Genomic DNA, 56923 nt, shown 5'->3' on the forward strand with positions numbered 1-56923 from the left:
AGGTGCAAAACTGGACCGATGCCCTGTTTAGTTTGACCGTGCGAGCTCCAGTTCTTCCTTTCACTGCAGGTCAGTTCACTAAACTTGGCCTTGAGATCGACGGCGAACGCGTCCAGCGCGCCTATTCTTACGTAAATGCCCCTGATAACCCCGATTTAGAGTTTTATCTGGTGACAGTTCCCGACGGCAAACTCAGCCCTCGTCTGGCAGCACTGAAGCCTGGCGATGAAGTGCAGGTGGTGAGTGAAGCTGCTGGTTTCTTCGTGCTGGATGAAGTCCCCGATTGCGAAACGCTATGGATGCTGGCGACCGGCACGGCTATCGGCCCATATTTGTCGATTCTGCAGTTAGGCAAGGACCTGGATCGCTTTAAAAATCTGGTGCTGGTCCACGCCGCGCGCTATGCCGCCGATTTGAGCTATCTACCGTTGATGCAGGCGTTGGAAAAACGCTACGAAGGTAAATTACGCATCCAGACGGTTGTCAGCCGTGAAACAGCCGCAGATTCGCTGACCGGACGTGTACCGGCGTTGATTGAAAGCGGTGAGCTAGAAAAAGCAGTCGGGTTGCCAATGGATAAAGAAACCAGCCATGTGATGCTGTGCGGAAACCCGCAAATGGTACGCGACACGCAGCAGTTGCTGAAAGAGACCCGGCAAATGACCAAACACCTGCGCCGTCGACCGGGCCATATGACCGCAGAGCACTACTGGTAAGAACGTTTTAATGCCCGGTAAACACCCGGGCATTTTGCCGGATGGCGCTTATCCGGCCTACGAGTCAGCTCTGTACTTTACGTCCTGCGTATCCTTACCATATTTATTTGCGTCCTGGGTGCCAATGAACGCCCCCAGATCGATAAGCATACCAACCAGAATCAACGTTGGAACAAAGCGGCCTACCGCCCATTGCCAGACGCCGGGTAATATCGCCCAATTTCCGGCCAGCAGCATCCACGCCAGGATCATCAACAGCGCCCACGCTCCGGAGCGCCCCCGGTCATGCAGACGTTTTACCGTCACTGCCGCCGTTGGCCATAGCAGACACACCAGACAAAAAGCCGCGGTCTGAATATCGAGTAATTGTTTGCTCGCCAGCGAAAACAGAACCAGCATGCTGACGATCCATAGGCCAATCCAAATCCAGAAATCACGGCGCCCGATGCGCCCTTTAAATGAGAATAACCACTGCTGTATGGTCATGTAAGTTCCTTTATTATTACCTTCCAGAACAGTTTACCCTTTTGACAAGCTCGACGGTTACCGTTTTAATCGTGAGCAATGAGAATGAAAGGTACGATTGATGAAGCAAGGATTTACACTGTTTTTATTATTGTTTTCAGCCTTAACCGCGAGCACTGCGGTACTGGCGGAAGAGCCGTCGACGGCAACCACGGCCCCCTATTTACTGGCGGGCGCGCCGACCTTTGACCTGTCGATTAGCCAGTTTCGTGAAAACTTTAATACGCAGAATCCGAAGCTTATTCTGAATGAGTTCCGTGCCATCGACAGCAGTCGCGATCGAGCAAATCTCACCCGCGCAGCCAGTAAAATCAATGAAAACCTGTATGCGTCTTCCGCTCTTGAACGCGGCACCCTTAAAATCAAAAGCATGCAGATAACCTGGTTACCCATTCAGGGGCCAGAACAAAAGGCAGCCAAAGCGAAAGCGCTGGAATACATGACCGCCGTCATCCGCACCGTCGCACCGCTACTGACGAAGGAACAGAGCCAGAAAAAGCTGCAAAAACTGCTCGCCGCAGGCAAAGGTAAGCGCTATTACGCTGAAACAGAAGGCGCAATTCGCTATGTTGTTGCTGACAACGGTGAAAAAGGACTGACCTTCGCTGTTGAACCGATTAAGCTGGTACTATCAGAAAGTCTTGAGAAGGCGAATTGATGACAAAAAGCAAAGCCTTTCAGGGGATGAATCTCTATACTGTTTCACAGACCATGCTGCCCTCACGGGCGGCCATATTCCTTAATTCGCTGACAAGCGTGGAGAAATGAAATGCGACATCCTTTAGTGATGGGTAACTGGAAACTGAACGGCAGCCGCCACATGGTAAACGAACTGGTTGCTAACCTGCGTAAAGAACTGGCTGGCGTTGCTGGCTGTGCAGTAGCGATTGCTCCGCCGGAAATGTATATCGACCTGGCGAAACACGCCGCTGCCGGTAGCCACATCATTCTGGGCGCGCAGAACGTTGACCTGAACCTGTCTGGCGCATTCACTGGTGAAACAAGTGCTGAAATGCTGAAAGACATCGGCGCGCAGTACATCATTATCGGTCACTCTGAGCGTCGTACTTACCACAAAGAATCTGACGAGCTGATCGCTAAAAAATTCGCCGTGCTGAAAGAGCAGGGTCTGACTCCAGTTCTGTGCATCGGTGAAACCGAAGCAGAAAACGAAGCGGGCAAAACTGAAGAAGTTTGTGCACGTCAGATCGACGCGGTTCTGAAAACTCAGGGCGCAGCAGCATTCGAAGGCGTCGTTATCGCTTACGAACCAGTATGGGCTATCGGTACCGGCAAATCTGCAACTCCTGCTCAGGCTCAGGCTGTTCACAAATTTATTCGTGAACACATTGCTAAAGCTGACGCGAAAATCGCTGAGCAAGTTATCATCCAGTACGGCGGTTCTGTAAACGCAGCTAACGCGGCAGAACTGTTCGCTCAGCCGGACATCGACGGTGCGCTGGTTGGTGGTGCTTCTCTGAAAGCAGACGCCTTCGCAGTCATCGTTAAAGCAGCAGAAGCCGCTAAACAGGCTTAAGTTGTTAAGGCGGGAGGAGCCCTCCTCCCGCTGTATTAACTACCAGTATCCCAACCAGTGCCACCAGAAGGCGCCGGTCACACCCCAAATGGTCAGGTTGACCACACTCATCACCAGCCCCGTTTTCCACCACTCCGCCAACGTGACATAGCCCGAACCAAAGATAATAGGCGCAGTACCCGTGCCATAGTGCGTGAGCGACATCATCAAGGAGGAGGAGAAACCGAGCATTAAACCAAGCAGCGCTGGCGGCGCGCCGAGGCCTAAGCCTGCGGCAAAGAACGCAGCGAACATAGCCGTAATATGCGCAGTTGTGCTGGCGAAAAAGTAGTGCGAGTAGACGTAAAGCAGGATCAACAACAGCGTCGCAACACTCCAGTGCACGCCAAGATGGTCGATTGCGCTACCCACGCTGGTTGCCAGCCATCCTACCAATCCCAGTTTGCTGAGAAAATCCGCCATCATCACCAGCGCGGCAAACCAGACTATCGTATCCCATGCCCCGCGGCATTTAAGAATGTCATCCCAGCTCAATACACCCGCCATCAATAGAATCGACAATCCAATTAACGCGGCGCTAGTGGGGTTTACGCTCCAGGCACTGCCCATCAGCATTGCTGGAACACCCGCCCATAGATAGAGCAGCAAAATGAACACCCCCAGGGTGATTTTCTCTGCCAAAGAAAGTGGACCCAGCGCATCCAGTTTTTGCCGCGCAAACTGCGGCGCATTTGGCGTGCGCGTGATAGCTGGCGGATAGAGCCACCAGATTACAATCGGCATGACAACCAGTGATACCAGTGCGGGAAGAAGCGCCGCAATAGCCCACATTCCCCAGGTCATGTTCAGCACGCCATCCGTCCCCTTTGTCAAAAAACTGACGATTAACGGATTAGGTGCGGTCGCGGTGATGAACATTGCCGAGCTGATCGGGTTAATGTTGTAGTTCACCAGCGCGAGATAACGGCCCGTTGAGCCATTCTCGGCATGGCCTGGCTGCGAGCCGAGGCTCTCCGCAATCGCCCGCATTACCGGGTGGATAATGCCACCACCACGCGCGGTATTGCTTGGCGTTACGGGTGCAATTAGCGTTTCCGCAAGGGTTAATGCCCACGCAATACCCAGCGTTCTTTTACCAAATAGCGCAATAAACCCGTAGCCAATACGCGCGCCCAGGCCGGTCTTTAACAGACTTTGCGACAGCATAATGGATAAACCAATCAGCCAGATTAGCTGGTTAGAAAAACCACTCAATGCATCGTTCAATGCCGCCGAGGGTTTGCCTGGGTTAGTAACGCCTGTCATCGCCACCAGCATAATCGCCACAATCGCAATTGCGCCAATGGGCATAGCTTTACCGATAATCGCGGCGATCGTACCAATAAACAGTGCCAGCAGGTGCCATGCTTGCGGGGTTACGTCAGGAGGACACGGGATAACAAACCAGATGGTCAGCGTAATCACAAGCGAGATGATGGCAGGCCAGCGGCGGATGGGGGTCAAACTGTCCATGAATCAATCCTTGAGTTTCCAGTGCGCAAATCTGCGCTCAGGCATTAACCGATATTGCCGCGCATAATACAATTCACTCACTCACAAAACATAAAATTAACATTTTGATACAGCTACAGTTTTCCCAACACCGTAAACCAGGCGTAATCCAGCGGCAGAAGAATCAAATACGTTGCCGCCGCCAGTGCGATACACAGCAGCATCCCTGCCCTTGCAGGTACTTTCCCGAGCGCCATCGCCACCACGATCGGTGAAGCCTGATACGGCAACAGTGGTGTGGAATAACCCAGCACCTGGATCATAATCACCGACAGCAGCGGGAATCCCGTCGCATCGGCAAAGCTTTGCGCCAACGTGGTATACAGCGCCGGAACACCGTTCGCCGTCATAATAAAATTAAGCGCCGTGGTAATACCGGTCAGCGCGAGGAAACTGGTAAACGGCTTTTCCGCATCCAGCGGCATCACCTGTAACAGCGCTTCGCCAACGGCGCTACCAATACCTGTCTGCGTGACGGTGATCGCCAGCCCCAGAATACCCGCCACATAAATACAGGTACGAATGTTGACCCCAGTGGAAAACTCGTCGCCATTGATAAAGCCAACCCGTGGGAGCAATGTGATAACTGCCGCCGCCAGCCCGGTCCACGCGGGGCCAATGCCGTGCCAGCTTTCGCTTACCCAAAGAAGCAACACCACCGCTAACATCCAGGCCAGACGTTTTTCATCTCCACTCATCGGTTCCGACGGCGTGAGATCGCGTGGCGCATGGGGCTTGCCAGGGAACAGCCAGCAGATAAGCACGATGAGAACCGCGCCTTTAAGCCAACCCAGAACCGGCGTATGCAGCAGCAAATAGGGAAGATAATTGAGGTGGATGCCGTAAGAGCCTTCCGCCGCGCCGCTCATCACCAGATTCGGTACGTTTGCGGGTAAAATCGTCGCAGAAAGCTGGAATGTCCCAAACCCAACGGCCAGTGCCAGACCATACCAGGCGCGCGTACCATCGTTAATTCCAGCTCGTTTCGCCATCGCTGCGACAATCGGCATCAGCAGCGCAATGCGGCCCATGTTGGATGGCATTACAAACGCCAGCGCGTAACTCAACAGCACCACGCTCGCCACCATTAACGGCCAGGAGTCGGTCAACCGTGATGACAGCGCCCTCGCCGCCCTGTCCGCCAGCCCCGTTTTACGAATCGCGATACCCAGCACAAAGCCGCTAAACACCAACCAGAATGCGGAGGACGCAAAGCCGCCAAAGATCACATCCGGTGGCGCGATTTTGGCGACCATCGCCACGGCAAAGAACAGCAGCGCCGTTATAAACTCCGGCAGCAGCGACGTAGCCCAGAGCAGAATGGTGATGCCAACCACCAGAGAGGGGATAAACAGAGGGTGTGTAAGCCAGAGCGACATGCCTGTCTCCTGTTGTTTTTTTCAACAAGAATACGGGGACAGGCATGCGGAGTAAACGCCAGATTAGGTGGGGTTAACGCAGAATATCACATTGATGATCCTGAATTTCCTCAGCGGAGGCGAGATTCAGCGCCAGCAGATTGCGCTGAGTAGCCAGCAGAACAAAGGATTCATCGCTCTGACGCACCATCGCCAACGCATAGCTGCCCATATGCTCACGTGCATCCGGCACCTCTTCTGCCAGCATCATAAATGGGCTGCGTTGTGCCAGTTCATTTTCCGTGACGCGACGCGCCAGATATTCATGACCGCGCAGCCCACCTGGTAGAGGTAGCCAGCGGGTGCTGATTTTCGCCAGGTTGTCATCCAGCTGTTTTCTGACATCGGTTCGCAGGCAGGAGATATGAATATGCAGGTGATTTTGAGTACGCCCGCTACGTGAGTTAATGGTCAGAGAGACTGCTTTGTCAGGGATTTCCTGGCCGTATTTTTGGCTCATAAAGCTACGCGCCTGCCAGGCCAGCCAGAAAAAGTTCGGCGTGCCTGATTTCAACAGCAGTGGGCTTTCCGTACCGTTAATGCGATAAGTGGGCATCAACAAATATTGCAAAGGGCCGTTACGGTCTTTGAACACCACATATCCGGCATCCGTCTTCACTTCTGCGCATGGTGCAGGATCCTGCTGCTGCAACTGGTGCGGTAAGCATTGTTGAAGGACGATCTGGCGTAATGCGTCCGGGTTGCCGGTGAATTTCCAGTACCCGATGCCTGCAGCGGCGGCGACCACAATCACCGCCAGTAAAAGATAGCCTGCTTTTTTCATTACGCGTTTCCTGTATCCCATTGAAGGGCAAGAGTAACGCAAAACCATGACAAATAAAAAACCCGGTCGCGTTAGGCCACCGGGTCGGTAAATCACAGACTTATTTAGCGTTTGCTGATCTGGTCGAACGTACCGCCATTAGAGAAGTGCTCTTTCTGCGCTTTTGTCCAGCCGCCAAACTCTTCGTCGATGGTGAACAGCTTCAGCTTCGGAAATGCATTTTCGTATTTCTTCGCAACGTCTGTATCACGTGGACGATAGTAATTTTTCGCTGCAATTTCCTGGCCTTCCGGAGAGTAGAGATACTTCAGGTAAGCTTCCGCCACCGCTTTGGTGTCTTTCTTTTCCACCACTTTATCGACCACGGAAACGGTCGGCTCCGCGAGAATAGATTCACTCGGCGTCACTATCTCGAATTTGTCTTTACCCAGCTCGTTCGTTGCCAGCAGCGCTTCGTTTTCCCAGGCGATCAGCACATCACCGATACCACGTTCAACGAAAGTATTGGTTGAGCCACGTGCACCAGAATCGAGCACCTCAACGTTTTTATACAGGGCCTTAACAAAGTCTTGTGCCTTGGCCTGATCGTTGTTGTTGTGGTGCAGGGCATAGCCCCATGCCGCCAGATAGTTCCAGCGTGCGCCGCCTGAGCTTTTCGGGTTTGGTGTAATCACTGACACGCCCGGTTTGATCAAATCGTTCCAGTCATGAATTTGTTTGGGGTTGCCTTTGCGGACCAGGAAGACAATGGTGGAGGTGTAAGGCGCGGAGTTATCCGGCAAGCGCTTAATCCAGTTTTTATCAATTCGACCACGTTCAGCAATGGCATCCACGTCATATGCCAGTGCCAACGTCACGACATCGGCTTCAATACCGTTGATGACAGAGGTCGCCTGTTTACCAGAGCCGCCGTGTGACTGGCGGATCACGACGTTATCGCCCGTTTCCTGCTTCCAGTGCGCGCTGAAGGCTTTATTGTACTGCTCGTACAGTTCACGTGTTGGATCGTACGATACGTTAAGTAACTGAATATCCTTTGCCAGAACGCTGGTCGATGCCAGCAATAATGTTAACCCTACGCCCCATTTGTTCATCGCCCAGCTCTCTTATGTGATGTTGTGATGAGCAAAGCGTGCCAGAAAGGCATCCAAACATTAAAGAATAAAAAAAGATTTGCTATAACTTCGGGGAATAAATGAGGAAGGTTGTGCCGGATGACGACTTACGCCTTATCCGGCCTACAAGAGTACACTCTGTAGGCCCGGTAAGCGAAGCGCCACCGGGCAACAAAAAACAATCAGTACAGTTTTTTCGCGCAGTCCAGCCAGTCACCTTTGAATGGACGCTTCATGTTCTCGATAGCATCGATGATATCGTGGTGAACCAGTTGCTCGTTCTGAATACCGACACAGCGACCGCCATGACCTGCCAGCAGCAGTTCAATAGCATATGCGCCCATACGGGATGCCAGGATACGATCGTAAGGAACCGGGGAACCACCACGCTGAATGTGACCCAACACGGTCGAACGCGTTTCGCGGCCCGTTTCCTTCTCGATGTAATGCGCCAGTTCGTCAACGTCACACATGTGTTCAGTGATCGCTACGATTGCGTGTTTTTTACCTTTCGCGATGCCCGCTTTGATTTCAGCAACCAAATCGTCGCGACTGAATTCCACTTCCGGAACCACTACGAACTCACAACCACCGGCAATTGCAGCCGCCAGGGTCAGATCGCCACAGTAGCGGCCCATCACTTCAACGATGGAAATACGCTGGTGAGAAGAAGAGGTATCACGCAGACGGTCAATCGCTTCTACTACAGTACCCAGAGCGGTGAAGTAACCGATGGTGTAGTCGGTGCCCTTGATATCGTTGTCGATAGTGCCCGGCAGACCGATGCACGGGAAGCCCATTTCAGTCAGGCGTTTTGCACCCATGTAAGAACCGTCACCGCCGATAACAACCAGCGCATCAATGCCACGCTTTTTCAGGTTTTCGATAGCCACCGCACGCACGTTTTCGTCGCGGAATTCCGGGAAGCGAGCTGAACCGAGGAAAGTACCGCCACGGTTGATCATGTCGGATACGCTGTAGCGGTCAAGCTGGACCATACGGTCTTCATACAAACCCAGGTAGCCATCATGGATCCCCATGACTTCCAGCCCTTCCGTCAACGCTGCACGTACAACACCACGGATTGCTGCGTTCATGCCCGGCGCATCACCGCCGCTTGTCAACACACCGATTTTCTTAATCATGACTACCTCTGAACTTTGGAATGCAAAATGAAATCTGCTGCCGGAAGTCGATTCCGCATATCGAAACGATCCAACGAATATGCAGATAGTATAACAATCACTTCCTGCTGAATTGATTCAGGTCAGGCCAAATGGTGGTAATTTATACACAAAATGCTGGCCCGGTTCACTTTTTACAACGAATTATGAAAGCTCAAACACCTTGCCTTCCTTGGGTACGACTGAACAGGGATCCTGATGAATGATGACATCCGATCCCGGGAAACGCCGTAAAATTGCCTGCTCAACCTGTTCAGCCACTAAATGCGCCTGAACGAGCGGCAGATTATCTTCCATTTCCAAATGAATCTGAATAAAGCGGGTCGGCCCTGACTGCCGCGTGCGAAGATCGTGAGCGCCGCTGACCCCAGGCCATGACGTCACGATATCAATAATTTCCTGACGTTCCTCATCGGGTAAAGCGCGATCCAGCAAAGATTGCACTGCCTCATACCCCATGCGTAATGCGCTATATAAAATATAGATGCCAATCCCGAGCGCAAACAAGGCATCCGCACGATGCCAGCCGTACCATGCCAGCCCGAGCGCAATGAGAATCGCACCGTTCATCATAACATCAGACTGATAATGAAGCATATCTGCCCGAACGGCCTGACTTTGCGTACGCTTCACTACCCAGCGCTGAAACGAGACCAGAATGATTGTACACACTAACGCAATGATGGTGACAACCACCCCAACGCCGGGATCTTTCATCGGCGTCGGTTGGATGAGATGCTGAATCCCGGTCAGGAATAAAAACAGCGCCGAACCGGAAATAAACATGCTTTGCGCCAGCGCCGCCAGTGATTCCGCTTTTCCGTGTCCGAACGTATGTTCATCATCGGCCGGTTGCAGCGAATAGCGCACCACCAACAGGTTGGTTAACGACGCCGCGATGTCCACCAGAGAATCCACCAGTGCAGCCAGAATACTGACCGATCCGGTGTACCACCACGCAAAAATTTTGATCAAAAGTAACAGCGATGCCATCACGGTCGCCGCGATTGCCGCCCGGCTCACCAGCCGCCCATAGGTATGATTCATAAACACTCCAGCCAGAATATGCCGCTAGTATAACGGATGAAGTAAAACAGTCAGGCAATAACCGAGTGACAAATTTTGGGCAAAAAAAACCCCCACATCATGTGGGGGAAGACAGGGATGGTGTCTATGGCAAGGAAAACAGGGTTACTACTGGGAACGTGAGTTGCTACTACTCAATAAATTCAACGATGAGCTTTTTTTCCAGTGCGCTACGTCGCGCAATTGCTCCATTCGTTGTTCATGTTTCTCATTTAAAACCGCTTGCTGCTCGGGCGTTAACAGGCGATACATCTGGTTGCGGATCCTGGCTATTTCAACCTGGCGGGCAACCTGTTCTTGCGCCATTCTTTCTGCCTGAGCGCGCACTGCGCTTTCATCAAATTTCTCTGCGGTGACAAGGCGATGCATTGTCTCCATTTCGCTAACATTAACAGGAGGCTGTTCGTGTCTTGCCTGCTGCATTAAATCTCGCATCTGTTGACGTTGATGTTCGGTTAAACTGATACCGTCAAACATGTGGCTCTGAACGCTACGTTGCGATGAGCCTTCACCCAGGTGCCAGTGATCGCCTGTGACGACTTCAGCTGCATGGCTAAATGTACTGAGTGCCAGCGTTGAGGCCATGACGGCAGCGCTAACTTTGCCCATCACTTGCTCCCAAAATCTTTTCTGTCGCGATTCAACGAGAGACAGTTTACGATTCGGGCTGCAAACATGCGTCAGGGGGTGTAAAACAACGTAAAGTCATAGATTAGCGACGCCTGATGACGTAATTTCTGCCTCGGAGGTACGTAAACAATGAATAAAATCCTGTTAGTTGATGATGACCGAGAGCTGACTTCCCTGTTAAAGGAGTTGCTCGAAATGGAAGGTTTCGATGTGCTGGTTGCCTATGATGGGGAACAGGCGCTTGAGCTTCTGGATGACAGCATCGATTTACTTTTGCTCGACGTCATGATGCCGAAGAAAAACGGCATTGATACGCTGAAAGCACTTCGTCAGACACACCAGACACCCGTAATCATGCTGACCGCTCGCGGCAGCGAATTGGATCGCGTACTTGGCCTTGAGCTGGGCGCGGACGACTATTTACCCAAACCGTTTAACGACCGTGAACTGGTCGCGCGCATCCGCGCTATTCTGCGTCGCTCACACTGGAGCGAACAGCAGCAGAACAGCGATAACGGCTCGCCGACTCTGGAAGTAGATGCGTTAAGCCTTAATCCGGGTCGCCAGGAAGCCAGCTTTGACGGGCAAATTCTGGAGTTAACCGGCACCGAATTCACCCTGCTTTATTTGCTGGCACAGCATCTCGGTCAGGTGGTTTCGCGTGAGCACCTGAGCCAGGAAGTGCTGGGTAAACGCCTGACGCCTTTCGATCGCGCTATCGATATGCATATCTCGAACCTGCGTCGTAAGCTGCCAGAGCGTAAAGACGGACACCCGTGGTTTAAAACCCTGCGTGGTCGCGGCTACCTGATGGTTTCCGCTTCATGATAGGGAGCTTAACCGCGCGCATCTTTGCCATCTTCTGGTTGACGCTGGCACTGGTGTTGATGTTGGTACTGATGTTACCCAAGCTCGACTCACGCCAGATGACCGAGCTACTGGACAGCGAGCAGCGCCAGGGGTTAATGATTGAGCAACACGTTGAAGCTGAACTGGCGAACGATCCACCCAACGATTTGATGTGGTGGCGTCGCTTGTTTCGGGCGATAGACAAGTGGGCGCCACCAGGACAGCGGTTATTACTTGTTACGACGGAAGGACGCGTGATCGGCGCAGAACGCAATGAAATGCAGATCATTCGTAACTTTATTGGTCAGGCCGATAACGCCGACCATCCGCAAAAGAAAAAATACGGTCGCGTTGAGATGGTGGGGCCTTTCTCCGTCAGAGACGGTGAAGATAACTACCAACTGTATCTCATTCGACCAGCCAGCAGCTCACAATCTGACTTTATCAACCTGCTGTTTGACCGACCGCTGTTATTGCTGATCGTCACCATGTTAGTCAGCTCTCCGCTATTGCTCTGGCTTGCCTGGAGTCTGGCGAAACCAGCGCGTAAGTTGAAAAACGCTGCGGATGAAGTGGCCCAGGGCAACCTGCGTCAACATCCGGAGCTGGAAGCCGGTCCGCAGGAGTTTCTGGCGGCAGGTGCCAGCTTTAACCAGATGGTGACGGCGCTGGAACGGATGATGACCACGCAGCAACGTCTGCTGTCGGACATCTCTCACGAGCTGAGAACACCGCTAACGCGTCTGCAACTGGGTACCGCTCTGCTGCGCCGTCGTAGCGGTGAGAGCAAAGAGCTGGAGCGCATTGAAACAGAAGCACACCGACTAGACAGCATGATCAACGACCTGCTGGTGATGTCACGTAATCAGCAGAAAAACGCGCTGGTCAGTGAAACGGTGAAAGCTAATCAGCTGTGGGGCGAAGTGCTGGATAACGCCGCCTTTGAAGCTGAGCAGATGGGTAAATCGCTCACGGTGAATTTCCCGCCGGGCCCGTGGCCGCTGTACGGTAACCCAAATGCGTTGGAAAGTGCGCTGGAAAACATTGTGCGCAATGCCCTGCGCTATTCACATACGAAGATTGAAGTTGGCTTCGCGGTGGATATCGACGGGATTACCATCACCGTGGACGACGATGGCCCAGGTGTAAGCCCTGAAGACAGAGAACAGATTTTCCGTCCGTTCTATCGTACCGATGAGGCGCGCGATCGCGAGTCTGGCGGAACAGGTCTGGGTCTGGCGATTGTTGAAACCGCAATCCAGCAGCATCGTGGCTGGGTGAAGGCCGAAGACAGCCCGCTGGGTGGTTTACGGCTGGTAATTTGGTTACCGTTGTATAAGCGTTCCTGAGTCTCTCTGTGTTGCCGGATGGCGGCGTAATGCCTCATCCGGCCTCCACGGACAGGGGGAATTATTTCCCCCACAAACGGCGGGAATTGTCTTCGATCTTGCCGCTTAAACGACGCTTTTGCATCGTTCTGGTCCAACTTTTTGACAACCCGGCAGCCGACAGTAAACGGTGATATTGCGAATCATCAAACGGCATATGCCAGGCGATAGCAATTGCCTCCCGCACGCTGACGTCGCTCACGCGTGACGCCAGGATCAACGGCGCGTCTGCAGATACCAGCCCTGCCGCGACGACGCTGCACAGCCAGCCCGTCTTACCTGCATCCTGCATCTGGCAGGCCATATCGCTGATGCCAAAATGGAAATTCAACTTAAAGCACGGCGAGCGCGGCTGCGTGACCTGAATCAACGCTTCTCCCCACTGGAAAATATCGCCAATATACACATTCTCTTCAGTCAGCCCCTCAGTAGAGAGGTTCTCACCAAACGCGGGCGCGACAAATAGCTCCGCCTGCTCCGGAAACGCTTGTCTCCAGTGCTGATAGTGTTCACGCGGATAGTGACACAGCGCGCGATCCGGCCCGCCATGAATTTTCGCTTCCGCCTGTTCATCTCCCGTCAGCCCCAGTTCGGTCAGCATCAGCTCACCGTCAATCTGGACTTTAGCAATCGCGCTGGGACGGCTTCCCGTGTAGTCCCGAACTTTGCCCGTAAAAACATCGACCGGATATCGCATCTGTTCCCTCTCCCGATAAATTTCCCCCATTACACCACATTTATTTTACCCCAGTCGCTCAAAATGAGAGCACGGTTCACATGAAACTTAGGGACACATGCTATCAATGTAAGCTGGTTTTGAAACATCATTTCAAATAAGGAGTCGACAACGTGACTGGTCAATCGCAATTTGCTGGCGTCTGGTGTCCTTCCATTACGCCAATGGACAATGACGGTAAGATCGATCTCAACGGTCTAAACCAGCATCTCAAACGCCTTACCGAGGCCAAAATCGATGTGATTTTGCTGATGGGCAGCATCGGGGAATTTGCTTCCTTTACGCTCGAAGAAAGGCTGTTGCTGATCCGTGAGGCCCGCGCCATGAGCTCGCTGAAGATGGTCGCCAACGTCTCATCCACCTGCCAGAATGATGTATTGTTGATGGCGCAGGAAGCGTATCTCTCAGGTTACGATGCCGTGATGATCCTGCCGCCCTACTACTACGGACAAACGGCGAAACAGCTGCTGAGTTACTTCCGCCAGTTGGGGCAGAAACTCAGCGGCAAATGGTTTGCCTATAACTTCCCGGCACGCACCGGCTGCGATTTAACCCCAGAGCTGGTTGCCTCCCTCGCCGCTGAGTTCCCGAATTTCGCTGGTATCAAAGACACCGTCGACTGCCAGTCTCATACTCGCAGTATGATTCAGACCACCCGCGCCGTGCGGGAGGATTTTGCCGTGCTGTCCGGCTACGACGAATACTATATTCCCAACCTGTTGGCAGGTGGCGCAGGGATTATTTCAGGGTTGAACAACGTCATGCCGGAACTGTTTGTCAGCGCGCGGGAAGCGTTTAAGCAGGGCGACCTGGCAGCGCTTCGCGATATTCAGGACCAGATTGGCACCTACATGTCCATCTATGCCATCGGCGAAGATTTTGTCACCACCATCAAAACCGTGGTATCGCGTAAGTTTGGCTATTGCTCCGGCGTGTCACGTAATGCCGGTGGAGAGTTGAACGAGAGTGAGTGTAGAACAATCGATGAGGTGTTTGTCGTCAAAGGGTAAATAATTAAGCCGGATGGTGCAGACCATCCGGCTTAAGAGACTTACTTCACGGTGCCACGAAGATCAATTTCTGCCGCCCTTGCTTTGGCCCTTTTCGACCAGATAGACGTGATAATCGGCACCAGAATGGAGGTCACAATCACCGACGTGGCGACCAGGGAAGTTGCTGCCGGTGCCATCGGTTTAAATGCCGGAACCATTTCAGCAATCAGCACAGGCGTAGCAACCGCCGCCCCCGCAGAACTGGAAGCCGCAATCCCCGCCGTACCATCGCCACCACCAATCAGTTTATCGGCGATAATCAATGGAATACCAGTGATGATAATCACTGCCACGCCCAGCAGAATACCCAGCACGCCGGTCTGAGCAATCACGCTCAAATCAATGGTGTTACCTAATGCGAAGGCAAAGAACGGGATCAGCGTCTGCACGGCCTTACTGAAGAATTCCCGCAGCTCAGGATCCAGATTACCCAGCGCAAAACCAATCAGGAACGGCAATACTGCGCCAACAAATACGTGCGGTTCAAACGACGCGATCCCGGCAGTTCCCAGAATCACCATGGTCATCAGCGGGCCAGACTCCAGCGACATCAGGACAAACGCCCCAGCCTCTTCTTTGGTGCCGTACTGCTGCATAATCGAGGCATACAACCCGCCGTTGGTCATATCCATCGCGGCCACCAGCGCCAGCGTAGACAACCCAGCGAAGAATCCGACCTCTACGCCATGTTCCGGCAGAATGCGTGAGGCAATCGCTGCAACCACCCACGCCACCAGAATCTTGGTTATGACTAACGTACCTGATTTACGCAGCACGGTGCCGGTGGCGCTTAGCTTGATCGACGCCCCCATGCAAAAGAACCAGACCGCCAGGATAGGTACCGTACCGGTGATCATACCGTTGGTAAAGGAGCCGAAGTATTTCCCGGCGCCGGGGGAAAAGGTGTGACACAACGCGCCCAGGAAAAGCGGCACCAGCATCATACCGCCTGGGATTTTCTCTATCGTACGTTTGATCTGCATTTCCATCACCTGTAGACATAAAAATGGGGCAATTTTTATGGGCGATTGCATCTTGCTTTGAGATGCGCCCGTCTTGATGAAAAGAAGATAGACATTCATAGAGACTATAAAAGTGATCCCACTCGCATAATAAAACCTCGTTTCAATTTAAGTGGATCATTGTTTTTATATTGAGTTTGATCACAAAAAAACCCCACAAGCATCGCTTGCAGGGCTTCGTTAAAGCATAGAATTTATTTTTTTGCTGCGAAACGCGCGGCAGCTTCGTCCCAGTTCACGACGTTCCAGAACTCTTTGATGTAGTCCGGGCGACGGTTCTGGAATTTCAGGTAGTAAGCGTGTTCCCAAACATCCAGGCCCACGATTGGGAAACCGGAAGCGCCAGAGATAGCTTCACCCATCAGCGGGGAATCCTGGTTGGCGGTGGAAACAACAGCCAGTTTGTCACCTTTCAGCACCAGCCACGCCCAGCCGGAGCCAAAGCGGGTTGCCGCTGCTTTTTCAAATTCAGCTTTGAAGTTGTCAACGGAGCCAAAGTCACGTTCGATAGCCGCTTTCAGGTCACCCTGCAGCGTAGTACCGGTTTTCAGGCCTTTCCAGAACAGGCTGTGGTTAGCGTGACCGCCCGCGTTGTTACGCAGTACGGTTTTCTTGTCTGCTGGCAGTTGATCCAGTTTGGTGATCAGCTCTTCAGCGGACAGGCTGGCGAATTCTGGCAGGCTTTCCAGCGCAGCGTTCGCGTTGTTTACGTAAGCCTGGTGGTGTTTGGTATGGTGGATTTCCATCGTCTGCTTATCGAAGTGCGGTTCAAGGGCATCATAAGCGTACGGCAGGGATGGCAGTGTATAACTCATAATCATCTCCAGTATTGTCGGGCGGCCTGTGTTAACGCCGCGTAAGCAGTTGGGTCATTATAGTTAATTAAATGATATTGAAAATGATTATCAATGCCGTACTTTTTACAAGGTTTTAATAGCGCATGTTGATTGCTAAAGATGTGAACCGAATCACCCAGTTAACGTGATGATTGCCAACATGCGCAAAATGGCGGCAATCGTTAAAAGGTTAACACCCTGCGTAATTTTTAAACTCGTTTGGTCGGAGGGGTCATTACCGACGATAAAAAATAACGAGGATTAAGTCATGAGTAACGCGATTACGATGGGTATCTTTTGGCATTTGATAGGCGCAGCCAGTGCCGCCTGTTTCTATGCCCCGTTCAAACAAGTCAAACATTGGTCATGGGAAACGATGTGGTCGGTTGGCGGGATCGTCTCTTGGCTTATCCTGCCATGGACCATTAGCGCCATGTTGCTTCCCAATTTCTGGGCCTACTTCAGTTCTTTCAGCCTCTCTACGCTGGCTCCGGTGTTTCTGTTCGGCGCGATGTGGGGGATTGGCAATATCAACTATGGTCTGACCATGCGCTATCTCGGTATGTCGATGGGGATCGGCATTGCAATTGGGATTACGTTGATTGTCGGCACGCTGATGACCCCAATTATCAACGGCAACTTTGATGTGCTGATCAATACTTCCGGCGGACGCATGACGCTGCTTGGCGTACTGGTCGCGCTGATTGGCGTCGGTATTGTGACTCGGGCCGGTCAGTTAAAAGAACGCAAAATGGGCATCAAAGCGGAAGAGTTCAACCTGAAAAAAGGGCTGGTTCTGGCGGTCATGTGCGGCATTTTCTCCGCCGGGATGTCATTTGCGATGAACGCCGCTAAACCAATGCACGATGCCGCCGCCGCGCTGGGTGTCGATCCATTGTATGTCGCCCTGCCCAGCTACGTGGTTATCATGGGCGGCGGCGCGTTAGTCAACCTGGGCTTTTGCTTCATTCGTCTGGCAAAAGTGAAAAACTTGTCGATAAAAGCCGACTTCTCGTTAGCCAAACCACTGATTATCACCAACGTGCTGCTGTCTGCGCTTGGTGGCCTGATGTGGTATTTGCAATTCTTCTTCTACGCCTGGGGCCACGCGCGTATTCCGGCTCAATATGATTATGTAAGCTGGATGCTGCACATGAGCTTCTATGTTCTGTGCGGCGGGATTGTCGGGCTGGTGCTGAAAGAGTGGAAAAACGCGGGTCGCCGTCCGGTCAGTGTGCTAAGCCTTGGCTGCGTGGTGATCATTGTCGCGGCAAACATTGTGGGTCTGGGAATGGCCAGCTAATCATGTTGGGTGCTGAGATGACGCCACTGGCTGGGCGTCATCCCGGTTTCCCGCGTGAACACCACCGAAAAGTAGTTACTGTCCTCAAAGCCACAGCGCATGGAAATCTCACTGATCATTAACCGGCTATGCTTGAGCAGATACTGAGCATGGCAGACCCGCACCTGGCGGAGATACTGGTTGATGGTCATCCCGGTCTGGCTGCGAAACTGCTGGCGCAAAACGCGCTCGCTGCACCGTTCGCGCTCGCAAAACTTATTCAGTTCGAACGCATGCTCATGACTACCGGCTAACGCGGTGATCAGTTTATCCAGCAGCGTTTCGCTCGACGTCGCCGGGAGCGTATCCGTTGCATAACGATGCCGCTTAAGGTGGGTCACCAGTTGCCCGAACAGCAGCTCAGCCATGGTAAAAGCCTGCGCATCACGTTGATTACTTTCATGCTCAAGCTGGCTTATCACCTGTCTGACCTGGCTCATGCCAACGCTACCGAGTCGCCAGTGCGGGTGCCTTGGCGCACCATCAAATCCGGGGATCGCCCCTTGCCAGTCAACATTCAGCGTCAACCGCTCCGGGCAGTAGATGATATTTTGCAGCACAAGGTCGTTAACGGAAGTGTAGGAGTGTTTATCTTCGGTGCGAATGTAAAACAGATCGCCACGGGTTATCCGGTACGGGCGATCGTTCAGGACATGCAGGCCATTACCGCGCCAGACCAGAACCAGCTCGCAAAACTCATGGGTATGCTCAGCAAAGACATCCTGCGGATAACGATCGGCTACGGCGACAGCCTGCTGCTCATGCGCAAAAAAGTCTGATTTCAGAAGGACCAGATGGTTCGCCATCACAATATTCCCTGCCGGGTGGCGGCTACGTGTCACGTAATCTGTAGGCCGGATAAGGCGTAGCCGCCATCCGGCGTTAAGGGACATGATTATCTGAGATTCGGCGATAAAAAACGTTGATAGCTTTCGCGTTACTGGAGGCTGCTTGCCACAACGAGATCGCGCCCCTGGCGAATATCGCGTGGCGACCACTTGAACTCACGGCGAAAAAGCGTCGAAAAGTGGTTACTGTCGCCGAATCCGCAGAGATAAGCGATGTCTGTCACGCTATCATCACTGTGACGAAGCAGATGCCGAGCCTTGATCAGCCGCAAGCGGTTAAGGTAGCGCTGCGGCGTCAATCCGGTTTGCTGTTTGAGCTGGCGATGCAGAGTACGCAAAGAGAGGGAAAACTTCTCGGCCAGCGCCTCCCAACATACCTCGTCGGCAAAGTTATCTTCCAGCCACGCCATCAGGAGGTTAAGCCGCGCGTCGTTATCGGTCGCTGCTTCCATCAGGCTGCTTTTACGCAGCAGCACCAGCAACTGCATAAACAGGATCTCGCGATTTGCCGCCGTTGGTGTATCCATCCCCTCACCGAGCGCTTCCATCTGCCCCACCAGTTGTCGAACCTGCTGCAACACACCCTGATTCACCCGCCAGTGCGAAGGATACTGCCCATTCTGTTCCTGAGGTAAAAGCTGATTCAGCCCAGCCAGAAATTGAAACGCATCCGGGGAGCGATACAACACATTGGTCAGGCACAGATTGTCAGTATGTTCATATAAATGCCGGTCATGATCGCGAACGAAACACACCGTACCGCCGCTGATGGTGTAAGGCTGTCCGTTGAACACATGGATCCCCGTTCCATGTTCGACCACCACAATTTCATGAAAATCATGATGATGTTCTGGAAACGCAGGTTGAGGAAGCCGCGGTTCAATAGCCACTGGCGCTTTACCTGTCGGAAAAAAATCCACGCAATGCAATATCGTCATGATGACATCCTTCCCGATCAAATGAACATGGCTGAATAGTAATTAAGGGTTATCACCCTCACCTTAAATTTTTGACGCCAAAGTGCGTAAACACGGTCAATTCTTCAAGAAATGGCGGGAAAGATCGGGAATTGCGGAAGACGTCACATCCGCTAAAACCGACCCTATTAATAGAAATTGTGAACAGCATCACGTTCACCTTTGCCATGTTGCCAGCCGCTAATTGTGGCTGTCACTGTCAAGAAGGTACGCGTTATCTGGGGTTCTTAGACTGAATGCAATAAAACTCAGAAGGACCTCGCTATGACTTTTCGCCATTGTGTCGCAGTCGATCTCGGCGCATCCAGTGGGCGCGTAATGCTGGCGCGTTACGACAGTGAACACCGCACCCTGACGCTGCGTGAAATCCACCGCTTCGTGAACTGCCTGCAAAAAACAGACGGTTTTGACACCTGGGACATCGACAGCCTGGAAAACGATATTCGTCTTGGCCTGAAAAAAGTCTGCGATGAAGGCATTCGGATAGACAGCATCGGCATTGATACCTGGGGCGTGGATTACGTTCTGATCGATAACGTCGGTCGACGTGTCGGTCTGCCGGTCTCTTACCGTGACAGCCGCACGACCGGCATTATGGCGCAAGCGATGGCGCAGCCGGGTAAAGGTGAAATTTACCGCCGTAGCGGCATTCAGTTTCTGCCCTTTAACACCCTGTATCAGTTGCGTGCGCTGGTTGAACAACAGCCAGAACTGCTCCCGCAGGTGGCCCATGCCCTGCTGATCCCCGACTACTTCAGCTTTCGCCTGACCGGCAAAATGAACTGGGAATACACCAATGCCACCACCACCCAGTTAGTCAATATTAATACCGACGACTGGGATGACACTCTGCTGGCGTGGACCGGAGCAGACAAAGCCTGGTTTGGTCGTCCGACGCATCCGGGGAACGTAATTGGTCACTGGATTTGCCCGCAGAAAAATCAAATTCCGGTCGTAGCCGTCGCCAGTCACGACACGGCCAGCGCGGTCATTGCTTCTCCGCTGGCCGACAAAAACAGCGCCTATCTCTCTTCCGGGACCTGGTCGCTGATGGGCTTTGAGAGCAGAACGCCGTATACCAACGATGCGGCACTGGCGGCGAATATCACCAACGAAGGCGGCGCGGAAGGGCGCTACCGTGTCCTGAAAAATATTATGGGGCTGTGGCTGCTCCAGCGCGTATTAAAAGAGCGCCAGATTTCCGACCTGCCAACGCTTATCAGCCAAACGCAAGCGCTGCCGGCTTGTCAATTCCTGATAAACCCGAACGACGATCGCTTTATCAACCCCGACGATATGAGTGCAGAAATTCAGGCAGCATGCCGTGAATCAGGCCAACCCGTACCCCTGCAAAACGCCGAACTGGCGCGCTGTATCTTCGACAGCCTGGCGTTGCTGTACGCCGACATCCTGCAAGAGCTGGCACAACTGCGTGGTGCAGCATTTAGCCAACTGCACATTGTCGGTGGCGGCTGCCAGAACACCTTACTGAACCAGTTGTGCGCGGATGCCTGCGGTATTCGCGTGATGTCCGGGCCAATTGAGGCCTCCACGCTCGGCAATATTGGCATCCAGCTGATGACGCTGGACGAGCTGAACAACGTTGATGATTTCCGTCAGGTGGTGCGCGCTAACTACGAACTGACCACCTTCATTCCCAATCCTGAAAGTGAAATTGCCCGCTACCAGGCGCAGTTTCAATCACTACGACAGACAAAGGAGCTTTGCGCATGACCACTCAACTTGAACAAGCCTGGGAACTGGCAAAACTGCGTTTCGCCGCGGTAGGCATTGATGTCGAGGCGGCCTTACGCCAGCTCGATCGTCTGCCGATCTCCATGCACTGCTGGCAGGGCGATGATGTCGCCGGTTTCGAAAATCCGGAAGGTTCGCTCACTGGCGGTATTCAGGCTACCGGTAACTATCCGGGTAAAGCGCGTAACGCCACCGAACTGCGGGCCGATCTGGAGCAGGCGCTGAGCCTGATTCCGGGTCCAAAACGTCTGAATTTGCACGCGATCTATCTGGAATCTGATACGCCGGTTGCCCGCGATCAAATCAAACCTGAGCACTTTAAAAACTGGGTGGAGTGGGCGAAAGCGAACCAGTTAGGACTGGATTTCAACCCATCCTGCTTCTCACACCCGCTGAGCGCCGACGGTTTCACGCTGGCCCACGCCGATGACACCATTCGCCAGTTCTGGATCGATCACTGCAAAGCCAGCCGTCGCGTCTCGGCGTATTTTGGCGAGCAGTTGGGTACGCCATCAGTGATGAACATCTGGATCCCGGATGGCATGAAAGACATCACTGTTGATCGTTTAGCGCCGCGCCAACGTCTGCTGGACGCGCTGGACGAAGTGATCAGCGAGAAACTAGACCCGGCGCACCATATCGATGCCGTCGAAAGCAAGCTGTTTGGCATCGGTGCGGAAAGCTACACCGTGGGCTCTAACGAGTTCTACATGGGTTACGCCACCAGTCGCCAGACGGCGCTGTGTCTGGATGCGGGTCACTTCCATCCGACCGAAGTGATTTCCGACAAAATCTCCGCCGCCATGCTGTACGTGCCGCGCCTGCTGCTGCATGTCAGCCGCCCAGTGCGTTGGGACAGCGATCACGTGGTGCTGCTAGATGATGAAACGCAGGCGATTGCCAGCGAGATCGTGCGCCACAACCTGTTTGACCGCGTACACATCGGCCTCGACTTCTTCGACGCCTCCATTAACCGCATCGCCGCGTGGGTGATCGGTACCCGCAATATGAAAAAAGCCCTGCTGCGCGCGCTGTTAGAACCGACCGAGCAACTGCGCCAGCTCGAAGCCAGCGGCGACTACACCGCACGCCTGGCCCTGCTGGAAGAGCAAAAATCGCTGCCGTGGCAGGCCGTCTGGGAGATGTATTGCCAGCGTCACGACACGCCTGCGGGCAGCCAGTGGCTGGACAGCGTGCGCACTTATGAAAAAGAGATTTTGAGCAAACGTAGCTAACCGTGACACCTGGCTTGTAGGCCGGATAAGACGCCCCGCGTCGCCATCCGGCAATGAATGAAACACGATTGCCGGATGGTGCTTCGCTTATCCGGCCTATGTAAGACCCGATAACGTTCGGGCAATAAACAGGAACACCGAACATGCAAAACATTACTACTTCCTGGTTCGTCCAGGGGATGATCAAAGCCACTTCTGATGCGTGGCTGAAAGGCTGGGACGAGCGTAACGGCGGTAACCTGACGCTGCGTCTTGATGAAGCAGATATCGCGCCATTTAGCGCCGATTTCCACGAAAAACCACGCTATATCGCGCTGAGTCAGCCGATGCCGCTGCTGGCGAATACGCCGTTTATCGTCACCGGTTCGGGGAAATTTTTCCGCAACGTCCAGCTCGATCCAGCAGCCAATTTGGGCGTGGTAAAAATCGACAGCGACGGTGCGGGCTACCACATCCTCTGGGGCCTGACTCACGAGGCCGTACCGACCTCTGAACTGCCGGCTCACTTCCTCTCTCACTGCGAACGCATTAAAGCGACGAACGGTAAAGACCGCGTGATCATGCACTGCCATGCCACCAACCTGATCGCTCTGACCTACGTGCTGGAAAACAACACCGCGCTGATTACCCGCAAGCTGTGGGAAGGCAGCACCGAGTGCCTGGTGGTGTTCCCGGATGGCGTTGGCATTCTGCCGTGGATGGTGCCAGGTACAGATGAAATTGGTCAGGCGACCGCCGAGGAAATGCAGAAACACTCGCTGGTACTGTGGCCATTCCACGGCGTGTTCGGCAGTGGACCCACCCTCGACGAAGCGTTCGGTTTGATCGATACCGCAGAGAAATCCGCTGAAGTTTTAGTCAAAATCTATTCGATGGGCGGTATGAAGCAGACCATTACGCGTGAAGAGCTGATCGCACTTGGCAAACGCTTCGGCGTGACGCCGCTGGCCAGCGCCATAGAGCTGTACTGATACCTCCCCACTCAACGCCGGATGCAGCTTCGCCTTATCCGGCCTACATGACGGTGCGCATTTCACCGTAGGCCCGATAAGCGTAGCGCCATCGGGCACCAGGGAATTTTTTTAAGGAGAATAGTGATGAGCTTTATGTTGGCACTGCCAAAAATTAGCCTGCATGGCGCCGGCGCGATTGCCGATATGGCGAACCTCGTGGCGAATAAACAATGGGGCAAAGCGCTGATCGTCACCGATGGTCAACTGGTAAAGCTGGGCCTGCTGGATAGCCTGTTTGCCGCGCTGGATGAACATCAGATGTCTTACCACCTGTTTGATGAGGTGTTTCCAAACCCGACGGAAGAGCTGGTGCAGAAAGGTTTCGCGGCGTATCAGGACGCCAAATGTGACTACATTATTGCCTTCGGTGGCGGTAGCCCGATCGATACCGCTAAAGCGGTGAAGATCCTGACCGCCAACCCCGGCCCTTCTACTGCTTACTCCGGCGTAGGCAAAGTTAAAAATGCGGGTGTACCGCTGGTCGCCATCAATACCACCGCCGGTACGGCAGCAGAGATGACCAGCAACGCGGTCATTATCGACTCTGCTCGTAAGGTCAAAGAGGTGATCATCGACCCGAATATCATCCCGGATATCGCCGTGGATGACGCCAGCGTCATGCTGGACATCCCGGCATCCGTCACCGCCGCAACCGGTATGGACGCCTTAACCCACGCGGTGGAAGCCTATGTTTCCGTTGGTGCGCATCCGCTCACCGACGCTAACGCGCTGGAAGCGATTCGCCTGATCAACCTGTGGCTACCAAAAGCGGTCGACGACGGTCATAATCTCGACGCTCGTGAGCAAATGGCGTTTGGTCAGTATCTGGCGGGGATGGCCTTTAACAGCGCTGGTCTCGGTCTGGTGCATGCGCTGGCGCACCAGCCGGGCGCAACCCATAATCTGCCACACGGCGTCTGCAACGCCATCCTGCTGCCGGTAATCGAAAACTTTAACCGTCCAAACGCCGTGGCGCGCTTTGCCCGCGTAGCGCAGGCGATGGGCGTCGATACCCGTGACATGAGCGATGAAGCGGCAAGTATGGAGGCCATCAACGCGATTCGTGCACTCAGCAAGCGTGTCGGTATTCCTGCGGGCTTTAGTTCACTTGGCGTGACGAAAGAGGATATTGAGGGCTGGCTGGATAAAGCGTTGGCCGATCCGTGTGCGCCGTGCAACCCGCGCACCGCCAGCCGCGACGAGGTCCGCGAGCTGTATCTGGAGGCGTTATGATTCGCAAGGCCTTTATAATGCAGGTGAATGCCGACGCGCACGTTGAGTACCAGCGTCGGCACAATCCCATCTGGCCAGAACTGGAAGCGGTGCTGAAAGCACACGGCGCCCATCACTACGCGATTTATCTCGATCAGGCGCGCAATCTGCTGTTCGCCACCGTTGAGATTGAGTCCGAAGAACGCTGGAATGCCATTGCCAGCACCGACGTTTGCCAACGTTGGTGGAAGCATATGCGCGACGTAATGCCGACCAACCCAGACAACAGTCCGGTCAGCGCAGAGCTAAAAGAAGTGTTTTATTTGCAGTAGTCTTGTAGGCCGGATAAGGCGCTAACGCGCCGCATCCGGCACAACGCAACATAACAGTTAGTTCTGCTCAGAAACCAGAATCGCCTGGGTGTCAGGCTCCAGCGCTTTAAAGATATGCGCCTGGTCAGCGGGGTAACAAATATAGTCGCCCTCGCCTAACTCCTCCGGTGCTTCCGTCAATCCCACCATCGCCTTACCCTGCGTCACGATGATGTGTTCAACCGATCCCGGCGGATGCGGCTGTGAAATCCGATCCGCACCCGGCTGCGTCAGCAGCAGATAGATATCCCGCCGTGCCCCCGGTGGGCAGGCGGCCAGTAAAATGGCCTGATAGTGGGCCTGCTCAGCCACAACTTTTGTTCCTTCGCCGCGGCGAATCACCTGCGTTTTTTGTTCCTGCGGCTCCAGCAGGCGCGCAAAGGGAATATCCAACGCCACACACAGCGACCAGAGCGTTTCCAGGCTAGGATTGCCATTGCCCGCTTCCAATTGCGAGAGTGTCGATTTTGCAATCCCTGCGCGACGGGCAATCTCTGCCAATGACAAACCGGTGCGCTGACGTTCACGCACCAGGCTTTTCGCGATCATACTGATGGGCTGGGTCATTCACGACTCCATGTTCTTTATATCGAACGAATCGTTCGACTTGTAATATTGACTGGTCGCGTTCATTATAATGGAAATTCGTTCGATATGGCTAAAATGGTATGAAACATTATTTTTCCAGTCTCAAAGGCGACACAATAAAAGCAATATTTTTAGTCTGTCTGGCCGTCGGCGTAGTCGGCATGTCATACGGCTCGCTGGCAATGGCCTACGGCTTCCCGCTGTGGGTACCGTTTGTGCTCTCTATTACCGTGCTGGCGGGTGCATCCGAGTTTATGTTTATCGGCATCGTCGCCAGCGGCGGTAACCCACTGGCGGCTGCGGCTGCCGGTTTACTGGTCAACGCCCGACACATCCCGTTTGGCGTCACGGTGCGCGATCTTGTGGGCTCCCGGGCTGCGAGTTTCCTCGGCTGTCATATCATGAACGACGAAAGCGTAGTATTCGGCCTGTCGCAAAAAACACCCGAACAACGTAAAGCAGCCTATTGGCTGTGCGGTCTGGGCGTCGCTATTTTCTGGCCTGTTGGCACACTGATCGGCGCGGGCGTCGGCAAACTGCTCCCCGCCCCGGAAACCATCGGTCTGGATGCCGTCTTCCCTGCAATTTTATTGGCCTTAGTGGTCCCGGCCTTTAAAAACCGCACCACACTGATTCGCGCCTGTAGCGGTGCCGGGTTGTCGCTTGCCGCCATCCCCTTTGCGCCGGTCGGTTTACCGGTTTTGCTCTCACTGTTTGGCTTACTGACGAGGAAAAAATAATGGGCAACATGACGCTGTTTATCGTCGGTATCGCCATCTTATCTCTGGGAACCTATTTAATGCGTTTAGGCGGAGCGAAGCTTGGGAGTCGTTTAGCGTTCTCGGAACGCTCGCAGGCGCTGCTTTCCGACGCCGCAACGGTATTACTGTTCTCCGTTGCGCTGGCGACCACCTTTTACGAAGGCGAACACTTTGCCGGTATGGCGCGGGTTCTTGGGGTTGGCTTCGCGGTATTTCTCGCCTGGCGCAAGCTGCCGCTAATCGTGGTGATCGTTGCCGCCGCGGTGGTGACCGCATTGCTGAGAATAGCGGGCATAAACTAAAAAAGCGCCTCAAGGGCGCTCTTTCGACAGTACTGAGGTATCTTATTTCAGCAGTTCAGCAGTCATGTGCACGCGGTTGCCGGTGTAAGCCTGAGTGATTTTATAATCGCTGGCGCCTGCACGTTCAGCCTGGGCGGCAATTTTTGCTTCAGCACTTTCCAGCGTAGAACCGGTTGCGGTAACTGTCTGAGCAGCGAAAGAACCGAAAGAAGTAGCCAGAGCGATAACTGCGACAAAAGTTTTGATGCTTTTCATGATATAAACCCTTTAACTTAGTTGTTTGAGTAAGGCACCGTGCCTTGATGTGATAAATAATAGCCCTCACATCGCACAACTAAAAGCGGAAGGATTTGCCAGTCTTATTCAAAATAATTGAATGCTTGTTATTCAGCTATCAGACGCTCGGGGTGTGTATAAATCGTCGCCCTGCCCGGTTTGCAAAAGCCCACCAGCGTCAGGTTGCAGCGCTCGGCAACTTCTACCGCCAGCGTTGTCGCTGCAGAAACAGCAAACAGGATCTCCACGCCGCACATCGCCGACTTCTGCACCATCTCGTAGCTGGCGCGGCTGGAGACTAATACCGCGCCCTGTTGCCAGGTTTCCCCTTCGATTGCGCGTCGCCCCAGCAGTTTATCCAGCGCAACATGACGCCCAACATCTTCATGCCCGCCCGCCAGATGACCTGACGGCTGTACCCAGGCAGCCGCGTGCGTGCAGCCTGTCAGTTGCCCCACGGGTTGAAAATTATTGAGATGGCGTAAAGCGTGATCGAGATTCGCCAGATCGAATGTCTGGGTAAACGGCAGCGGCTGGACTGGCTTGCCAATGTCATTGAGCTGCTCCACGCCACAAACGCCGCAACCGGTGCGACCGGCCAGCGCGCGACGACGTTCCTTCAGCCCCATAAATCGGCGACTGGACAGCTCAACCTGCACTTCTAATCCGTTACAGGAAGGAACCACTTCCATTGCGTAGATATCCTGCGGGCGCTCAATAATGCCTTCAGAAAGTGAAAAGCCCATCGCAAAGTGCTCAAGATCTTTCGGTGACGCCATCATCACCACGTGCGAAATCCCGTTGTAAACCAGCGCAACCGGTACTTCTTCAGCGACGACATCCGGCTGAGGATGTTGCAAATCCTCGCGTTTCCAGAGGGTCAACTGGCGCGATCCTGTCAAAGTCGTCACATTTTTGATGTTTTCTCGAATAATCTTATTCACTTTCTTTTAACCATATTGGAACACGCATACCAACATTGTGGTATTCTTTACAAACCCCTCCTGGAGGGAGGGAAATTCACCCAATTCTGGACCTTTGCGGTCCCGTCCGCAAAGAAAAATAACAACCACTTCCCTCACGCTCGAGTAACGGAAAAGTGAAGGGAACGTGACAATGTCGAAAAAGGAGCAAACCATGCAGGTCAGCAGAAGGCAGTTCTTTAAGATCTGCGCTGGCGGTATGGCAGGCACCACGGCAGCGGCACTGGGTTTTGCACCCGGCGTAGCGCTCGCGGAAACACGGCAATATAAACTGCTGCGTACCCGCGAAACCCGTAACACCTGCACTTACTGTTCCGTTGGCTGTGGACTGTTAATGTACAGTCTCGGTGACGGAGCAAAAAACGCCAAAGCATCCATCTTCCATATCGAAGGGGACCCGGATCACCCGGTGAACCGTGGCGCGTTGTGCCCGAAAGGGGCAGGACTTGTGGACTTCATCCACTCCGAAAGTCGCCTGAAATTCCCGGAATACCGCGCACCAGGCTCTGATAAGTGGCAACAGATTAGCTGGGATGAGGCATTTGACCGCATCGCTAAGCTGATGAAAGAAGACCGCGACGCAAACTACGTTGCACAAAACGCCGAAGGCGTAACCGTTAACCGCTGGCTTTCCACTGGGATGCTGTGTGCTTCCGCTTCCAGTAACGAAACCGGCTATTTAACGCAAAAATTCTCCCGCGCGCTCGGTATGCTCGCGGTCGACAACCAGGCACGCGTCTGACACGGACCAACGGTAGCAAGTCTTGCTCCAACATTTGGTCGCGGTGCGATGACCAACCACTGGGTCGACATTAAAAACGCCAACCTCGTTGTGGTGATGGGCGGTAACGCCGCTGAAGCCCACCCGGTCGGATTCCGCTGGGCGATGGAAGCTAAAATTCACAACGGCGCGAAGCTGATTGTGATCGATCCGCGCTTTACGCGAACCGCAGCGGTGGCTGATTTCTATGCGCCGATTCGTTCCGGTACTGACATTGCTTTCCTGTCAGGCGTCTTGCTGTACCTGCTGAACAACGAAAAATTCAACCGCGAATACACTGAGGCCTATACCAACGCCAGCCTGATCGTGCGTGAGGATTACGGTTTCGAAGATGGCCTGTTCACTGGCTACGATGCGGACAAACGCAAGTATGACAAAACCAGCTGGAACTACGAACTGGATGAAAAAGGCTTCGCCAAACGCGATGTCACCCTGCAACACCCGCGCTGCGTGTGGAATCTGCTGAAACAGCACGTCTCCCGCTATACGCCGGACGTTGTAGAAAATATCTGCGGTACGCCAAAGGCTGACTTCCTGAAGGTCTGTGAGTACATCGCAGAAACCAGTGCCAAAGATAAAACCGCGTCGTTCTTGTACGCCCTTGGCTGGACACAACACTCCGTAGGTGCGCAGAACATCCGTACCATGGCGATGATCCAGTTGCTGCTTGGCAACATGGGGATGGCCGGCGGCGGTGTTAACGCCCTGCGCGGTCACTCCAACATTCAGGGTCTGACCGACTTAGGCCTGCTGTCACAAAGCCTGCCGGGCTATATGACGCTGCCGAGCGAAAAACAGACTGACCTGCAAACCTACCTTGCCGCCAACACGCCAAAACCGTTGCTGGAAGGTCAGGTGAACTACTGGGGCAACTACCCGAAATTCTTCGTCTCAATGATGAAAGCCTTCTTTGGCGATAAAGCGACAGCGGAAAACAGCTGGGGCTTCGACTTGCTGCCGAAGTGGGATAAAGGGTACGACGTGCTGCAGTACTTCGAGATGATGAACCAGGGCAAAGTGAATGGCTATATCTGCCAGGGCTTTAACCCAGTCGCGTCATTCCCGAATAAAAACAAGGTCGTGGCTTCACTGTCCAAACTGAAATTCCTGGTCACCATCGACCCGCTCAACACCGAAACGTCTACCTTCTGGCAGAACCACGGTGAGTCGAACGATGTGGACCCGTCGAAAATCCAGACCGAAGTATTCCGTCTGCCGTCCACCTGCTTCGCCGAAGAGAACGGTTCTATCGTTAACTCCGGTCGCTGGCTGCAGTGGCACTGGAAAGGCGCGGATGCCCCGGGGATTGCCGTTACCGATGGTGAAATCCTCGCCGGTATCTTCCTGCGCATGCGCAAGATGTATGCCGAGCAGGGTGGCGCGAACCCGGAACAGGTGCTGAGCATGACCTGGAACTACTCCACACCACACGAACCGGCTTCGGAAGAAGTGGCGATGGAGAGCAACGGTAAAGCGTTGGCCGACATTATCGACCCGGCAACAGGTGCAGTCATCGTTAAGAAAGGCCAACAGCTTAGCTCGTTCGCCCAACTGCGTGACGACGGCACCACTTCCAGCGGCTGTTGGATTTTTGCCGGTAGCTGGACGCCGGAAGGCAACCAGATGGCACGTCGCGATAACGCCGACCCATCAGGCCTTGGCAACACGCTGGGCTGGGCATGGGCGTGGCCGCTCAACCGACGCATTCTGTATAACCGCGCGTCTGCTGACCCGCAGGGGAATCCGTGGGATCCAAAACGTCAGATCCTGAAATGGGATGGGGCGAAATGGAGCGGGATGGATATTCCGGACTACAGCGCCGCCGCACCTGGCAGCAACGTTGGGCCGTTCATCATGCAGCCGGAAGGGATGGGACGCCTGTTTGCTATCGATAAGATGGCGGAAGGTCCGTTCCCGGAACACTACGAGCCGTTTGAAACGCCGCTGGGAACTAACCCGCTGCACCCGAACGTCATCTCTAACCCTGCCGCGCGCATCTTTAAAGGTGACGCGGAAGCACTGGGTAAAGCAGATAAATTCCCGTACGTCGGTACGACCTATCGTCTGACCGAGCACTTCCACTACTGGACCAAGCATGCGCTGCTCAATGCCATCGCACAGCCGGAACAGTTTGTGGAAATTGGCGAGAAGCTGGCGAATAAGCTCGGTATCTCTCATGGCGATACCGTCAAAGTCTCCTCTAACCGCGGCTACATTAAAGCCAAAGCAGTGGTGACTAAACGTATTCGCACGCTGAAGGCCAACGGTCAGGATATCGACACCATCGGTATTCCGATTCACTGGGGCTACGAAGGTGTGGCGAAAAAAGGCTTTATCGCTAACACGTTAACGCCATTCGTCGGTGATGCGAACACGCAGACGCCGGAATTTAAGTCCTTCCTCGTGAACGTGGAAAAGGTGTAACGGAGACGACCTATGGCTTATCAATCGCAAGACATCATTCGTCGTTCCGCCACTAACGGTTTCACCCCCGCGCCTCAGGCGCGGGATCACCAGGAAGAGGTGGCGAAGCTTATCGACGTCACCACCTGTATCGGCTGTAAAGCGTGTCAGGTGGCCTGTTCTGAATGGAACGACATCCGTGATGAAGTGGGCAACAACGTTGGGGTGTACGACAACCCGGCTGATTTGACCGCTAAATCCTGGACGGTAATGCGCTTCTCGGAAGTGGAACAGAACGACAAACTGGAGTGGCTTATCCGCAAGGATGGCTGTATGCACTGCGCCGATCCGGGCTGCCTGAAGGCGTGTCCGGCTGAAGGCGCAATCATTCAGTATGCCAACGGTATCGTCGACTTCCAGTCCGAGCAGTGTATCGGCTGTGGCTACTGTATCGCAGGCTGTCCGTTCGACGTGCCGCGCCTCAACCCGGAAGACAATCGCGTCTACAAATGTACGCTGTGCGTTGACCGTGTCGTGGTCGGGCAAGAACCGGCCTGCGTGAAAACCTGCCCAACCGGCGCGATTCATTTCGGTACTAAAGAGTCGATGAAAACGCTGGCAGGCGAGCGTGTGGCGGAGCTGAAAACGCGTGGTTACGAAAACGCGGGTCTGTACGATCCGGCAGGCGTTGGCGGTACGCACGTCATGTACGTATTGCACCATGCTGACAAGCCGAATCTGTATCATGGCCTGCCGGAGAACCCGGAAATCAGCGCCACCGTGAAATTCTGGAAAGGCATCTGGAAACCTCTCGCAGCCGTCGGCTTTGCAGCGACATTTGCGGCCAGTATCTTCCACTACGTCGGTGTAGGCCCGAACCGCGCGGAAGAGGAAGAAGACAACCTGCATGAAGAAAAAGACGAGGTGCGCAAATGAAACGACGTGACACCATCGTGCGCTACACGGCGCCGGAACGCATCAACCACTGGATCACTGCCTTCTGCTTCATTCTGGCGGCAGTGAGCGGGATGGGCTTTCTCTTCCCGTCTTTTAACTGGCTGATGCACATCATGGGCACTCCGCAACTGGCGCGAATTGTGCACCCGTTTGTCGGCGTGATCATGTTTGCCTCGTTTATCATCATGTTTTTCCGTTACTGGCACCACAATCTAATCAATCGGGATGATATCTTTTGGGCGAAGAATATTCGTAAGATTGTCGTCAACGAGGAAGTAGGTGACACGGGACGTTATAACTTCGGCCAGAAATGCGTATTCTGGGCGGCGATTATCTTCCTGGTCCTGTTGCTGGTGAGCGGAGTGGTCATCTGGCGTCCGTATTTTGCACCTGCTTTCTCAATCCCGGTGATCCGATTCGCGTTAATGCTGCATTCATTTGCCGCAGTAGCGCTAATTGTGGTTATCATGGTGCACATTTACGCCGCCCTTTGGGTGAAAGGCACCATTACCGCGATGGTGGAAGGATGGGTTACCAGCTCATGGGCGAAGAAACATCACCCGCGCTGGTACCGTGAAGTCCGCCAGAAACAGGAAAAGTCATCTGAATGAGTATTCGCATAATCCCGCAAGATGAGCTGGAGAAGAGCGAGAAACGCACGGCGGATATGATTCCGCCGTTATTATTCCCCAGACTCAAAAATTTGTATAACCGCCGTGCTGAGCGCCTGCGCGAGTTGGCCGAGAACAACCCGCTGGGCGACTACCTGCGCTTTGCCGCGCTGATCGCCCACGCGCAGGAAGTGGTGCTGTACGACCATCCGCTGCAGATGGATCTGACCGCGCGCATCAAAGAAGCGAACGATCAGGGCAAACCGCCGCTGGATATCCACGTCCTGCCACGCGACAAGCACTGGCAAAAGCTGCTGCAGTCGTTGATTGCTGAGCTGAAGCCAGAGATGAGCGGTCCCGCGTTAGCGGTGATCGAGAATCTGGAAAAAGCCTCAGAGCAAGAACTGGAGCTGATGGCCAGCGCGCTGTTTGCCTCTGATTTTGCCTCCGTCAGCAGCGACAAAGCACCGTTCATTTGGGCTGCCCTGTCGCTCTACTGGGCGCAGATGGCAAGCCTGATCCCCGGCAAAGCCCGTGCGGAATACGGTGAACAGCGTCAGTACTGCCCGGTGTGTGGTTCAATGCCGGTCTCCAGCATGGTGCAAATCGGTACCACCCAGGGTCTGCGTTATCTGCACTGCAACCTGTGCGAAACCGAGTGGCACGTGGTGCGCGTGAAGTGCAGCAACTGCGAGCAGAGCCGTGATTTGAACTACTGGTCACTGGATAACGAACAGGCGGCAATCAAAGCTGAAAGCTGCGGCGACTGCGGGACTTACCTGAAGATTCTCTATCAGGAAAAAGACCCGAAAGTCGAAGCCGTGGCCGACGATCTCGCCTCACTGATGCTGGACGCGCACATGGAGCAAGAGGGCTTTGCCCGCAGCTCCATCAACCCGTTCCTGTTCCCGGGTGAAGGGGAGTAAGTTCTTCGCACTACCGGGCGGCGTAAGTCGCCCGGGTTATAATGTATACGGTGTGACCACACCGGATAGGCCTGCAAAATCCTTAGTATTTCGCGTAACCAGCGTAAGACGATGAATCTGTGCTGTTGCCAAAATAATGGCATCCGGCAATTTCATCCCATATTCCTGTCTGATACTCACGCTTCGTTCAGCAATATCCTGTGAAACGCCGATCACGTTAAAAGCACCTAGCGCAACACGAGTACGGGCTTCCTGATGGTATTTTTTTGCACCCACCATCACCTCCATCCATGTAATGAGGCTGATTGCATTCTGCGGCGGCCATGTTTCTATCGCTAGTTTTGCTTCATTTCTCCCACTAAACAGATCGATGAGGATGTTGGTATCAAAAAGCGCGGATCCTTTGACCATTACCATTCCTCACGGAGTTTACGCTGGTATTCAACACCATCTTCCTCACAGCCTTGCCACAGCCCAAGAGCACGTGAAATTGTGGTTTCAGCCTGATCCTGCCTCTCAAGATACTGTTCAACGGCCTCCCGTAAAAGTTCTGCTCGCGGCAGGTTGCGCTGCACCTTGAGATCATCAAGACGTTTAATCACTTCATCTGATAAATCGAGTAAAATTCTGCCCATATCCATCCCAGCCATCATACTCATATATACCTCCAGTATATCATCAGCGATTAATTTCCACACAACATACACCTGAAAAAAGCAAGAAAATAGCCTCCACGCGAACGATTTTTACTTTTGCGAGCCGCTTTCCAAAATCATACCCATCCCTATTTTTCCCATTTTCATTCTTAGTAATCCAGGTTATAAACCTGTATATCCATACAGATAAGAGTATTTAAAAATGGCACTGGAAAGCGGGATTGCGCAGTTAGTTGAGGCATTTATCGCGGCGGGACGCCCTTCTTCCCGTGAGCAGAATATTGATGACCGGAGAGCGGCCTATATTGCCAGTACGGCGCTGGCCGGAGAAACTGAAACCCGCGTACAGGTTGAAGATATTGAACTCGACGCCATAGCATTTCGCGTTATTTCGCCGCGGGGCAGCACGGGAAATCTCCCCTGCGTTATCTATTATCACGGCGGTTGCTTTGTCAGCGGTGGATTTGCCACACATGATAACCAGCTAAGGCAACTCGCCTGGTACAGCGGCTGTCGGGTCATTGCGGTGCAGTATCGCCTCGCACCAGAGCATACCTTCCCGGCAGCACATAACGATGCTGAAACCGGGGCCAATATCATCTGGAAGTATGCCCAGAAACTGGGAGTAGACCGGGACAACATTACGCTTGCTGGCGACAGCGCAGGTGGACACCTGGCGCTGGTCACCGCACTACGCCTGAAAGCTGCCAGGCAATGGCAACCTGCACAGCTTATGCTGATCTACCCGATGCTGGACGCAACTGCCAGCTTTGCGAGCTATGACCATAATGGACGGGATTACATTATCACCCGCGATACACTGCTTTCGGGCTACGAAATGTATATGCCGAAAACCGATCCATTACATCCCGAAGTCAGCCCACTCTGGCGCAAAGACTTCAACGGTTTACCGCCCACGCACATCATTACTGCCGAATTCGACCCACTGCGAGATGAGGGTGAAGCCCTGTATCAACGGTTCCTGGAGCAAGGCGTGGAGTGCTCTTGCCAACGCTATCTCGGCGTTATCCACGGTTTTTTCCAGTTGGCAGGGGTGAGCCCGGCGGCACGAAATGTGATGCGAGATGTGGCCTGGCGGCTTGGCCAATAAGGATGTTCATGAGTTCTGAAATTAAGGAAGGTACCCGTCAATACAATCATCGACAGCATGCGATTTTTATCAAAATACGGATTATGGCATTTTCATAATCCGCATTTTACATCAGCAAATGAACCCAACATTACATTTTAGCCAGAGGACCTACTCTTCCTCGTTACCGCCTTCTTCATATGCGCCAAACGGTTTCGCAGGTAGCACAATGTAAGTACCTTCAAACACGACGCCCGGTGTGTCATCGCCAAACACCCCGACCTGCATCTGAACTCGCGCCTTGCGACCTCTTGCCAGGCGGTCGAGGTCACCGCTCAACGACCCCAGATCGGCAATAGCAGTTGGTTTCCCGGTGATCGGCCTGCTGTATCGGATATGCGCGTCGGCCAGGATTATTGTCCCACCCAGATGACGCTCGCGCAGCATCAGCCAGATAAGTCCCCAGCCCGTTAGCGTAGCAAGTGAAAACAGGCTACCGGCAAACAGGGTATGGTGCGGATTCTGATTGCCTGTCTCGGGCATCGTGGTGATAAATTTCTGCCCAGTGTACTGCTGAATGCGTACGCCCATTTTCTCACTCAATGGAATATGTTCGTACCAGGCTTGTTGTAGCTGTCCGCACCAGTCCCCGCGATGGAGAATATCGTCCAGCGTCGCAATGGGCTTAATCATCAAAAAGTGGCGCACCGGCGTGGTTTGCGGTGTGGTGATTTCCCCCTGGCTCACAAAACCGAGCTTGGCGAAAAATTCGACCGCATCTTCACGGGCACTACAGGTTACGCGTTTGACCCCTTCCTGACGCGCCACAGACTCCAGAGTCATCGCCATCAGCGTGCCCAACCCTTTCTCTTGCACGGAAGGGTCTACTGCCATAAAGCGTATGGAAGCTTCGTTATCCGCATTGATATACAGACGCCCTACCGCAACCAGATTCCCCTCTTCGTCCACCACCATCTGGTGATGCGCCATCGCGTCCCAGGCATCCCGTTCGGAGCCTTTTGGCTGGTGCAATGGTTTACGCAGCATCTCCCAGCGAAACTGGTAGTAACGCTCCAATTCTTCTTCTGTTTGCGGTACTCGAAGGTGATACATAGTCGTATTCTCTCTTGTTGTCCGCGGCCATACCGGTAGCTGGTTCATACTTGTAACCAGAACGTCACCGGGCCATCATTAACCAGTGAAACCTGCATATCCGCAGCGAATCGACCGGTTTGCGTATTCATTTCCTGTTGGCGGCAACGCTCAACAAAGTATTCATACAGCGCTTCTGCATGCTCGGGCGCTGCGCCTTTCGAAAACCCCGGGCGCATGCCACGCTCGGTATCTGCCGCCAGCGTAAACTGTGAAACCACCAGCACGCTGCCGCCTGACTGCTGCACGTTGAGGTTCATTTTACCTTCGGCATCGCTAAAGATTCGATAACCGAGTACACGCTCGCACAGGCGATTCGCTTTCTGTTCGTCATCATCCCTTTCGACACCTAACAGGACCAAAAGTCCTGGGCCAATTTCACCCGTCACCTCGCCCTCCACGGTGACGCTGGCACGGGTTACGCGCTGAATTAATGCAATCATGGTTGCTCTGCTTCTTCTTTTTCTGCGGCTTGTTTAAGTTTGCGGTATTCCCCGAGAGTGACAGTTATTTCCGCGCCTAGCAAGACGATACACCAGGTCCAGTATACCCAGACAAATAAAATGGGGATCACCGCCAGAACACCGTAAATGAGCTGATAAGACGGGAACATCGTGATATAGAGCGCAAATCCTTTCTTTCCGGCTTCGAACAACACAGCAGCCACAAAGGCACCAATAACCGCATCACGGTTGGGTACACGCGTAGTCGGTACGATGCTGTAAAGCAGCCAGAACGAGAGCCAGGAAAGTACCAGCGGGAAAATACGCAGGACGTTATCAATCACCGTGTTGAGATCGCTGGCCCAGCGCAATGACAACAGATAAGAGCTGATCGCCAGACTGGCCCCCGCCAACAGCGGCCCCAGCGTTAAAATCATCCAGTAGACGGCGAAAGAGTAAACTTTAGGGCGAGTACGCTTACTGCGCCAGATAGTATTCAACGCATTATCAATGGCATACATCAACAATAACGCTGTGACAATCAGCCCGCATGCCCCGACTGCCGTCATTTTGTTCGAGTTGGCGACAAACTGTTCGATATAACGTTGAATGACGTCTCCCGTCGCCGGGATAAAGTTTGCGAAAATAAAATGACGTAACTGGACACTGACGTCGGAAAACATCGGAAATGCGGCGAAAAGCGCAAATACGACGGCAATAAGCGGCACTAATGAGAGCAATGAAACGTAGGCAAGATTCCCTGCCAGCGTCGTCATGTTGTCCTCATCAATCCGCTGCCATAATAGCTTCAGCCAGTCTCGTACGGGACGCGTATGATGCCTGGCTTGCTGCTGAACATTTTTTAGCATAACAACGTCGCGAAATAGTCAGGAATGGTCTTTTTATCGACGACCTGGATACTGGTGATCCCTAACCGGTTAGCCCCTTCAATATTATCGGCGTTATCGTCAAAAAAGACCGCATCGTGCGCAGAAAAACCTTCAGACTGCAGGACGTGCTGGTAAATCCGCGCTTCCGGTTTACGCATGCCCAGGTCCTGGGAAAGGTAAATATGGTCAGCAGCCTGACGGATCTCGGGATATTCATCCGGCCAAAACGTGGTGTGCAGGCGGTTAGTATTCGACAAGACGACCACCCGATGCCCCTGCTCACGCAGCTTTTGCATGATGTCGATGACCTCAGGGCGCAAGGCGACAAAAACGGCCTGCCAGCCGTGAGAGAACTGCTCGTAACTTAGCGGCAGCGCCATCTCATGACATAGCGCCTCGGCAAAGGCTTCATCCGTTATTTCACCTCGCTCGTGCTGGTGAAAAGCCTCCCCCATGGTGAAACTTTGCTTTAGCGAAGCCAACGGTACACGACTTAGATCGCTCCATGTGCCCAACACGCGGTTGAAGTCGATATCGACAATCACATTACCCAAATCAAAGATATAGAGCATGCCCTTCTCCTTATTCGCCGTGGATGAATAACTGTAGCGGGAAAGGAGAAGTTTGACTATGCGAGAGTGATGGCTACGAAGTTATCGGGCCATCATTGGGAAGAATTACACGGCCAGAGCATCATCCTGTGAAGGACTCACCTGCACAATTTCAACCTGCTGTGACTGGAGTAAATTGTGCAATGCCGGACCTGGGTATTCATCAGTAAACAGCGCAGTCACCTGAGACACGTTACCAATTTCTACCGCGGCAGAAGCCGTATATTTCGTATGATCCGCTGCCAGCAGAATGTGTCTTGAATGGGACATCATCGTTTTCACTACGCTGGCTTCATTGACATCAAACTCCAGCAGCGCGCCATCACTTTCGATCGCGCCAACGCTGGTAACCAGATAGTCAGCCCGAAAATCAGCCACAAATGCTGAAGCAGAAGGGCCAATGATGCCGCTGTTGTGCGGGCGTAACGTTCCACCTGGTACCATAACTTCAAAACGTGGGTTGTTATACAGAATGTGCGCCACGCGTAGGCTGTTGGTAATAATGCGCAAATGATTATGGTTTAACAGCGCGCGGGCCACCTGCTCAACGGTGGTGCCAATGGTAATAAATACCGTTGATCCATCGGGAATGTAGTCAGCCACCGCTTCCGCGATGGCCTTCTTCTCTTCCGTCCAGGAAACTTCACGCTGCTCAAACGCCGTATTCACCACGCTGGAGGCTCTGCCCGCGCCACCATGATGACGCGTAATTAATCCCTGCTCGCTGAGTTTACGAATATCACGACGCACAGTTTGCGTGGACACGTCCAGCAGGCTCGCCAGCTCGTCGATATTCATATAACCGCGCTCGCTAATCAGCATAAGCAGTTGATCGTGTCGCGGATTACCGGTCAGTTCGGTAAGACTCATGAAATTTCCTCGAAAAACCATTGCCCTGGCATTTTATACAAAAAGTGACAGAAAAGATCGGGTTTGATCACAGTCAGGGATTCCGGCCCTTCCTCCCGGGCGAGTGCATTTTAACGCAGCAACCCCACTGGCAAACCTGACGGCCTCTTCTGGAGCATCGCCACCCGCCAGGCTGAATGCGAGCGCACCGTGAAAAACATCCCCAGCTCCCGTAGTATCCACAACATCGACTTTAAATCCAGATTGATGCTGCAACGTATTATTTTTTATCCAGTCACAGCCTTCGCTCCCTCGTGTCACATAGACATGACCATTTGTGAGCGTTTTTGCTTTTTTAAGTCCAGCTTCAGAATCATTTATCCCGGTTAAACGCGCCAGACCCGGTTCAGAGAACGCCGCATGATCGCTCAACGCCACCAGCTCGCTGATATCTTGTGGCGTGACGTCACCATCCAGTACCGTCATCACTCCCGCCCGACGCGCCAGCGTGAACGCCTGCCTGGCGCCTTCGTGCCAGCGAACATCCGCCAACACCACATCCCACTGGGAAAAATCGATCTCATTCAGCCAGGCAGCATCCGGCAGTAAATCCGGGCTGGGATAGTTAACGATAATCCGTTCTCCTTGCGCATCAACCATAATTGCCGATTGCGAAGACTTTGCCCCCGCATAGCGCCAGGTGTAACGGGTGTTTACCCCCAGGGATTCCAGCTCCGCCAGCAGGCTATTTCCGGTGTCGTCATCGCCCACACGGCCAACAAAGTCCACCTGCGCGCCCAGCTTCGCTGCAGCCACTGCGGCCGTTGCAGCAGGCCCGCCGCCCACTTCCGTATAACGCTTCGCCACATACTTACCTCCTTCGGTCGGTAAACCTTCCACGTAATAGATGCGATCCATCACGGCAATACCTACACAAGCAATACGAATCATGGTCATTCCTTAGGCGTTTCAAGATGGGATCATTTTAATTTCACAAAATGTTTAAAAAGTGACGGCTGTCAATTTTTTGACCATAAATTACAAATACGATCAAAAACAGACAAAAACAAACGACCTTAAATGACAAAAAATGACATCCACGTCTCAGGAGAACGTTATGGCAGTTATAGCATTTATCGGATTAGGTCAGATGGGTTCACCCATGGCGAGCAACTTGCTGAAGCAGGGTCATCAACTCAGCGTCTTTGACGTTAACCCGGATGCCGTTCAGCGCCTGGTGGAAAAAGGAGCTCAACCTGCCAGTAGCCCGGCTCAGGCAGTAAAAGGGGCAGAATTTGTCATCACAATGCTGCCAAACGGCGATCTGGTGCGCAGCGTACTGTTCGGTGAGCAGGGTATCTGCGAAAACCTCTCCCCGCAGGCATTAGTAATTGATATGTCGACTATTCACCCACTGCAAACCGACAAACTGATCGCCGATATGCGTGACAAAGGCTTCGACATGATGGATTGCCCGGTTGGACGTACCTCCGATCACGCTATCGCAGGAACGCTGTTGCTGCTGGCAGGTGGAACGGCACAGCAGGTAGAACGCGCCACACCGGTTCTGATGGCGATGGGTAATGAATTGATCAACGCAGGCGGTCCCGGCATGGGCATTCGCGTCAAGCTCATCAACAACTACATGAGCATCGCGTTAAACGCCTTGTCTGCTGAAGCCGCCGTGTTGTGCGAAGCGCTCGGCCTCTCCTTCGATGTGGCCTTGCAAGTCATGAGCGGCACTCCCGCCGGGAAAGGCCACTTCACTACCTCCTGGCCGAACAAAGTGCTGAAAGGCGATCTTTCCCCGGCTTTTATGATCGATTTAGCTCACAAGGATCTTGGCATCGCGCTGGACGTTGCCAACCAACTACATGTGCCGATGCCGCTCGGTGCCGCCTCCCGCGAAGTCTATAACCAGGCACGCGCCGCTGGCCGTGGCCGGGAAGACTGGACGGCCATTCTTGAACAGGTTCGCGCATCCGCCGGGCTAAATAAACACACAGATAAGTAAGGACTGAACAATGACGAAGTACACCCTGAAAGATATCACCCGAGCTTCCGGCGGTTTTGCCATGCTGGCGGTCGATCAGCGCGAAGCCATGCGCTTAATGTTTGCCGCTGCGGGTGCAAAATCCCCGGTCAATGACAGCGTGCTGACCGATTTCAAAGTCAATGCGGCAAAGATCCTGTCCCCCTATGCCTCCGCCATTCTGGTCGATCAGCAGTTCTGCTACCGCCAGGTTGTAGAGCAAAACGCGGTAGCCAAAAGCTGCGCCATGATTGTGGCCGCTGATGAGTTTATTCCGGGTAACGGAATTCCGGTCGATAGCGTAGTGATTGATAAAAAAATCAACCCGCAGGCTGTGAAGCAAGATGGCGCCAAGGCTCTCAAATTGCTGGTGCTGTGGCGTAGCGATGAAGATGCCCAACAGCGCCTGGACATGGTGAAAGAATTTAATGAGCTATGCCATTCCAATGGACTGCTGAGCATCATCGAGCCGGTTGTTCGCCCACCGCGTCGTGGCGATAAGTTCTGCCGTGAACAGGCCATCATCGATGCCGCGAAAGAGCTGGGCGACAGCGGTGCCGATCTCTACAAGGTCGAAATGCCGCTGTACGGCAAAGGAACCCAACAGGAATTGCTTAGCGCCTCTCAGCGCCTGAATGAAAACATCAACATGCCGTGGGTCATTCTCTCCTCTGGTGTGGATGAAAAACTGTTCCCACGCGCGGTCAGCGTAGCAATGACCGCAGGCGCATCCGGCTTCCTGGCCGGGCGTGCGGTCTGGTCATCCGTCGTGGGTCTGCCGGATACCGAACTGATGCTGCGTGATGTTTCCGCACCGAAGTTGAAGCGTCTGGGCGATATCGTCGACGAAATGATGGCCCGCCGCTAATAGAGGATCAAAGCATGAAATGGTTTAACACCTTAAGCCACAACCGCTGGCTGGAACAAGAAACCGATCGCATCTTTAACTTTGGTAAGAACGCGGCGGTGCCCACCGGGTTTGGTTGGTTAGGAAACAGTGGTCAGGTCAGAGCGGATATGGGAACGCATCTGTGGATCACCGCCCGCATGCTGCACGTCTATTCCGTTGCCGCCTCCATGGGTCGCCCAGGTGCATATCAACTCGTCGACCACGGCATTAAGGCGCTGAACGGCGCGCTACGCGACACACGCTACGGCGGTTGGTACGCCTGCGTCAATGACGAAGGCGTGATGGATGCCTCCAAGCAGGGTTATCAGCATTTCTTCGTTTTACTTGGCGCGGCAAGCGCGGTCACTACCGGTCATCCACAGGCCAGACAATTGCTGGATGACGCCATCGAGGTGATTGAGAAGTACTTCTGGAGCGAAGACGAACAAATGTGCCTGGAGTCCTGGGACGAAGCCTTCAGCCAGACAGAAGATTATCGCGGCGGCAACGCTAACATGCACGCGGTCGAGGCTTTCCTGATCGTGTATGACGTTACTCATGACCGTAAATGGCTCGATCGCGCACTGCGTATCGCTTCGGTGATTATTCACGACGTGGCCCGTAGCGAGGAGTACCGCGTCAATGAACACTTCGATTCACAGTGGAACCCAATCCGCGATTACAACAAGGACAACCCAGCTCACCGTTTCCGCGCCTACGGTGGCACGCCGGGTCACTGGATCGAGTGGGGCCGCCTGATGCTGCATCTGCATGCTGCGCTGGAAGCTCGCTTTGAAACGCCTCCTGCCTGGCTGCTGGAAGATGCAAAAGGACTTTTCCACGCCACTATCCGCGACGCCTGGGCACCGGACGGCGCAGACGGTTTTGTCTATTCGGTGGATTGGGACGGCAAACCGATCGTTCGCGAAAGAGTGCGCTGGCCGATAGTCGAAGCGATGGGTACCGCCTACGCCCTGTACACCCTCACAGGCGACAGCCAGTACGAAGCCTGGTACCAGAAATGGTGGGATTACTGCATCACCTACCTGATGGATTACGAGACCGGTTCATGGTGGCAGGAGCTGGACACCGATAACAAGGTGACCACCAAAGTCTGGGACGGCAAGCAGGATATTTATCACCTGCTGCACTGCCTGGTGATCCCACGTCTGCCGCTGGCTCCTGGCCTTGCTCCGGCTGTTGCCGCCGGTCTGCTGGATATCAACGCTAAATAAGTAACAAGGTGGGCTGCCATGCATAGCGGTGGAAAAACCATTCATCTTCAGGCCGGACACTACCAGGCGAAAATCGTCACGGTTGGCGCTGGGCTAGCAGAATTGACGCACCGTGGGCGTCATATCGTTATTCCCCACAAACCGGAAGAAATGCCGCTGGCACACTTGGGGAAAGTGTTAATCCCCTGGCCAAACCGCGTTGTAGACGGCAGCTATCACTATAACGGCAAGGATTACCAGCTTGCCGTTAACGACTCAGTGTCACATACCGCCATTCATGGGTTACTGGCCTGGCGGGACTGGCAGATTAACCAGCAGTCGGCATCGGAAGTGTCGCTGACGATTTTTCTGCCGCCTTCTTATGGTTATCCCTTCGCGCTGGTTTCAGAGGTGATTTACCGACTGGAGGCAACCCGTGGACTGCACGTTTTTATCCGCACACAGAATGTGGGTGACGAAATCGCGCCGTATGGCGCGGGAGCACATCCCTATTTGACCTGCAATCTGCAACCCATTGATGACTGTGAATTAACACTCCCGATGAGTGAAGAAACATGTGATGAACGATATTTCACCACGCCGCAACGCATTGCACAGACCGCTATCGATCATACGTTCAGGACTATGCCACCTGACGCTGAGTGGGAAGTCAGGATGACCAGCCCATCGCAAAACATGTCCACTTTTTTACGCAGCCACCAGCCCTGGTTGCAAGTGTATACCGGCGAAAAATTAGCACGGCGTGGCCTGGCGGTTGAACCGATGACCTGCCCGCCAGACGCCTTTAACTCCGGAATTAGCCTGATTCATCTCGCGCCCGGAGAACAACATCAGATGCATTTTTTAATCGGCAGTGAATAACAGATTTCCGACAAATTACCGAATTACCCTATTTTTACGGAGACGACAATGAATTCGCTACAACAACGGTCAACCGCCATAGAACTCACATCATTACCTGATGGATTTGCTTTAACGTACCACCAGCGCCTGATTTTACGCCACAGCACAGAAACGCCCTGCCTGTGGGTCGGCGCTGGCGTTGCCGACATTGACATGTTTCGCGGCAACTTCAGCATTAAAGACAGGCTCAATGAGAAGATTGCTCTAACTGGCGCCACGGTAAGCGAGTCCCCAGACGGCTGGCGGGTGCATTTCAGCCGCGGTGATACCATCAACGCCACGCTGCATATTTCCACCGATGAACAGGGTCGCCTGAAGCTGGATCTGCACAACGGCGATCTCAACCATAACCGCATCTGGCTGCGTCTGGCCGCCAGGGCGGACGATCATATTTACGGCTGCGGCGAACAGTTCTCTTATTTCGACTTACGCGGTAAGCCGTTCCCGCTGTGGACCAGTGAACAGGGCGTGGGCCGAAACAAAAACAGCTATGTCACCTGGCAAGCCGACTGTAAAGAGAACGCCGGTGGCGACTACTACTGGACCTTCTTCCCACAGCCGACCTTCGTCAGCACGCAGAAGTACTACTGCCACGTTGATAACAGTTGCTATATGAATTTCGACTTCAGCGCGCCGGAGTATCACGAACTGGCGCTGTGGGAGGACAAAACCACCCTGCGCTTTGAGTGCGCTGATACCTACATCTCTCTGCTGGAAAAACTGACTGCGCTGCTAGGACGCCAGCCGGAGCTGCCGGACTGGATCTACGATGGCGTCACGCTCGGTATTCAGGGCGGTACTGAGGTTTGCCAGAGCAAACTGGACACCATGCGTAACGCAGGCGTGAAAGTAAACGGCATCTGGGCGCAGGACTGGTCCGGGATCCGCATGACCTCCTTTGGCAAGCGCGTGATGTGGAACTGGAAATGGAACAGCGACAATTATCCGCAGTTGGATAGCCGTATTAAGCAGTGGAAAGAAGAAGGCGTGCAGTTCCTCTCCTACATCAACCCGTATGTTGCCAGCGATAAAGATCTCTGTGCCGAAGCGGCCAAACACGGTTATCTGGCGAAAGATGCATCCGGCGGCGATTACCTCGTAGAGTTTGGCGAGTTTTACGGCGGCGTGGTCGATCTGACCAACCCGGAAGCCTACGACTGGTTCAAAGAGGTCATCAAGAAAAACATGATCGAACTGGGCTGCGGCGGCTGGATGGCAGATTTTGGCGAATACCTGCCGACAGATACGTATCTGCACAACGGCGTCAGCGCCGAGATCATGCACAACGCCTGGCCCGCACTGTGGGCGAAATGTAACTACGAAGCGCTACAGGAGACCGGCAAACTCGGCAAGATCCTGTTCTTTATGCGTGCGGGTTACACCGGCAGCCAGAAATACTCCACCATGATGTGGGCGGGCGATCAGAACGTGGACTGGAGCCTTGACGACGGTCTGGCTTCCGTCGTTCCTGCAGCGCTGTCGCTGGCGATGACCGGTCACGGTCTGCACCACAGCGATATCGGCGGCTACACCACCCTGTTTGACATGAAACGCAGCAAAGAACTGCTGCTGCGCTGGTGTGACTTCAGCGCCTTCACGCCGATGATGCGTACCCACGAGGGTAACCGCCCAGGCGATAACTGGCAGTTTGATGGTGATGCTGAAACCATCGCCCACTTTGCACGAATGACCGCCGTGTTTACCACCCTGAAACCGTATCTCAAACAGGCCGTCGCGCAAAACAGCGCTACCGGTCTGCCGGTGATGCGCCCGCTGTTCCTGCATTACGAAGACGATGCGCGTACCTATACCCTGAAATATCAGTATCTGCTGGGACAAGATCTTTTGGTCGCGCCGGTTCACGAGCAAGGCAAGTCCGACTGGACCCTGTATCTGCCGGAAGATAGCTGGATAAATGTCTGGACCGGGGAAACCTATCAGGGCGGTGAAATTACCGTGGATGCGCCGATTGGCAAGCCTCCGGTGTTTTATCGCGCGAAGAGTGAATGGGCGTCACTGTTTGCCACTTTACGCAACATCTAATACGGCTCGCCCGTGGGGAGACTCACGGGCACATGGAGAATAATAATGAGTCAGACTTCTTCTAATCCGGCAACCCTACGCTTGCCGTTCAAAGAAAAACTCGCCTATGGGATGGGTGATTTAGGTTCCAATATCCTGCTGGACATAGGTACGCTCTATTTACTCAAGTTTTATACCGATGTTCTTGGTTTACCTGGAACTTATGGCGGTATCATTTTCCTTATCGCCAAGTTTTTTACCGCGTTTACCGATATGGGGACTGGGATTATGCTCGACTCGCGCCGCAAAATCGGCCCGAAAGGCAAATTCCGCCCGTTCGTTCTGTATGCCGCATTTCCAGTGACGCTGCTGGCGATTGCGAACTTTGTCGGTACACCATTTGAAGTCACCGGTAAAACGGTGATGGCAACGGTACTGTTTATGCTGTACGGACTGTTCTTCAGTATGATGAACTGCTCTTACGGTGCGATGGTCCCCGCGATCACCAAAAACCCGGACGAACGCGCCTCGCTGGCTGCCTGGCGACAGGGCGGAGCCACTCTTGGCCTGCTGCTGTGCACCGTCGGTTTTGTGCCAGTAATGAACCTGATCGAAGGCAACTCACAGTTGGGCTATATCTTCGCTGCCACCTTATTCTCTCTGTTCGGCTTGCTGTTTATGTGGCTGTGCTATGCCGGGGTTAAAGAACGCTACGTGGAGGTGAAACCCGTTGATGCCGCGCAAAAACCGGGATTGCTGCAATCCTTCCGCGCCATCGCAGGTAATCGCCCGCTGTTTATTCTGTGCGTTGCCAACCTTTGCACACTTGGCGCGTTTAACGTCAAGCTGGCGATTCAGGTCTATTACACCCAGTACGTACTGAACGACCCGATCCTCCTTTCCTGGATGGGCTTTTTCAGCATGGGCTGTATCTTCATCGGCGTCTTCTTGATGCCGGGAATGGTCAGACGTTTCGGCAAGAAAAAGGTCTACATCGGCGGTTTGTTGATTTGGGTCGCGGGCGATCTGCTGAACTACTTCTTTGGCGGCGGTTCCGTCAGCTTTGTCGCTTTCTCGTGCCTGGCGTTCTTCGGCTCAGCATTCGTCAACAGCCTGAACTGGGCGCTGGTCTCCGACACGGTGGAATATGGCGAATGGCGTACCGGCGTACGTTCAGAAGGAACGGTATACACCGGCTTCACCTTCTTTCGTAAAGTGTCACAAGCGCTGGCAGGATTCTTCCCCGGCTGGATGCTGACGCAAATCGGCTACGTCCCCAACGTGGTGCAATCTGCCAGTACGGTCGAAGGGTTGCGTCAGCTGATCTTTATTTATCCCTGCGCGTTGGCGGTGATCACCATTGTAGCTATGGGCTGTTTCTACAACCTTAACGAGAAGATGTATGTCCGCATCGTTGAAGAGATAGAAGCGCGTAAACAAACCGTTTGATAATAATAATGAATAGCGCTCTACGGGGCGCTATTGAGGAGCGATTATGTCTTTTCATGATCCGCTAACGCTAAAACTGAGCCTGCGTGAAAAATTCGCCTACGGAGTGGGTGACTTCGGCTCAAATTTGATGCTGTGTATCGGCACGCTGTATCTGCTTAAATTTTATACCGATGAACTAGGGATGCCGGCCTGGTACGGTGGGATTATCTTTTTAGTAGCGAAGTTCTTCACCGCCTTCACCGATATTCTGACCGGCGTGTTGCTGGACTCAAGGCGTAATATTGGCGCAAAGGGGAAATTCAGACCCTTTATTTTGTATGCGTCATTTCCTGTCGCCGTCGTCGCCAGCGCGCAATTTTTAGCGACAGGCTTTACGCTAACGGTGAAAACGGGGCTGGCAACGGTGTTGTTCATGCTGTTCGGCCTGTTCTATAGCCTGATGAACTGTTCCTACGGCGCGATGGTGCCTGCAATTACTAAGAATCCACATGAACGCGCTCAGCTCGCCGCCTGGCGTCAGGGCGGCGCTACCGTAGGCCTGTTACTGTGTACCGTTGGCTTTATGCCAATTCAGGCTCTATTTGTCAGTTCGCCTTCGCTGGGTTATCTGATTGCCGCACTGCTCTTCTCTGTCTGCGGACTGTTCAGTATGTGGTGGTGCTTTAGCGGTGTGAAGGAACGCTATATCGAAATCGTACCGGATCACCATAAACCCAGTATTCTCAAATCGTTCTGCGCCATTTTCCGTAACCCTCCACTATTGGTGCTATGTGTTGCCAACTTGTGCACGCTGGCGGCATTCAACATTAAGCTGGCGATTCAGGTGTATTACACCCAGTACGTGCTGAACGATATACATCTGCTGTCGTGGATGGGTTTCTTCAGCATGGGATGCATTCTGGTTGGGGTACTGCTGGTTCCCACAGCTGTAAAACGCTTCGGTAAAAAACAGGTTTACCTCGGCGGTCTGGCGCTATGGGCAATCGGCGATGTACTGAACTTTTTCTGGGGCAGCACGTCATTTTTATTCGTGATGTTTTCTTGCATGGCCTTCTTCGGAACCGCTTTTGTTAACAGCCTGAACTGGGCGCTGGTTCCGGATACGGTCGATTATGGCGAATGGAAGACGGGGATCCGTGCGGAAGGCTCGGTATATACGGGTTATACCTTTTCGCGCAAAATTTCCGCGGCGCTCGCAGGCTTCCTGCCTGGGATTATGCTGACACAAATCGGTTATATCCCCAACATAGCCCAGAGCGATGCTACCCTGCTCGGTTTGCGTCAACTCATCTTTCTCTGGCCTTGCGGACTTGCAATTATTGCAGCACTCACAATGGGCTTCTTTTATAAACTCAACGAAACACGTTTTGCTTTTATTATTGAGGAAATCAGCCAACGGAAGAAAAACAACATCCAACCGGACCCTATTACCAATAAAAAGAATACCTCTGCTGTAAACGTATAAAAATAATAGCCGCCTATTCCATCCCAATGGATGGCGGCCTCCCTACGCTTAAAAAATGGATTTATCATGAAAAAATTAACGACAATAATTTTCTTATCCTCTGTGGTATCAACCTCTGCTTTCGCTGGAGCCTATGTAGAAAACCGCGAAGCATATAACCTGGCGTCCGATCAAATAGAGGTCATGATGCGCGTCGGCTATAACTCTGATATGGGCGCTGGTATCATGCTCACCAACACCTACACGATGCAACGCAAGGATGAGCTAAAACACGGCTATAACGAAATAGAGGGCTGGTATCCGTTATTTAAACCGACAGATAAATTAACAATCCAACCTGGCGGGCTAATAAACGATAAGAGTATTGGTTCTGGCGGTGCTGTTTATCTGGATGTTAACTATAAATTTACACCATGGTTTAATCTTACCGTGCGTAATCGATATAATCATAATAACTACAGTTCAACCGACCTGAACGGTGACCTGGATAATAATGATACCTATGAAATAGGTAACTACTGGAACTTTGCCATTACTGATAAATTTTCCTATACCTTTGAACCGCACTATTTTATGCGAGTCAATGACTTCAATAGCAGCAACGGAAAAGATCATCACTGGGAAATTACCAATACCTTTAAATATCGGATCAATGAACACTGGTTGCCCTACCTGGAATTACGCTGGTTAGATCGCAATGTTGAACCTTATCATCGCGAACAAAACCAGATTCGTGTTGGGGCAAAGTATTTCTTCTGATACTGCTGATGATAAAAAAAGCCGCTGATAATCAGCGGCTTTTTTATGCTTACCTGAGAAAGAGCGTTAATTACTCTTCTTTCGCGCCACGCATTGCACGGCGACGATCGTTTTCAGTCAGGTGACGCTTACGAATACGGATAGAGGTTGGAGTAACTTCTACCAGTTCGTCGTCATCGATGAATTCCAGAGCCTGCTCCAGAGTCATCTTAACCGGCGGAACCAGAACCGTTGCTTCGTCAGTACCGGACGCACGCATGTTGGTCAGTTTCTTACCGGTCAGGCAGTTTACAGTCAGGTCGTTAGAGCGGCTGTGAATACCGATGATCTGGCCTTCGTAAACTTCAGCACCGTGACCCAGGAACAGCTTACCGCGGTCCTGCAGGCTGAACAGTGCGAACGCAACTGCTTTACCCTGGCCGTTGGAGATCAGTACGCCGTTCTGACGCTGACCCACATCACCCGCACGAACATCGTCGTAGTGGCTGAAGGTGGAGTACAGCAGACCGGTACCGGAAGTCATGGTCATGAATTCTGAACGGAAGCCGATCAGACCACGGCTTGGGATCACGTAGTCAAGACGTACGCGGCCTTTGCCATCTGGATTCATGTTTTTCAGGTCGCCTTTACGCTCACCCAGAGCCTGCATGACAGAACCCTGATGCTGCTCTTCGACGTCCAACGTTACGTTTTCGAACGGCTCTTGTTTACGGCCATCGATTTCGCGGAAGATAACTTTCGGACGGGAAACCGCCATTTCGAAACCTTCACGACGCATGTTTTCAATCAGAACAGACAGGTGCAGCTCACCACGACCGGATACGCGGAACGCATCCGCATCTTCGGTTTCTTCAACGCGCAGCGCAACGTTGTGCACCAGCTCTTTGTTCAGGCGGTCAAGGATCTGACGAGAGGTAACATATTTACCTTCTTTACCACAGAACGGAGAGGTGTTTACGCAGAAGAACATGGTTACGGTCGGTTCATCAACGGACAGAGCCGGCAGCGCTTCGACGTTCTGCGGATCGCAGATGGTGTCGGAGATGTTCAGTTCGCCCAGACCGGTAATCGCGATGATATCGCCGGCTTCGGCAATATCGCTCTCGATACGTTCCAGACCCAGATGGGTCAGAACTTTACCGACTTTACCGTTACGGGTTTTACCTTCGCTATCAATGATAGTGATCTGCTGGTTCGGTTTAACTTTACCGCGTTTAATACGGCCGATGCCGATTACGCCAACGTAGTTGTTGTAGTCCAGCTGAGAGATTTGCATCTGCAGCGGGCCATCAAGGTCTACGTTCGGAGCCGGTACACGATCAACGATGGTCTGATACAGCGGAGTCATGTCTTCAGCCATATCTTCGTGATCCAGACCTGCGATACCGTTCAGCGCGGAAGCGTAAACGATCGGGAAGTCCAGCTGTTCGTCGGTAGCGTCGAGGTTAACGAACAGGTCGAATACCTGATCAACAACCCAGTCAGGACGCGCGCCAGGACGGTCAACTTTGTTGATAACAACAATTGGCTTCAGGCCATGGGCAAAGGCTTTTTTGGTCACGAAGCGCGTCTGCGGCATCGGACCATCCATTGCATCCACCACCAGCAGCACGGAGTCGACCATGGACATTACACGTTCAACTTCACCACCGAAGTCGGCGTGCCCCGGGGTATCAACGATGTTGATGCGGTAGTCATTCCATTTGATAGCGGTGTTTTTAGCGAGGATGGTAATCCCACGCTCTTTCTCCAAATCGTTGGAGTCCATCACGCGCTCTTGGGTTTCAGCACGTGCATCGAACGTACCGGATTGTTGGAGCAGCTTGTCTACCAGGGTCGTTTTACCATGGTCTACGTGCGCGATGATGGCGATGTTACGCAAATTTTCGATCACAACTTTGCCTCAGGCATTTTAGAAATAGCGCGTTATTGTACACGGATTAATCGCAGTACAAAACAGGATCACAAACATCCTCCGCAAACAAGTATTGCAGAGTTTCTTTGTGATCACATTCACGGAGCGTTAAAAGGGGTAATCTGACATGCTTTGCACCAATATGGTGCTTAATGTTCACATTAAAGCACTATAATGGTGCAATACAACCTTCATGGTGCAGCCCCTTTGCACGATAGTGCGCATGATAACGCCTTTTAGGGGCAATTTAAAAGTTGGCACAGATTTCGCTTTATATTTTTTACGGCGACACGGCCAATTTTTTGCAGAATTGAAGACTTCGTTACCACGACGACCATGACCAATCCGGGAGAGTAAGTATGTCCGCTGAACACGTTTTGACGATGCTGAACGAACACGAAGTGAAGTTTGTTGATTTGCGCTTCACTGATACCAAAGGTAAAGAACAGCACGTCACTATTCCTGCTCATCAGGTAAATGCCGAATTCTTTGAAGAAGGCAAAATGTTTGACGGCTCCTCAATCGGTGGCTGGAAAGGCATTAACGAATCAGACATGGTTCTGATGCCAGATGCGTCTACTGCACTCATCGACCCGTTCTATGAAGAGTCCACTCTGATCATCCGTTGCGATATCCTGGAACCTGGTACACTGCAGGGCTATGACCGCGACCCGCGCTCCATCGCAAAACGCGCTGAAGAGTATCTGCGTTCTACCGGCATCGCAGACACCGTTCTGTTCGGGCCAGAGCCAGAATTCTTCCTGTTTGACGACATCCGTTTCGGCGCGTCTATTTCCGGTTCCCATGTGGCAATCGATGACATCGAAGGCGCATGGAACTCCTCCACCAAATACGAAGGTGGTAACAAAGGTCACCGTCCTGGTGTGAAAGGCGGTTACTTCCCGGTTCCTCCGGTAGATTCTTCTCAGGACATCCGTTCTACCATGTGTCTGATCATGGAAGAGATGGGCCTGGTTGTTGAAGCGCATCACCACGAAGTGGCGACCGCTGGCCAGAACGAAATCGCGACCCGCTTTAACACTATGACCAAAAAAGCGGACGAAATTCAGATCTACAAATACGTCGTGCACAACGTTGCGCACCGTTTCGGTAAAACCGCGACCTTTATGCCAAAACCGATGTTCGGTGATAACGGTTCCGGTATGCACTGCCACATGTCCCTGTCCAAGAACGGCGTAAACCTGTTCTCTGGCGACAAATATGCGGGTCTGTCTGAGCAGGCGCTGTTCTACATCGGCGGTGTAATCAAGCACGCTAAAGCGATCAACGCCCTGGCTAACCCGACCACCAACTCCTATAAGCGTCTGGTCCCAGGCTACGAAGCGCCGGTAATGCTGGCTTACTCTGCGCGTAACCGTTCTGCTTCCATCCGTATTCCGGTGGTTGCTTCTCCGAAAGCGCGTCGTATTGAAGTGCGTTTCCCGGACCCGGCTGCTAACCCATACCTGTGCTTCGCAGCACTGCTGATGGCCGGTCTTGACGGCATCAAGAACAAGATCCACCCGGGCGAAGCCATGGACAAAAACCTGTACGACCTGCCGCCAGAAGAAGCGAAAGAGATCCCACAGGTTGCTGGTTCTCTGGAAGAAGCACTGAAAGAACTGGATCTGGACCGTGAGTTCCTGACTGCAGGCGGCGTGTTCACCAATGAAGCGATCGATGCGTATATTACGCTGCGTCGCGAAGAAGATGACCGTGTGCGTATGACTCCGCACCCGGTAGAGTTTGAGCTGTACTACAGCGTTTAATCGTTTGAGTTGCCGTGGAACTTTTAGCCTGCTCAGGCAGGCTTGAGATCGATGGCGAATGATAGGACGCCTGATGGCGCAAGCTTATCAGGCCTACCGGTAACATCACCTTGTAGGCCGGATAAAGCAAAGCCGCCATCCGGCATCTGCGTTTGCCAGTCATCTGTAGCCCATCCCAGGATGGGCTTTTTTCTCCACTAACAACCTGCTTTCTCGCGCTTTTTTGATGTAAAAAGCTATAATGCACTAAATTGGTGCAACACTTTTCAGGAGACTGCTGAATGGCAACCGGCACGCTGCCCGATGCTGGGCAGATCCTCAATTCTTTAATCAACAGCATTTTGCTCGTCGACGATGAGCTGGCGGTACATTACGCCAATCCGGCGGCACAGCAGCTGCTCGCCCAAAGCTCCCGCAAACTGTTTGGTACACCGCTTCCCGATCTGTTGAGTTATTTCTCCTTAAACATCGGACTGATGCGAGAGAGCCTGGAAGCAGGCCAGGGCTTTACGGATAACGAAGTGACGCTGGTGATAGACAGCCACTCACATATCCTGTCAGTGACCGCTCAGAGGCTGCCTGATGGCCTTATCCTGCTGGAGATGGCGCCAATGGATAACCAGCGCCGTCTGAGTCAGGAGCAGCTCCAGCACGCCCAGCAGATTGCCGCCCGCGATCTGGTGCGCGGTCTGGCGCACGAAATCAAGAACCCTTTAGGTGGATTACGCGGCGCAGCGCAGCTACTCAGCAAAGCGCTTCCGGACCCGGCGCTGACCGAATATACCAAAGTCATTATTGAGCAGGCCGACCGCCTGCGTAATCTGGTCGACCGTCTGCTGGGACCACAACAGCCTGGCATGCATGTCACGGAAAGTATTCACAAGGTGGCGGAGCGCGTGGTGGCGCTGGTCTCAATGGAGCTCCCGGAAAACGTCACGCTGATTCGTGATTACGACCCGAGTCTGCCCGAATTACTGCACGACCCGGACCAGATCGAGCAGGTTCTGTTAAACATCGTGCGCAATGCTTTGCAGGCGCTGGGAGCGGAAGGCGGTGAGATCATTCTGCGTACCCGCACCGCGTTTCAGCTCACGCTGCACGGTGTACGTTATCGCCTGGCGGCACGGATTGATGTTGAGGACAACGGTCCGGGTATTCCCTCGCATTTGCAGGACACGCTGTTCTACCCAATGGTCAGCGGTCGCGAAGGCGGTACTGGGCTTGGATTATCCATCGCCCGCAATTTAATTGATCAACATTCCGGCAAAATTGAATTTACCAGTTGGCCGGGTCATACCGAGTTCTCGGTTTACCTGCCTATCAGGAAATAAGGTGACGTTTATGCAACGAGGAATAGTCTGGGTCGTTGATGACGATAGTTCCATCCGTTGGGTGCTTGAACGTGCGCTCGCAGGGGCAGGGCTAAGCTGTACCACATTTGAAAGTGGTAAAGAGGTGCTGGACGCGCTGGCCAGCAAAACGCCTGACGTACTGTTATCGGATATTCGCATGCCGGGCATGGACGGTCTGACGCTGTTAAAACAGATTAAACAGCGGCATCCGATGCTTCCGGTCATCATAATGACCGCGCACTCCGATCTGGATGCTGCCGTCAGCGCCTATCAGCAAGGGGCGTTTGATTATCTGCCCAAACCTTTTGATATTGATGAAGCCGTGGCGCTGGTCGAACGTGCCATCAGCCATTATCAGGAACAGCAGCAGCCGCGCAATGTTCAGATCAACGGCCCAACAACCGACATCATCGGCGAAGCGCCGGCAATGCAGGACGTCTTTCGCATTATTGGCCGCCTGTCCCGATCGTCAATCAGCGTATTGATTAACGGGGAGTCCGGGACCGGTAAAGAGCTGGTCGCCCATGCGCTGCACCGTCATAGCCCGCGCGTCAAAGCGCCGTTTATCGCCCTGAACATGGCGGCAATCCCAAAAGATTTGATCGAATCTGAGCTGTTTGGTCACGAGAAAGGCGCGTTTACCGGGGCGAATACCATTCGTCAGGGGCGCTTTGAACAGGCTGACGGCGGTACGCTGTTCCTCGATGAAATTGGCGATATGCCGCTGGACGTGCAAACGCGTTTATTGCGCGTATTAGCCGATGGACAGTTTTACCGCGTTGGCGGCTATGCGCCCGTGAAGGTGGACGTACGTATTATCGCCGCCACGCACCAGAATCTGGAACTACGCGTACAGGAAGGCAAATTCCGCGAGGACTTATTCCATCGTCTGAACGTCATCCGCGTGCATTTGCCGCCACTGCGTGAACGTCGGGAAGATATCCCACGTCTGGCGCGCCATTTCCTGCAGGAAGCCGCGCACGAACTGGGGGTTGAAGCCAAACAATTACACCCGGAGACCGAGGCGGCGCTGACCCGTTTGGCCTGGCCGGGTAACGTGCGTCAGCTTGAGAACACCTGCCGCTGGTTAACCGTCATGGCCGCCGGCCAGGAAGTACTGATTCAGGACTTACCAGCCGAGCTGTTTGAAACCACCGTGCCTGACGCACCGTCCCATATGCAGCCAGACAGCTGGGCAACCCTGTTGGCACAGTGGGCAGACCGGGCCTTGCGTTCCGGTCATCAAAACCTGCTTTCTGAGGCTCAACCGGAAATGGAGCGCACGCTGTTGACCACCGCGCTACGTCATACCCAGGGGCACAAACAGGAAGCCGCACGCCTGCTTGGCTGGGGCCGTAATACCTTGACGCGTAAGTTAAAAGAACTCGGAATGGAGTGACGATTCGTCACTGTGTAAAGATTGATAATTGAGCGCAAATTGCTGCTATTTTGCGCTTTACTGTTCCGATGAGTTAAGTATGATCGTGCCCGGCAAACGGGGGAAGTCATCATGCTGGAATCAATGATTAATCTACTGTCGAGCGGTGCGGTCGAAAGCCATACGCCACAAACTGCGGTTGCCGCAGTGCTGTGTGCGGCGCTGGTTGGGCTGTTCAGCTGAAGGCGCGCCGGATGGCGCTAACGCTTATCCGGCCTACAGATTATTGCG

At 53.3% G+C, this 56923-nt stretch carries 56 protein-coding genes (1 of these 56 running past the window's edge); 31 read left to right on the forward strand and 25 right to left on the reverse strand.

Annotated features, from left to right (window positions below):
- Nucleotides 1–716 carry the 3' portion of a ferredoxin--NADP(+) reductase gene (gene fpr, locus OGV57_RS01535; protein ID WP_003840504.1) on the forward strand. It extends 31 nt beyond the left edge of the window, so 716 of the gene's 747 nt are visible here — the last part of the coding sequence; the start codon falls outside the window, past its left edge; it ends in the stop codon at nt 714–716.
- A gap of 57 nt (nt 717–773) precedes the next feature.
- On the opposite strand, the gene OGV57_RS01540 is transcribed toward fpr, so the two are convergent.
- Nucleotides 774–1202 carry a DUF805 domain-containing protein gene (locus OGV57_RS01540; RefSeq protein WP_003840502.1) on the reverse strand — a complete coding sequence of 143 codons (429 nt, stop codon included), beginning with the start codon at nt 1200–1202 and terminating at the stop codon, nt 774–776.
- A 100-nt stretch (nt 1203–1302) separates the two neighbouring features.
- Here OGV57_RS01540 and OGV57_RS01545 point away from each other — a divergent pair, with 100 nt between their 5' ends.
- Both OGV57_RS01545 and tpiA read left to right on the forward strand, forming a co-directional pair.
- Nucleotides 1303–1899 (forward strand): YiiQ family protein, encoded by a 597-nt coding sequence (locus OGV57_RS01545; protein WP_003028785.1) that lies wholly within the window; start codon nt 1303–1305, stop codon nt 1897–1899.
- 111 nt (nt 1900–2010) lie between these two features.
- A complete protein-coding gene (tpiA, locus tag OGV57_RS01550; RefSeq protein ID WP_054527932.1) occupies nt 2011–2778 on the forward strand; it encodes a triose-phosphate isomerase in 768 nt (255 codons plus the stop codon).
- A 39-nt stretch (nt 2779–2817) separates the two neighbouring features.
- Here the strand turns inward: tpiA and OGV57_RS01555 are convergent, their stop codons facing one another.
- The 7 genes from OGV57_RS01555 to cpxP form a co-directional block, all read right to left on the reverse strand.
- On the reverse strand, nt 2818–4290 hold the full coding sequence (locus OGV57_RS01555) for a DASS family sodium-coupled anion symporter (protein ID WP_054527931.1): 1473 nt from the start codon (nt 4288–4290) through the stop codon (nt 2818–2820).
- 113 nt (nt 4291–4403) lie between these two features.
- Nucleotides 4404–5708, reverse strand: a complete 1305-nt coding sequence (locus OGV57_RS01560; protein ID WP_003840496.1) for an SLC13 family permease — start codon at nt 5706–5708, stop codon at nt 4404–4406.
- Nucleotides 5709–5781: 73 nt separating this feature from the next.
- A complete protein-coding gene (locus OGV57_RS01565) occupies nt 5782–6531 on the reverse strand; it encodes a CDP-diacylglycerol diphosphatase (RefSeq protein ID WP_016151272.1) in 750 nt (249 codons plus the stop codon).
- A 104-nt stretch (nt 6532–6635) separates the two neighbouring features.
- Nucleotides 6636–7625, reverse strand: coding sequence for a sulfate/thiosulfate ABC transporter substrate-binding protein Sbp (sbp, locus tag OGV57_RS01570; protein WP_003840489.1), 990 nt, complete (start codon nt 7623–7625; stop codon nt 6636–6638).
- 203 nt (nt 7626–7828) lie between these two features.
- The gene (gene pfkA, locus OGV57_RS01575; RefSeq protein WP_003028778.1) at nt 7829–8791 is read right to left on the reverse strand and encodes a 6-phosphofructokinase; all 963 of its coding nucleotides are present in this window, start codon (nt 8789–8791) and stop codon (nt 7829–7831) included.
- A gap of 183 nt (nt 8792–8974) precedes the next feature.
- Nucleotides 8975–9877, reverse strand: a complete 903-nt coding sequence (gene fieF, locus OGV57_RS01580; protein WP_003028775.1) for a CDF family cation-efflux transporter FieF — start codon at nt 9875–9877, stop codon at nt 8975–8977.
- A 147-nt stretch (nt 9878–10024) separates the two neighbouring features.
- On the reverse strand, nt 10025–10525 hold the full coding sequence (gene cpxP, locus OGV57_RS01585) for a cell-envelope stress modulator CpxP (RefSeq protein ID WP_003028767.1): 501 nt from the start codon (nt 10523–10525) through the stop codon (nt 10025–10027).
- 150 nt (nt 10526–10675) lie between these two features.
- Here cpxP and cpxR point away from each other — a divergent pair, with 150 nt between their 5' ends.
- Both cpxR and cpxA read left to right on the forward strand, forming a co-directional pair.
- Complete coding sequence (cpxR, locus tag OGV57_RS01590; RefSeq protein WP_003028763.1) at nt 10676–11374, forward strand: envelope stress response regulator transcription factor CpxR; 699 nt, start codon at nt 10676–10678, stop codon at nt 11372–11374.
- The gene (cpxA, locus tag OGV57_RS01595) at nt 11371–12744 is read left to right on the forward strand and encodes an envelope stress sensor histidine kinase CpxA (protein ID WP_003840485.1); all 1374 of its coding nucleotides are present in this window, start codon (nt 11371–11373) and stop codon (nt 12742–12744) included. The genes cpxR and cpxA overlap by 4 nt, the downstream gene beginning before the upstream one ends.
- Before the next feature lie 61 nt (nt 12745–12805).
- Here cpxA and yiiM read toward each other — a convergent pair whose 3' ends face one another.
- Nucleotides 12806–13480 (reverse strand): 6-hydroxyaminopurine reductase, encoded by a 675-nt coding sequence (yiiM, locus tag OGV57_RS01600; protein ID WP_003028749.1) that lies wholly within the window; start codon nt 13478–13480, stop codon nt 12806–12808.
- Nucleotides 13481–13632: 152 nt separating this feature from the next.
- Here yiiM and OGV57_RS01605 point away from each other — a divergent pair, with 152 nt between their 5' ends.
- Nucleotides 13633–14529, forward strand: a complete 897-nt coding sequence (locus OGV57_RS01605; protein WP_054527930.1) for a dihydrodipicolinate synthase family protein — start codon at nt 13633–13635, stop codon at nt 14527–14529.
- A gap of 41 nt (nt 14530–14570) precedes the next feature.
- On the opposite strand, the gene kdgT is transcribed toward OGV57_RS01605, so the two are convergent.
- Together kdgT and sodA are read right to left on the reverse strand one after the other, a co-directional pair.
- Nucleotides 14571–15554 carry a 2-keto-3-deoxygluconate transporter gene (kdgT, locus tag OGV57_RS01610; protein ID WP_003028743.1) on the reverse strand — a complete coding sequence of 328 codons (984 nt, stop codon included), beginning with the start codon at nt 15552–15554 and terminating at the stop codon, nt 14571–14573.
- 233 nt (nt 15555–15787) lie between these two features.
- Complete coding sequence (sodA, locus tag OGV57_RS01615; RefSeq protein ID WP_003840480.1) at nt 15788–16408, reverse strand: superoxide dismutase [Mn]; 621 nt, start codon at nt 16406–16408, stop codon at nt 15788–15790.
- A gap of 289 nt (nt 16409–16697) precedes the next feature.
- Here sodA and rhaT point away from each other — a divergent pair, with 289 nt between their 5' ends.
- Nucleotides 16698–17732, forward strand: a complete 1035-nt coding sequence (rhaT, locus tag OGV57_RS01620; RefSeq protein WP_003840477.1) for an L-rhamnose/proton symporter RhaT — start codon at nt 16698–16700, stop codon at nt 17730–17732.
- Here the strand turns inward: rhaT and rhaR are convergent.
- Both rhaR and rhaS read right to left on the reverse strand, forming a co-directional pair.
- Entirely contained in the window at nt 17729–18577 is an 849-nt protein-coding gene (rhaR, locus tag OGV57_RS01625) for an HTH-type transcriptional activator RhaR (RefSeq protein ID WP_286530691.1), read from the reverse strand. The two genes, rhaT and rhaR, sit on opposite strands and share 4 nt — an antisense overlap.
- A gap of 131 nt (nt 18578–18708) precedes the next feature.
- Complete coding sequence (rhaS, locus tag OGV57_RS01630) at nt 18709–19557, reverse strand: HTH-type transcriptional activator RhaS (RefSeq protein ID WP_003840473.1); 849 nt, start codon at nt 19555–19557, stop codon at nt 18709–18711.
- 303 nt (nt 19558–19860) lie between these two features.
- Here rhaS and rhaB point away from each other — a divergent pair, with 303 nt between their 5' ends.
- The 5 genes from rhaB (at nt 19861) to rhaM (ending at nt 25143) form a co-directional block, all read left to right on the forward strand.
- Nucleotides 19861–21330: a rhamnulokinase gene (rhaB, locus tag OGV57_RS01635; protein WP_054527929.1), complete on the forward strand. Its 1470-nt coding sequence runs from the start codon at nt 19861–19863 to the stop codon at nt 21328–21330.
- Nucleotides 21327–22586 (forward strand): L-rhamnose isomerase, encoded by a 1260-nt coding sequence (gene rhaA, locus OGV57_RS01640; protein ID WP_003847877.1) that lies wholly within the window; start codon nt 21327–21329, stop codon nt 22584–22586. Before rhaB ends, rhaA begins: the two co-directional genes overlap by 4 nt.
- Nucleotides 22587–22729: 143 nt before the next feature.
- Nucleotides 22730–23557 carry a rhamnulose-1-phosphate aldolase gene (gene rhaD, locus OGV57_RS01645; protein WP_003847879.1) on the forward strand — a complete coding sequence of 276 codons (828 nt, stop codon included), beginning with the start codon at nt 22730–22732 and terminating at the stop codon, nt 23555–23557.
- Nucleotides 23558–23683: 126 nt separating this feature from the next.
- Complete coding sequence (gene fucO / locus OGV57_RS01650; RefSeq protein WP_003847880.1) at nt 23684–24832, forward strand: lactaldehyde reductase; 1149 nt, start codon at nt 23684–23686, stop codon at nt 24830–24832.
- Nucleotides 24829–25143 carry an L-rhamnose mutarotase gene (gene rhaM / locus OGV57_RS01655; RefSeq protein WP_054527928.1) on the forward strand — a complete coding sequence of 105 codons (315 nt, stop codon included), beginning with the start codon at nt 24829–24831 and terminating at the stop codon, nt 25141–25143. Before fucO ends, rhaM begins: the two co-directional genes overlap by 4 nt.
- 57 nt (nt 25144–25200) lie before the next feature.
- Here the strand turns inward: rhaM and OGV57_RS01660 are convergent, their stop codons facing one another.
- Nucleotides 25201–25749, reverse strand: a complete 549-nt coding sequence (locus OGV57_RS01660) for a helix-turn-helix domain-containing protein (protein WP_003028726.1) — start codon at nt 25747–25749, stop codon at nt 25201–25203.
- A gap of 101 nt (nt 25750–25850) precedes the next feature.
- Here OGV57_RS01660 and OGV57_RS01665 point away from each other — a divergent pair, with 101 nt between their 5' ends.
- Nucleotides 25851–26510 (forward strand): AzlC family ABC transporter permease, encoded by a 660-nt coding sequence (locus tag OGV57_RS01665; protein WP_003028720.1) that lies wholly within the window; start codon nt 25851–25853, stop codon nt 26508–26510.
- Complete coding sequence (locus tag OGV57_RS01670; RefSeq protein WP_003840456.1) at nt 26510–26833, forward strand: AzlD domain-containing protein; 324 nt, start codon at nt 26510–26512, stop codon at nt 26831–26833. Before OGV57_RS01665 ends, OGV57_RS01670 begins: the two co-directional genes overlap by 1 nt.
- A 42-nt stretch (nt 26834–26875) precedes the next feature.
- Here OGV57_RS01670 and OGV57_RS01675 read toward each other — a convergent pair whose 3' ends face one another.
- Together OGV57_RS01675 and fdhD are read right to left on the reverse strand one after the other, a co-directional pair.
- The gene (locus OGV57_RS01675) at nt 26876–27088 is read right to left on the reverse strand and encodes a YdgH/BhsA/McbA family protein (protein ID WP_003825262.1); all 213 of its coding nucleotides are present in this window, start codon (nt 27086–27088) and stop codon (nt 26876–26878) included.
- A gap of 128 nt (nt 27089–27216) precedes the next feature.
- Nucleotides 27217–28053 carry a formate dehydrogenase accessory sulfurtransferase FdhD gene (gene fdhD / locus OGV57_RS01680; protein ID WP_003840454.1) on the reverse strand — a complete coding sequence of 279 codons (837 nt, stop codon included), beginning with the start codon at nt 28051–28053 and terminating at the stop codon, nt 27217–27219.
- Nucleotides 28054–28246: 193 nt separating this feature from the next.
- Between fdhD and fdnG the strand changes: the two genes are divergently transcribed.
- Genes fdnG through fdhE form a run of 4 tightly spaced genes read left to right on the forward strand, consistent with a single transcriptional unit; the run spans nt 28247 to nt 33770 of the window.
- Nucleotides 28247–31297: a formate dehydrogenase-N subunit alpha gene (fdnG, locus tag OGV57_RS01685; protein WP_085952512.1), complete on the forward strand. Its 3051-nt coding sequence runs from the start codon at nt 28247–28249 to the stop codon at nt 31295–31297.
- A 12-nt stretch (nt 31298–31309) separates the two neighbouring features.
- The gene (gene fdoH / locus OGV57_RS01690) at nt 31310–32212 is read left to right on the forward strand and encodes a formate dehydrogenase O subunit beta (protein ID WP_003028691.1); all 903 of its coding nucleotides are present in this window, start codon (nt 31310–31312) and stop codon (nt 32210–32212) included.
- Entirely contained in the window at nt 32209–32844 is a 636-nt protein-coding gene (fdoI, locus tag OGV57_RS01695) for a formate dehydrogenase cytochrome b556 subunit (RefSeq protein ID WP_003028686.1), read from the forward strand. Before fdoH ends, fdoI begins: the two co-directional genes overlap by 4 nt.
- Nucleotides 32841–33770 carry a formate dehydrogenase accessory protein FdhE gene (gene fdhE, locus OGV57_RS01700; protein ID WP_003028685.1) on the forward strand — a complete coding sequence of 310 codons (930 nt, stop codon included), beginning with the start codon at nt 32841–32843 and terminating at the stop codon, nt 33768–33770. The genes fdoI and fdhE overlap by 4 nt, the downstream gene beginning before the upstream one ends.
- A gap of 36 nt (nt 33771–33806) precedes the next feature.
- Here the strand turns inward: fdhE and OGV57_RS01705 are convergent, their stop codons facing one another.
- Entirely contained in the window at nt 33807–34181 is a 375-nt protein-coding gene (locus OGV57_RS01705) for a type II toxin-antitoxin system VapC family toxin (protein ID WP_003028682.1), read from the reverse strand.
- On the reverse strand, nt 34181–34423 hold the full coding sequence (locus OGV57_RS01710) for a ribbon-helix-helix domain-containing protein (RefSeq protein ID WP_043018956.1): 243 nt from the start codon (nt 34421–34423) through the stop codon (nt 34181–34183). Before OGV57_RS01710 ends, OGV57_RS01705 begins: the two co-directional genes overlap by 1 nt.
- A 205-nt stretch (nt 34424–34628) precedes the next feature.
- Between OGV57_RS01710 and OGV57_RS01715 the strand changes: the two genes are divergently transcribed.
- Nucleotides 34629–35537 carry an alpha/beta hydrolase gene (locus OGV57_RS01715; RefSeq protein ID WP_003840443.1) on the forward strand — a complete coding sequence of 303 codons (909 nt, stop codon included), beginning with the start codon at nt 34629–34631 and terminating at the stop codon, nt 35535–35537.
- Between the two features lie 150 nt (nt 35538–35687).
- Here OGV57_RS01715 and fabY read toward each other — a convergent pair whose 3' ends face one another.
- The 6 genes from fabY to OGV57_RS01745 all read right to left on the reverse strand — a co-directional run bounded on the left by fabY (nt 35688) and on the right by OGV57_RS01745 (nt 40412).
- Nucleotides 35688–36629, reverse strand: a complete 942-nt coding sequence (gene fabY, locus OGV57_RS01720) for a fatty acid biosynthesis protein FabY (RefSeq protein WP_003825286.1) — start codon at nt 36627–36629, stop codon at nt 35688–35690.
- A gap of 44 nt (nt 36630–36673) precedes the next feature.
- Entirely contained in the window at nt 36674–37111 is a 438-nt protein-coding gene (gene dtd / locus OGV57_RS01725; RefSeq protein WP_003840439.1) for a D-aminoacyl-tRNA deacylase, read from the reverse strand.
- Nucleotides 37108–37980 carry a virulence factor BrkB family protein gene (locus OGV57_RS01730; RefSeq protein ID WP_003840437.1) on the reverse strand — a complete coding sequence of 291 codons (873 nt, stop codon included), beginning with the start codon at nt 37978–37980 and terminating at the stop codon, nt 37108–37110. Before OGV57_RS01730 ends, dtd begins: the two co-directional genes overlap by 4 nt.
- Nucleotides 37974–38573 carry a glucose-1-phosphatase gene (gene yihX / locus OGV57_RS01735; protein ID WP_016151258.1) on the reverse strand — a complete coding sequence of 200 codons (600 nt, stop codon included), beginning with the start codon at nt 38571–38573 and terminating at the stop codon, nt 37974–37976. Before yihX ends, OGV57_RS01730 begins: the two co-directional genes overlap by 7 nt.
- Before the next feature lie 105 nt (nt 38574–38678).
- Nucleotides 38679–39482 carry a DeoR/GlpR family DNA-binding transcription regulator gene (locus OGV57_RS01740; RefSeq protein ID WP_003847907.1) on the reverse strand — a complete coding sequence of 268 codons (804 nt, stop codon included), beginning with the start codon at nt 39480–39482 and terminating at the stop codon, nt 38679–38681.
- Nucleotides 39483–39515: 33 nt separating this feature from the next.
- Nucleotides 39516–40412 carry a sugar kinase gene (locus tag OGV57_RS01745; protein ID WP_054527927.1) on the reverse strand — a complete coding sequence of 299 codons (897 nt, stop codon included), beginning with the start codon at nt 40410–40412 and terminating at the stop codon, nt 39516–39518.
- Between the two features lie 166 nt (nt 40413–40578).
- On the opposite strand from OGV57_RS01745, the gene yihU reads away from it, so the two are divergent.
- The 8 genes from yihU to ompL all read left to right on the forward strand — a co-directional run bounded on the left by yihU (nt 40579) and on the right by ompL (nt 50218).
- Nucleotides 40579–41475, forward strand: a complete 897-nt coding sequence (gene yihU / locus OGV57_RS01750) for a sulfolactaldehyde 3-reductase (RefSeq protein ID WP_003847911.1) — start codon at nt 40579–40581, stop codon at nt 41473–41475.
- A 10-nt stretch (nt 41476–41485) separates the two neighbouring features.
- Nucleotides 41486–42361, forward strand: coding sequence for a sulfofructosephosphate aldolase (gene yihT / locus OGV57_RS01755; protein WP_054527926.1), 876 nt, complete (start codon nt 41486–41488; stop codon nt 42359–42361).
- A gap of 14 nt (nt 42362–42375) precedes the next feature.
- Entirely contained in the window at nt 42376–43617 is a 1242-nt protein-coding gene (yihS, locus tag OGV57_RS01760) for a sulfoquinovose isomerase (RefSeq protein WP_054527925.1), read from the forward strand.
- 18 nt (nt 43618–43635) lie between these two features.
- Complete coding sequence (locus OGV57_RS01765; RefSeq protein WP_054527924.1) at nt 43636–44478, forward strand: aldose-1-epimerase; 843 nt, start codon at nt 43636–43638, stop codon at nt 44476–44478.
- 48 nt (nt 44479–44526) lie between these two features.
- Nucleotides 44527–46563: an alpha-glucosidase gene (locus tag OGV57_RS01770; RefSeq protein ID WP_054527923.1), complete on the forward strand. Its 2037-nt coding sequence runs from the start codon at nt 44527–44529 to the stop codon at nt 46561–46563.
- A gap of 45 nt (nt 46564–46608) precedes the next feature.
- Nucleotides 46609–47991: an MFS transporter gene (locus OGV57_RS01775; protein ID WP_003028647.1), complete on the forward strand. Its 1383-nt coding sequence runs from the start codon at nt 46609–46611 to the stop codon at nt 47989–47991.
- Between the two features lie 46 nt (nt 47992–48037).
- Nucleotides 48038–49459: an MFS transporter gene (locus OGV57_RS01780; RefSeq protein WP_003028645.1), complete on the forward strand. Its 1422-nt coding sequence runs from the start codon at nt 48038–48040 to the stop codon at nt 49457–49459.
- A gap of 66 nt (nt 49460–49525) precedes the next feature.
- Complete coding sequence (gene ompL, locus OGV57_RS01785; RefSeq protein WP_003028643.1) at nt 49526–50218, forward strand: porin OmpL; 693 nt, start codon at nt 49526–49528, stop codon at nt 50216–50218.
- Nucleotides 50219–50288: 70 nt separating this feature from the next.
- On the opposite strand, the gene typA is transcribed toward ompL, so the two are convergent.
- Nucleotides 50289–52112, reverse strand: coding sequence for a ribosome-dependent GTPase TypA (gene typA / locus OGV57_RS01790; RefSeq protein WP_003028641.1), 1824 nt, complete (start codon nt 52110–52112; stop codon nt 50289–50291).
- A 380-nt stretch (nt 52113–52492) separates the two neighbouring features.
- On the opposite strand from typA, the gene glnA reads away from it, so the two are divergent.
- The 4 genes from glnA (at nt 52493) to OGV57_RS01810 (ending at nt 56875) form a co-directional block, all read left to right on the forward strand.
- Nucleotides 52493–53902 (forward strand): glutamate--ammonia ligase, encoded by a 1410-nt coding sequence (gene glnA / locus OGV57_RS01795; RefSeq protein WP_003028638.1) that lies wholly within the window; start codon nt 52493–52495, stop codon nt 53900–53902.
- 281 nt (nt 53903–54183) lie between these two features.
- Nucleotides 54184–55233 (forward strand): nitrogen regulation protein NR(II), encoded by a 1050-nt coding sequence (glnL, locus tag OGV57_RS01800; RefSeq protein ID WP_003028636.1) that lies wholly within the window; start codon nt 54184–54186, stop codon nt 55231–55233.
- 10 nt (nt 55234–55243) lie between these two features.
- Nucleotides 55244–56653: a nitrogen regulation protein NR(I) gene (gene glnG / locus OGV57_RS01805; RefSeq protein ID WP_003028633.1), complete on the forward strand. Its 1410-nt coding sequence runs from the start codon at nt 55244–55246 to the stop codon at nt 56651–56653.
- 111 nt (nt 56654–56764) lie between these two features.
- On the forward strand, nt 56765–56875 hold the full coding sequence (locus tag OGV57_RS01810; protein WP_003028631.1) for a YshB family small membrane protein: 111 nt from the start codon (nt 56765–56767) through the stop codon (nt 56873–56875).
- Nucleotides 56876–56923 lie beyond the last annotated feature (48 nt).

The sequence above is a fragment of the Citrobacter sp. Cf087 genome (assembly GCF_030334285.1).
In the GTDB taxonomy this organism is placed as follows: domain Bacteria; phylum Pseudomonadota; class Gammaproteobacteria; order Enterobacterales; family Enterobacteriaceae; genus Citrobacter; species Citrobacter freundii.

What these genes read in the sequence shown, in the direction of transcription:
- OGV57_RS01540 (WP_003840502.1), bottom strand. Translation starts at nt 1,202, where the DNA reads ATGACCATACAGCAGTGGTTATTCTCATTTAAAGGGCGCATCGGGCGC.
- OGV57_RS01545 (WP_003028785.1), top strand. Translation starts at nt 1,303, where the DNA reads ATGAAGCAAGGATTTACACTGTTTTTATTATTGTTTTCAGCCTTAACC.
- tpiA (WP_054527932.1), top strand. Translation starts at nt 2,011, where the DNA reads ATGCGACATCCTTTAGTGATGGGTAACTGGAAACTGAACGGCAGCCGC.
- OGV57_RS01555 (WP_054527931.1), bottom strand. Translation starts at nt 4,290, where the DNA reads ATGGACAGTTTGACCCCCATCCGCCGCTGGCCTGCCATCATCTCGCTT.
- OGV57_RS01560 (WP_003840496.1), bottom strand. Translation starts at nt 5,708, where the DNA reads ATGTCGCTCTGGCTTACACACCCTCTGTTTATCCCCTCTCTGGTGGTT.
- OGV57_RS01565 (WP_016151272.1), bottom strand. Translation starts at nt 6,531, where the DNA reads ATGAAAAAAGCAGGCTATCTTTTACTGGCGGTGATTGTGGTCGCCGCC.
- sbp (WP_003840489.1), bottom strand. Translation starts at nt 7,625, where the DNA reads ATGAACAAATGGGGCGTAGGGTTAACATTATTGCTGGCATCGACCAGC.
- pfkA (WP_003028778.1), bottom strand. Translation starts at nt 8,791, where the DNA reads ATGATTAAGAAAATCGGTGTGTTGACAAGCGGCGGTGATGCGCCGGGC.
- fieF (WP_003028775.1), bottom strand. Translation starts at nt 9,877, where the DNA reads ATGAATCATACCTATGGGCGGCTGGTGAGCCGGGCGGCAATCGCGGCG.
- cpxP (WP_003028767.1), bottom strand. Translation starts at nt 10,525, where the DNA reads ATGGGCAAAGTTAGCGCTGCCGTCATGGCCTCAACGCTGGCACTCAGT.
- cpxR (WP_003028763.1), top strand. Translation starts at nt 10,676, where the DNA reads ATGAATAAAATCCTGTTAGTTGATGATGACCGAGAGCTGACTTCCCTG.
- cpxA (WP_003840485.1), top strand. Translation starts at nt 11,371, where the DNA reads ATGATAGGGAGCTTAACCGCGCGCATCTTTGCCATCTTCTGGTTGACG.
- yiiM (WP_003028749.1), bottom strand. Translation starts at nt 13,480, where the DNA reads ATGCGATATCCGGTCGATGTTTTTACGGGCAAAGTTCGGGACTACACG.
- kdgT (WP_003028743.1), bottom strand. Translation starts at nt 15,554, where the DNA reads ATGCAGATCAAACGTACGATAGAGAAAATCCCAGGCGGTATGATGCTG.
- sodA (WP_003840480.1), bottom strand. Translation starts at nt 16,408, where the DNA reads ATGAGTTATACACTGCCATCCCTGCCGTACGCTTATGATGCCCTTGAA.
- rhaT (WP_003840477.1), top strand. Translation starts at nt 16,698, where the DNA reads ATGAGTAACGCGATTACGATGGGTATCTTTTGGCATTTGATAGGCGCA.
- rhaR (WP_286530691.1), bottom strand. Translation starts at nt 18,577, where the DNA reads ATGGCGAACCATCTGGTCCTTCTGAAATCAGACTTTTTTGCGCATGAG.
- rhaS (WP_003840473.1), bottom strand. Translation starts at nt 19,557, where the DNA reads ATGACGATATTGCATTGCGTGGATTTTTTTCCGACAGGTAAAGCGCCA.
- rhaB (WP_054527929.1), top strand. Translation starts at nt 19,861, where the DNA reads ATGACTTTTCGCCATTGTGTCGCAGTCGATCTCGGCGCATCCAGTGGG.
- rhaA (WP_003847877.1), top strand. Translation starts at nt 21,327, where the DNA reads ATGACCACTCAACTTGAACAAGCCTGGGAACTGGCAAAACTGCGTTTC.
- rhaD (WP_003847879.1), top strand. Translation starts at nt 22,730, where the DNA reads ATGCAAAACATTACTACTTCCTGGTTCGTCCAGGGGATGATCAAAGCC.
- fucO (WP_003847880.1), top strand. Translation starts at nt 23,684, where the DNA reads ATGAGCTTTATGTTGGCACTGCCAAAAATTAGCCTGCATGGCGCCGGC.
- rhaM (WP_054527928.1), top strand. Translation starts at nt 24,829, where the DNA reads ATGATTCGCAAGGCCTTTATAATGCAGGTGAATGCCGACGCGCACGTT.
- OGV57_RS01660 (WP_003028726.1), bottom strand. Translation starts at nt 25,749, where the DNA reads ATGACCCAGCCCATCAGTATGATCGCGAAAAGCCTGGTGCGTGAACGT.
- OGV57_RS01665 (WP_003028720.1), top strand. Translation starts at nt 25,851, where the DNA reads ATGAAACATTATTTTTCCAGTCTCAAAGGCGACACAATAAAAGCAATA.
- OGV57_RS01670 (WP_003840456.1), top strand. Translation starts at nt 26,510, where the DNA reads ATGGGCAACATGACGCTGTTTATCGTCGGTATCGCCATCTTATCTCTG.
- OGV57_RS01675 (WP_003825262.1), bottom strand. Translation starts at nt 27,088, where the DNA reads ATGAAAAGCATCAAAACTTTTGTCGCAGTTATCGCTCTGGCTACTTCT.
- fdoH (WP_003028691.1), top strand. Translation starts at nt 31,310, where the DNA reads ATGGCTTATCAATCGCAAGACATCATTCGTCGTTCCGCCACTAACGGT.
- fdoI (WP_003028686.1), top strand. Translation starts at nt 32,209, where the DNA reads ATGAAACGACGTGACACCATCGTGCGCTACACGGCGCCGGAACGCATC.
- fdhE (WP_003028685.1), top strand. Translation starts at nt 32,841, where the DNA reads ATGAGTATTCGCATAATCCCGCAAGATGAGCTGGAGAAGAGCGAGAAA.
- OGV57_RS01705 (WP_003028682.1), bottom strand. Translation starts at nt 34,181, where the DNA reads ATGGTCAAAGGATCCGCGCTTTTTGATACCAACATCCTCATCGATCTG.
- OGV57_RS01710 (WP_043018956.1), bottom strand. Translation starts at nt 34,423, where the DNA reads ATGATGGCTGGGATGGATATGGGCAGAATTTTACTCGATTTATCAGAT.
- OGV57_RS01715 (WP_003840443.1), top strand. Translation starts at nt 34,629, where the DNA reads ATGGCACTGGAAAGCGGGATTGCGCAGTTAGTTGAGGCATTTATCGCG.
- fabY (WP_003825286.1), bottom strand. Translation starts at nt 36,629, where the DNA reads ATGTATCACCTTCGAGTACCGCAAACAGAAGAAGAATTGGAGCGTTAC.
- dtd (WP_003840439.1), bottom strand. Translation starts at nt 37,111, where the DNA reads ATGATTGCATTAATTCAGCGCGTAACCCGTGCCAGCGTCACCGTGGAG.
- OGV57_RS01730 (WP_003840437.1), bottom strand. Translation starts at nt 37,980, where the DNA reads ATGCTAAAAAATGTTCAGCAGCAAGCCAGGCATCATACGCGTCCCGTA.
- yihX (WP_016151258.1), bottom strand. Translation starts at nt 38,573, where the DNA reads ATGCTCTATATCTTTGATTTGGGTAATGTGATTGTCGATATCGACTTC.
- OGV57_RS01740 (WP_003847907.1), bottom strand. Translation starts at nt 39,482, where the DNA reads ATGAGTCTTACCGAACTGACCGGTAATCCGCGACACGATCAACTGCTT.
- OGV57_RS01745 (WP_054527927.1), bottom strand. Translation starts at nt 40,412, where the DNA reads ATGATTCGTATTGCTTGTGTAGGTATTGCCGTGATGGATCGCATCTAT.
- yihU (WP_003847911.1), top strand. Translation starts at nt 40,579, where the DNA reads ATGGCAGTTATAGCATTTATCGGATTAGGTCAGATGGGTTCACCCATG.
- yihT (WP_054527926.1), top strand. Translation starts at nt 41,486, where the DNA reads ATGACGAAGTACACCCTGAAAGATATCACCCGAGCTTCCGGCGGTTTT.
- yihS (WP_054527925.1), top strand. Translation starts at nt 42,376, where the DNA reads ATGAAATGGTTTAACACCTTAAGCCACAACCGCTGGCTGGAACAAGAA.
- OGV57_RS01765 (WP_054527924.1), top strand. Translation starts at nt 43,636, where the DNA reads ATGCATAGCGGTGGAAAAACCATTCATCTTCAGGCCGGACACTACCAG.
- OGV57_RS01770 (WP_054527923.1), top strand. Translation starts at nt 44,527, where the DNA reads ATGAATTCGCTACAACAACGGTCAACCGCCATAGAACTCACATCATTA.
- OGV57_RS01775 (WP_003028647.1), top strand. Translation starts at nt 46,609, where the DNA reads ATGAGTCAGACTTCTTCTAATCCGGCAACCCTACGCTTGCCGTTCAAA.
- OGV57_RS01780 (WP_003028645.1), top strand. Translation starts at nt 48,038, where the DNA reads ATGTCTTTTCATGATCCGCTAACGCTAAAACTGAGCCTGCGTGAAAAA.
- ompL (WP_003028643.1), top strand. Translation starts at nt 49,526, where the DNA reads ATGAAAAAATTAACGACAATAATTTTCTTATCCTCTGTGGTATCAACC.
- glnA (WP_003028638.1), top strand. Translation starts at nt 52,493, where the DNA reads ATGTCCGCTGAACACGTTTTGACGATGCTGAACGAACACGAAGTGAAG.
- glnL (WP_003028636.1), top strand. Translation starts at nt 54,184, where the DNA reads ATGGCAACCGGCACGCTGCCCGATGCTGGGCAGATCCTCAATTCTTTA.
- glnG (WP_003028633.1), top strand. Translation starts at nt 55,244, where the DNA reads ATGCAACGAGGAATAGTCTGGGTCGTTGATGACGATAGTTCCATCCGT.
- OGV57_RS01810 (WP_003028631.1), top strand. Translation starts at nt 56,765, where the DNA reads ATGCTGGAATCAATGATTAATCTACTGTCGAGCGGTGCGGTCGAAAGC.